58 protein-coding genes and 1 pseudogene (1 of these 59 running past the window's edge) are annotated in these 57,671 nt (G+C 48.2%); 17 read left to right on the top strand and 42 right to left on the bottom strand.

Annotated features, from left to right (window positions below):
* From lpdA to H1R82_RS04175, 5 genes are all read right to left on the bottom strand, one after another.
* Positions 1–678, bottom strand: partial view of a dihydrolipoyl dehydrogenase gene (gene lpdA, locus H1R82_RS04195; protein ID WP_181731666.1) — the start only. The gene continues 750 nt to the left of window position 1, outside the view; 678 of the gene's 1,428 nt are visible here — the first part of the coding sequence; the start codon lies at positions 676–678; the stop codon falls past the left edge of the window.
* Positions 671–1,783 (bottom strand): butyrate kinase, encoded by a 1,113-nt coding sequence (gene buk, locus H1R82_RS04190; protein ID WP_181731837.1) that lies wholly within the window; start codon positions 1,781–1,783, stop codon positions 671–673. The genes lpdA and buk overlap by 8 nt, the downstream gene beginning before the upstream one ends.
* A 35-nt stretch (positions 1,784–1,818) precedes the next feature.
* Positions 1,819–2,919 (bottom strand): Leu/Phe/Val dehydrogenase, encoded by a 1,101-nt coding sequence (locus tag H1R82_RS04185; protein ID WP_181731667.1) that lies wholly within the window; start codon positions 2,917–2,919, stop codon positions 1,819–1,821.
* Positions 2,920–2,941: 22 nt separating this feature from the next.
* Positions 2,942–3,847, bottom strand: a complete 906-nt coding sequence (gene ptb / locus H1R82_RS04180) for a phosphate butyryltransferase (protein WP_181731668.1) — start codon at positions 3,845–3,847, stop codon at positions 2,942–2,944.
* Positions 3,848–4,074: 227 nt separating this feature from the next.
* A complete protein-coding gene (locus H1R82_RS04175; RefSeq protein ID WP_181731669.1) occupies positions 4,075–6,135 on the bottom strand; it encodes a sigma-54 interaction domain-containing protein in 2,061 nt (686 codons plus the stop codon).
* Positions 6,136–6,259: 124 nt separating this feature from the next.
* Here H1R82_RS04175 and H1R82_RS04170 point away from each other — a divergent pair, with 124 nt between their 5' ends.
* Positions 6,260–6,520, top strand: coding sequence for a DUF2627 domain-containing protein (locus H1R82_RS04170; RefSeq protein ID WP_181731670.1), 261 nt, complete (start codon positions 6,260–6,262; stop codon positions 6,518–6,520).
* 75 nt (positions 6,521–6,595) lie between these two features.
* Here H1R82_RS04170 and H1R82_RS04165 read toward each other — a convergent pair whose 3' ends face one another.
* The gene (locus H1R82_RS04165) at positions 6,596–8,749 is read right to left on the bottom strand and encodes an MMPL family transporter (protein ID WP_181731671.1); all 2,154 of its coding nucleotides are present in this window, start codon (positions 8,747–8,749) and stop codon (positions 6,596–6,598) included.
* A 133-nt stretch (positions 8,750–8,882) separates the two neighbouring features.
* The gene (locus H1R82_RS04160; RefSeq protein WP_181731672.1) at positions 8,883–9,449 is read right to left on the bottom strand and encodes a TetR/AcrR family transcriptional regulator; all 567 of its coding nucleotides are present in this window, start codon (positions 9,447–9,449) and stop codon (positions 8,883–8,885) included.
* A 149-nt stretch (positions 9,450–9,598) separates the two neighbouring features.
* On the opposite strand from H1R82_RS04160, the gene H1R82_RS04155 reads away from it, so the two are divergent.
* Positions 9,599–10,540: a superoxide dismutase gene (locus tag H1R82_RS04155; protein ID WP_232333872.1), complete on the top strand. Its 942-nt coding sequence runs from the start codon at positions 9,599–9,601 to the stop codon at positions 10,538–10,540.
* An 18-nt stretch (positions 10,541–10,558) separates the two neighbouring features.
* Positions 10,559–10,798, top strand: a complete 240-nt coding sequence (locus H1R82_RS04150) for a hypothetical protein (RefSeq protein WP_181731674.1) — start codon at positions 10,559–10,561, stop codon at positions 10,796–10,798.
* A 29-nt stretch (positions 10,799–10,827) separates the two neighbouring features.
* On the opposite strand, the gene spo0A is transcribed toward H1R82_RS04150, so the two are convergent.
* Positions 10,828–11,628 (bottom strand): sporulation transcription factor Spo0A, encoded by an 801-nt coding sequence (gene spo0A / locus H1R82_RS04145; protein ID WP_181731675.1) that lies wholly within the window; start codon positions 11,626–11,628, stop codon positions 10,828–10,830.
* Positions 11,629–11,818: 190 nt separating this feature from the next.
* Between spo0A and H1R82_RS04140 the strand changes: the two genes are divergently transcribed.
* From H1R82_RS04140 to H1R82_RS04115, 6 genes are all read left to right on the top strand, one after another.
* On the top strand, positions 11,819–11,956 hold the full coding sequence (locus tag H1R82_RS04140; protein ID WP_181731852.1) for a hypothetical protein: 138 nt from the start codon (positions 11,819–11,821) through the stop codon (positions 11,954–11,956).
* A gap of 217 nt (positions 11,957–12,173) precedes the next feature.
* The gene (gene gltP / locus H1R82_RS04135) at positions 12,174–13,445 is read left to right on the top strand and encodes a glutamate/aspartate:proton symporter GltP (protein ID WP_181731676.1); all 1,272 of its coding nucleotides are present in this window, start codon (positions 12,174–12,176) and stop codon (positions 13,443–13,445) included.
* Between the two features lie 607 nt (positions 13,446–14,052).
* On the top strand, positions 14,053–15,024 hold the full coding sequence (locus H1R82_RS04130) for a hypothetical protein (protein ID WP_181731677.1): 972 nt from the start codon (positions 14,053–14,055) through the stop codon (positions 15,022–15,024).
* Positions 15,025–15,043: 19 nt separating this feature from the next.
* Complete coding sequence (locus tag H1R82_RS04125; RefSeq protein WP_181731678.1) at positions 15,044–15,880, top strand: BAR domain-containing protein; 837 nt, start codon at positions 15,044–15,046, stop codon at positions 15,878–15,880.
* Between the two features lie 18 nt (positions 15,881–15,898).
* The gene (locus H1R82_RS04120) at positions 15,899–16,579 is read left to right on the top strand and encodes a DUF7847 domain-containing protein (protein ID WP_181731679.1); all 681 of its coding nucleotides are present in this window, start codon (positions 15,899–15,901) and stop codon (positions 16,577–16,579) included.
* A gap of 176 nt (positions 16,580–16,755) precedes the next feature.
* Complete coding sequence (locus tag H1R82_RS04115) at positions 16,756–17,268, top strand: M57 family metalloprotease (RefSeq protein WP_181731680.1); 513 nt, start codon at positions 16,756–16,758, stop codon at positions 17,266–17,268.
* Positions 17,269–17,639: 371 nt separating this feature from the next.
* Here the strand turns inward: H1R82_RS04115 and spoIVB are convergent, their stop codons facing one another.
* The 24 genes from spoIVB to H1R82_RS03995 all read right to left on the bottom strand — a co-directional run bounded on the left by spoIVB (position 17,640) and on the right by H1R82_RS03995 (position 38,711).
* Entirely contained in the window at positions 17,640–19,181 is a 1,542-nt protein-coding gene (gene spoIVB / locus H1R82_RS04110; RefSeq protein ID WP_309544788.1) for a SpoIVB peptidase, read from the bottom strand.
* Between the two features lie 180 nt (positions 19,182–19,361).
* Complete coding sequence (gene recN, locus H1R82_RS04105; RefSeq protein WP_181731681.1) at positions 19,362–21,068, bottom strand: DNA repair protein RecN; 1,707 nt, start codon at positions 21,066–21,068, stop codon at positions 19,362–19,364.
* A gap of 13 nt (positions 21,069–21,081) precedes the next feature.
* Entirely contained in the window at positions 21,082–21,531 is a 450-nt protein-coding gene (gene ahrC / locus H1R82_RS04100; RefSeq protein WP_181731682.1) for a transcriptional regulator AhrC/ArgR, read from the bottom strand.
* Positions 21,509–22,411, bottom strand: coding sequence for an NAD(+)/NADH kinase (locus H1R82_RS04095; RefSeq protein WP_181731683.1), 903 nt, complete (start codon positions 22,409–22,411; stop codon positions 21,509–21,511). The genes ahrC and H1R82_RS04095 overlap by 23 nt, the downstream gene beginning before the upstream one ends.
* 29 nt (positions 22,412–22,440) lie before the next feature.
* Positions 22,441–22,956 carry a hypothetical protein gene (locus H1R82_RS04090; protein WP_181731684.1) on the bottom strand — a complete coding sequence of 172 codons (516 nt, stop codon included), beginning with the start codon at positions 22,954–22,956 and terminating at the stop codon, positions 22,441–22,443.
* 58 nt (positions 22,957–23,014) lie between these two features.
* Positions 23,015–23,827: a TlyA family RNA methyltransferase gene (locus H1R82_RS04085; RefSeq protein WP_181731685.1), complete on the bottom strand. Its 813-nt coding sequence runs from the start codon at positions 23,825–23,827 to the stop codon at positions 23,015–23,017.
* 9 nt (positions 23,828–23,836) lie between these two features.
* A complete protein-coding gene (gene dxs / locus H1R82_RS04080; protein ID WP_181821608.1) occupies positions 23,837–25,726 on the bottom strand; it encodes a 1-deoxy-D-xylulose-5-phosphate synthase in 1,890 nt (629 codons plus the stop codon).
* A gap of 565 nt (positions 25,727–26,291) precedes the next feature.
* Entirely contained in the window at positions 26,292–27,188 is an 897-nt protein-coding gene (locus tag H1R82_RS04075) for a polyprenyl synthetase family protein (protein WP_309544787.1), read from the bottom strand.
* Positions 27,189–27,449 carry an exodeoxyribonuclease VII small subunit gene (gene xseB, locus H1R82_RS04070; protein ID WP_037993848.1) on the bottom strand — a complete coding sequence of 87 codons (261 nt, stop codon included), beginning with the start codon at positions 27,447–27,449 and terminating at the stop codon, positions 27,189–27,191.
* A complete protein-coding gene (gene xseA, locus H1R82_RS04065) occupies positions 27,442–28,806 on the bottom strand; it encodes an exodeoxyribonuclease VII large subunit (protein WP_181731687.1) in 1,365 nt (454 codons plus the stop codon). Before xseA ends, xseB begins: the two co-directional genes overlap by 8 nt.
* Before the next feature lie 94 nt (positions 28,807–28,900).
* Positions 28,901–29,761 (bottom strand): bifunctional methylenetetrahydrofolate dehydrogenase/methenyltetrahydrofolate cyclohydrolase FolD, encoded by an 861-nt coding sequence (gene folD / locus H1R82_RS04060; RefSeq protein WP_181731688.1) that lies wholly within the window; start codon positions 29,759–29,761, stop codon positions 28,901–28,903.
* 160 nt (positions 29,762–29,921) lie between these two features.
* Positions 29,922–30,338 (bottom strand): transcription antitermination factor NusB, encoded by a 417-nt coding sequence (nusB, locus tag H1R82_RS04055; RefSeq protein WP_181731689.1) that lies wholly within the window; start codon positions 30,336–30,338, stop codon positions 29,922–29,924.
* An 89-nt stretch (positions 30,339–30,427) separates the two neighbouring features.
* Positions 30,428–30,832, bottom strand: coding sequence for an Asp23/Gls24 family envelope stress response protein (locus tag H1R82_RS04050; protein WP_181731690.1), 405 nt, complete (start codon positions 30,830–30,832; stop codon positions 30,428–30,430).
* The gene (gene accC, locus H1R82_RS04045; RefSeq protein WP_181731691.1) at positions 30,829–32,190 is read right to left on the bottom strand and encodes an acetyl-CoA carboxylase biotin carboxylase subunit; all 1,362 of its coding nucleotides are present in this window, start codon (positions 32,188–32,190) and stop codon (positions 30,829–30,831) included. The genes H1R82_RS04050 and accC overlap by 4 nt, the downstream gene beginning before the upstream one ends.
* Positions 32,191–32,212: 22 nt before the next feature.
* A complete protein-coding gene (gene accB, locus H1R82_RS04040; RefSeq protein WP_049719943.1) occupies positions 32,213–32,737 on the bottom strand; it encodes an acetyl-CoA carboxylase biotin carboxyl carrier protein in 525 nt (174 codons plus the stop codon).
* A 188-nt stretch (positions 32,738–32,925) separates the two neighbouring features.
* Positions 32,926–33,486, bottom strand: a complete 561-nt coding sequence (locus H1R82_RS04035) for a SpoIIIAH-like family protein (RefSeq protein WP_049719942.1) — start codon at positions 33,484–33,486, stop codon at positions 32,926–32,928.
* 17 nt (positions 33,487–33,503) lie between these two features.
* Positions 33,504–34,124: a stage III sporulation protein AG gene (gene spoIIIAG, locus H1R82_RS04030; protein ID WP_049719941.1), complete on the bottom strand. Its 621-nt coding sequence runs from the start codon at positions 34,122–34,124 to the stop codon at positions 33,504–33,506.
* Between the two features lie 68 nt (positions 34,125–34,192).
* A complete protein-coding gene (gene spoIIIAF, locus H1R82_RS04025; protein ID WP_181731692.1) occupies positions 34,193–34,813 on the bottom strand; it encodes a stage III sporulation protein AF in 621 nt (206 codons plus the stop codon).
* Positions 34,814–34,834: 21 nt separating this feature from the next.
* A complete protein-coding gene (spoIIIAE, locus tag H1R82_RS04020; protein WP_181731693.1) occupies positions 34,835–36,019 on the bottom strand; it encodes a stage III sporulation protein AE in 1,185 nt (394 codons plus the stop codon).
* 12 nt (positions 36,020–36,031) lie between these two features.
* Complete coding sequence (gene spoIIIAD, locus H1R82_RS04015; RefSeq protein ID WP_049719938.1) at positions 36,032–36,421, bottom strand: stage III sporulation protein AD; 390 nt, start codon at positions 36,419–36,421, stop codon at positions 36,032–36,034.
* Between the two features lie 15 nt (positions 36,422–36,436).
* Positions 36,437–36,643, bottom strand: a complete 207-nt coding sequence (spoIIIAC, locus tag H1R82_RS04010; protein WP_037993870.1) for a stage III sporulation protein AC — start codon at positions 36,641–36,643, stop codon at positions 36,437–36,439.
* A 28-nt stretch (positions 36,644–36,671) separates the two neighbouring features.
* Positions 36,672–37,187 carry a stage III sporulation protein SpoIIIAB gene (gene spoIIIAB, locus H1R82_RS04005; protein ID WP_181731694.1) on the bottom strand — a complete coding sequence of 172 codons (516 nt, stop codon included), beginning with the start codon at positions 37,185–37,187 and terminating at the stop codon, positions 36,672–36,674.
* On the bottom strand, positions 37,181–38,161 hold the full coding sequence (gene spoIIIAA / locus H1R82_RS04000; RefSeq protein ID WP_181731695.1) for a stage III sporulation protein AA: 981 nt from the start codon (positions 38,159–38,161) through the stop codon (positions 37,181–37,183). Before spoIIIAA ends, spoIIIAB begins: the two co-directional genes overlap by 7 nt.
* A 127-nt stretch (positions 38,162–38,288) precedes the next feature.
* Complete coding sequence (locus H1R82_RS03995) at positions 38,289–38,711, bottom strand: CD1247 N-terminal domain-containing protein (RefSeq protein ID WP_181731696.1); 423 nt, start codon at positions 38,709–38,711, stop codon at positions 38,289–38,291.
* Between the two features lie 140 nt (positions 38,712–38,851).
* Here H1R82_RS03995 and H1R82_RS03990 point away from each other — a divergent pair, with 140 nt between their 5' ends.
* The 4 genes from H1R82_RS03990 (at position 38,852) to H1R82_RS03975 (ending at position 43,126) form a co-directional block, all read left to right on the top strand.
* Entirely contained in the window at positions 38,852–40,132 is a 1,281-nt protein-coding gene (locus tag H1R82_RS03990; protein ID WP_181731697.1) for an MFS transporter, read from the top strand.
* Positions 40,133–40,208: 76 nt separating this feature from the next.
* Positions 40,209–41,000 carry a phosphosulfolactate synthase gene (gene comA / locus H1R82_RS03985; protein WP_181731698.1) on the top strand — a complete coding sequence of 264 codons (792 nt, stop codon included), beginning with the start codon at positions 40,209–40,211 and terminating at the stop codon, positions 40,998–41,000.
* A gap of 66 nt (positions 41,001–41,066) precedes the next feature.
* On the top strand, positions 41,067–41,519 hold the full coding sequence (locus H1R82_RS03980) for a DUF441 domain-containing protein (RefSeq protein WP_037993879.1): 453 nt from the start codon (positions 41,067–41,069) through the stop codon (positions 41,517–41,519).
* A gap of 302 nt (positions 41,520–41,821) precedes the next feature.
* Positions 41,822–43,126, top strand: coding sequence for an MDR family MFS transporter (locus H1R82_RS03975; RefSeq protein WP_181731699.1), 1,305 nt, complete (start codon positions 41,822–41,824; stop codon positions 43,124–43,126).
* Positions 43,127–43,245: 119 nt separating this feature from the next.
* Here H1R82_RS03975 and H1R82_RS03970 read toward each other — a convergent pair whose 3' ends face one another.
* From H1R82_RS03970 to H1R82_RS03960, 3 genes are all read right to left on the bottom strand, one after another.
* On the bottom strand, positions 43,246–44,388 hold the full coding sequence (locus H1R82_RS03970; protein WP_181731700.1) for a conserved virulence factor C family protein: 1,143 nt from the start codon (positions 44,386–44,388) through the stop codon (positions 43,246–43,248).
* Between the two features lie 82 nt (positions 44,389–44,470).
* The gene (gene efp / locus H1R82_RS03965; RefSeq protein ID WP_181731701.1) at positions 44,471–45,028 is read right to left on the bottom strand and encodes an elongation factor P; all 558 of its coding nucleotides are present in this window, start codon (positions 45,026–45,028) and stop codon (positions 44,471–44,473) included.
* A gap of 20 nt (positions 45,029–45,048) precedes the next feature.
* Complete coding sequence (locus H1R82_RS03960) at positions 45,049–46,119, bottom strand: M24 family metallopeptidase (RefSeq protein WP_181731702.1); 1,071 nt, start codon at positions 46,117–46,119, stop codon at positions 45,049–45,051.
* Positions 46,120–46,322: 203 nt separating this feature from the next.
* Here H1R82_RS03960 and H1R82_RS03955 point away from each other — a divergent pair, with 203 nt between their 5' ends.
* The 3 genes from H1R82_RS03955 (at position 46,323) to H1R82_RS03945 (ending at position 48,908) form a co-directional block, all read left to right on the top strand.
* The gene (locus tag H1R82_RS03955; protein ID WP_181731703.1) at positions 46,323–47,495 is read left to right on the top strand and encodes a C39 family peptidase; all 1,173 of its coding nucleotides are present in this window, start codon (positions 46,323–46,325) and stop codon (positions 47,493–47,495) included.
* Positions 47,496–47,697: 202 nt separating this feature from the next.
* Positions 47,698–48,633 carry a DUF1385 domain-containing protein gene (locus H1R82_RS03950; RefSeq protein WP_181731840.1) on the top strand — a complete coding sequence of 312 codons (936 nt, stop codon included), beginning with the start codon at positions 47,698–47,700 and terminating at the stop codon, positions 48,631–48,633.
* 14 nt (positions 48,634–48,647) lie between these two features.
* Positions 48,648–48,908, top strand: coding sequence for a hypothetical protein (locus H1R82_RS03945; protein ID WP_181731704.1), 261 nt, complete (start codon positions 48,648–48,650; stop codon positions 48,906–48,908).
* Positions 48,909–48,976: 68 nt separating this feature from the next.
* Here the strand turns inward: H1R82_RS03945 and H1R82_RS03940 are convergent, their stop codons facing one another.
* From H1R82_RS03940 to H1R82_RS03925, 4 genes are all read right to left on the bottom strand, one after another.
* Positions 48,977–49,930 carry a patatin-like phospholipase family protein gene (locus H1R82_RS03940; RefSeq protein WP_181731705.1) on the bottom strand — a complete coding sequence of 318 codons (954 nt, stop codon included), beginning with the start codon at positions 49,928–49,930 and terminating at the stop codon, positions 48,977–48,979.
* Between the two features lie 82 nt (positions 49,931–50,012).
* On the bottom strand, positions 50,013–50,444 hold the full coding sequence (gene mntR / locus H1R82_RS03935; RefSeq protein ID WP_181731706.1) for a transcriptional regulator MntR: 432 nt from the start codon (positions 50,442–50,444) through the stop codon (positions 50,013–50,015).
* Between the two features lie 11 nt (positions 50,445–50,455).
* Entirely contained in the window at positions 50,456–51,019 is a 564-nt protein-coding gene (locus H1R82_RS03930) for an NADPH-dependent FMN reductase (RefSeq protein WP_220215002.1), read from the bottom strand.
* A 192-nt stretch (positions 51,020–51,211) separates the two neighbouring features.
* Positions 51,212–51,679, bottom strand: coding sequence for a hypothetical protein (locus tag H1R82_RS03925; RefSeq protein ID WP_181731707.1), 468 nt, complete (start codon positions 51,677–51,679; stop codon positions 51,212–51,214).
* 185 nt (positions 51,680–51,864) lie between these two features.
* On the opposite strand from H1R82_RS03925, the gene hutH reads away from it, so the two are divergent.
* Entirely contained in the window at positions 51,865–53,397 is a 1,533-nt protein-coding gene (hutH, locus tag H1R82_RS03920; RefSeq protein WP_181731708.1) for a histidine ammonia-lyase, read from the top strand.
* 51 nt (positions 53,398–53,448) lie between these two features.
* On the opposite strand, the gene H1R82_RS03915 is transcribed toward hutH, so the two are convergent.
* From H1R82_RS03915 to H1R82_RS14825, 3 genes and pseudogenes are all read right to left on the bottom strand, one after another.
* Positions 53,449–54,180, bottom strand: a complete 732-nt coding sequence (locus tag H1R82_RS03915) for a metallophosphoesterase (RefSeq protein WP_181731709.1) — start codon at positions 54,178–54,180, stop codon at positions 53,449–53,451.
* A gap of 136 nt (positions 54,181–54,316) precedes the next feature.
* Positions 54,317–54,967: a TSCPD domain-containing protein gene (locus H1R82_RS14965; RefSeq protein ID WP_445267830.1), complete on the bottom strand. Its 651-nt coding sequence runs from the start codon at positions 54,965–54,967 to the stop codon at positions 54,317–54,319.
* A 138-nt stretch (positions 54,968–55,105) separates the two neighbouring features.
* Positions 55,106–57,607, bottom strand: a pseudogene (locus tag H1R82_RS14825) (vitamin B12-dependent ribonucleotide reductase); the annotation flags it as partial.
* Positions 57,608–57,671: the final 64 nt, after the last annotated feature.

Here is a 57,671-nt window from a genome sequence, read left to right as displayed (position 1 = left end):
ACTGACATCCTCATCTTCCAAAGGCAAAATCCGGTCCATATACTCCACAATGGTGACATCCACACCAAAGTCGCTCAGCATGGAAGCCCACTCAACCCCGATAACGCCGCCTCCGATGATAATCATGGATTTCGGAAGCTCTTCCATTTGCAAGGCATGGTCCGAGTTCATGACAAATTGACCGTCAACTTCGAGCCCCGGCAGTGTTCGGGGTCTGGAACCCGTTGCAATCAACACGTTTTTGGGAACCAACATCGTCGGTTCTTCACTGCTGTCCGCGTGCTCCACGGAAATGGTCCCGGGCATCGGCGAGAAAATGGACGGGCCCAAAATGCGGCCGGTTCCGTAATAAACATCCACTTTATTTTTCTTGAGAAGTCCTTCGACTCCTTTATGCAAGGTGTCGACCACTTTTTGTTTTCTTTTTTGCACCCGGTTAAATTCCAGACTGACATCCCCGACAGTGATTCCAAATTCTTCGCTGTTTTTCATGTTATGGTAAAGCTCGGCGCTTCTCAACAAAGTTTTGGTCGGGATGCATCCTTTATTTAAGCAGACGCCTCCCAAGCGTTCCTTTTCGACAACAGCCACTTTCATTCCCAGTTGGGCGGCACGGGCAGCGGCGACATAACCGCCGGGCCCGGCCCCCAATACGACGAGATCATAGTTCTCAGCCATGGACTACCTCGACTCCTTTTTCTATCGGTGGATAATGCTTGGCCTCTTCTTCGCCGCGAACCACACGCAACGTTCCTTCGACCAATGCTTGCAATTCATTTTCTCCAGGGACCACATGCACAGGGGCAATCCAATCCACACGATCTTGGATCATTTTGGTGAAAGATTTCCCGTAGGCCAGACCGCCCGTCAAAATGATGGCATCCACTTGTCCGTTTAACACCGTGGAATAAGCTCCGATTTCTTTGGCCACTTGATAAGCCATCGCTTCATAAATCAAAGCCGCCTTTTCATCCCCGTTTTCAATCATCTTTTCTACTTCGCGGGCATCCGTCGTTCCCAGATAACCCATGAGTCCGCCTTTCCCGACAACCATGCGCATAATTTCACTGGCAAAGTATTTGCCGGAAAAACAGAGGGAAATCAAATCGCCAACCGGCACCGTCCCCGCACGTTCGGGCGAAAACGGTCCTTCTCCGTTCAATCCGTTGTTGACATCAATCACCCGGCCTTCCAGATGCGCACCCACCGTGATGCCGCCTCCCATATGCACAACAATAAAACGGCTTTTTTCATAGGTCATCCCCAATTTTTGAGCAACGCGCCGGGCCACTGCTTTTTGGTTCAAAGCATGGAAAATGCTTCTCCGCTCAATTTCAGGAATCCCGGAAATCCGTGCAACCGGTTGCAATTCATCCACCACCACCGGGTCCACGATGAATGCCGGAATATTCAATTGATCCGCAATTTCTTGGGCAATGATGGCACCCAGGTTGGAAGCATGTGTGCCATATTCCGCTGAACGCAGATCAGCGATCATTTCTTCATTCACTTTGTAAGTTCCGCCCGGAATCGGTCTCAACAACCCTCCGCGTGCGACCACGGCGTCCAGTTTGTTCAAGTTGATCCCTTCGCGATCCAAGGTGTCCAGAATCACCTGTTTGCGAAACGGATATTGGTCAAACATGTCTTTAAACTTTGCTATTTCATTTGGATCATGGCGCAATGTTTCTTCCAAAATCGGTTTTTCGTCCGCAAACACACCGATTTTCGTCGAAGTTGATCCAGGGTTAATTGCCAGAACCCGAATCGGCTCCACCTTCAACACTCCATTCTAATCTGCCTGCAATTTTCCATCCCTTATTTGTTGTTAAAATTGATCAGGTTGCGTTGATCTTGCAAAAATGTGCTTCTTGTTTTGCGCATCATTTCAATCCGTTCTTCCGCCATGCGGTCTGCTGCGAGATAGCTCGGAATGCCGTCCCGTTTTGCGATCTCAAACACTTTCAGGATTTTGTCGTAAATGCCTTCCACTTTTTTCATCGCACGCTCACGGTTATAACCCAGCAATTCATCGGCGACATTGATCACGCCTCCGGCATTGATCACATAATCCGGCGCATAGACGATTCCTTTTTCTTCAAGCATTTTTCCATGGCGCTCTTCTTTCAGCTGATTGTTTGCCGAACCGGCCACCACTTTGCATTTCAAGCGTTCAATGGTTTCGTCATTAATGATCGCCCCGAGCGCACAAGGAGCAAAAATGTCGCATTCCACATCATAGATTTTGTCCGGATGAACAAATTCGGCACCAAATTCTTGCACGGCACGGTCTGCATTTTCTTTGTTGATGTCGGTCACAATCAATTTGGCCCCTTCATTATGCAAGTGCTTACATAATTCGTAAGCAACATGTCCCACTCCTTGAACAGCCACCACTTTGCCTTCGAGTGAGTCATCGCCGAAAGCTTCTTTTGCAGCCGCTTTCATTCCACGGTATACGCCGTAAGCCGTCACCGGTGAAGGGTTGCCGCTGGAACCGAAAGCGGGCGATACGCCTGTCACGTAACGGGTTTCCTCATGAATGATATCCATGTCTTCCACAGTGGTTCCCACGTCTTCCGCCGTGATGTACCGTCCGTTCAATCCTTGGATAAAGCGTCCCAAAGCACGGAACATGGCTTCGTTTTTGTCTTTTCTCGGATCGCCGATGATCACCGTTTTTCCGCCGCCGAGGTTTAAGCCGGCAGCTGCATTTTTGTAAGTCATCCCTCTTCCCAGGCGCAGCGCATCCTCGATGGCTTCTTCTTCCGAAGCGTAAGTCCACATGCGCATACCACCCAGAGCCGGCCCCAGGGTGGTATCATGGATACAAATGATGGCTTTGAGGCCGGACTCTTTATCTTGGCACATGACGAGTTGTTCATAATCATATTTTTCCATGTAATCGAAGATTTTCATCTTTCATTCCTCCTCAATCAGATCATTGGGCTGCTGCTTGCAACACGGCAAGCGCAATCGAATACAGTTTGGATTCCGGCGAATCCGCACGGGAAGTCAATACCACCGGAGCGGCAGCTCCCAGAACAACGGCACCGATTTTACTGTTGGCAAAATACACCATGGATTTGTACAGCATGTTTCCTGCCTCAATGTCCGGCACCAACAAAACATCCGCACGTCCGGCAACAGGACTCTCAATTCCTTTATGTTCCACTGCTCTCACGGACACCGCATTGTCCAAAGCAAACGGCCCGTCCACCAAAGCGCCTTTGATTTGGCCGCGGCGGTTCATTTGCGCGAGAGCGGCAGCATGAAGTGTCGCGTCCATATTGGGATTTACCACTTCCACTGCACCCAGGACCGCGACTTTCGGTTCGGTATTTCCGAGCGTGTGACAATACCGGATCACATTTTGGGCAATTTGGGTTTTTTCTTTCAGATCCGGAGCCACATTCAATGCCGGGTCGGTGACATGAATCAAGTGGTCATATCCCGGAACTTCAAACGTGGCCACATGGCTCAATACAGCGCCGGTTCTCAAGCCTTTTTCTTTATTTAAGACGGCCCGCAAAAAGTCAGCCGTTTGAACCATCCCTTTCATCACCACATCGGCTTGTTGGTCACGAACGGCGGATACTGCCATTTTTGAAGCTTGCGCGGGGGAATCCGCATGAAAGATTTGCCCGTCATTGATATCAAGACCGATTTGTCGGCTGATCTCCCGGATCTTGGCTTCGTCCCCAAACAACAGGAATTCGGCAATTCCATGTTGCATGGCATCACGAACAGCCTCCAACACATCCTGATCATCGGCTGCTGCGACGGCAACCTTGACGGACGGCAACGATTCTGCTTTTTTTAGTATTTCTCCAAAGGATCTCAACATACTTAAACACCTCTTCATTCCGGCTATTGTTTGAGTCGTCCTTTCCATTCGTCAATGATAGTTTTTACGATTTCGCCGGCCGCCATACTGATATGCAAATGGCGTGCCAACCTCGTCAAAAAATGAAAATCCCGCGATTTTATCAGCGGCTTTTGTTATTTTAGATTTTTTTCGTTTGCAAAAGTGTGCAGAGAAAGGAAATTTTTTTCATGCAATTTTTTGCAAAATCAAATCAGATCGTATTTCTCCAGCTTGTAATAAAGGCTTCGGACGGAGATTCCCAGCGCTTTGGCCGTCTCCGTTTTGTTCTTGTTGGTTTTTTCATACACTTTTTTTAAATAATTTTTTTCAAATTGTTGTATAACATCTTTCAACGGTTGAATATCTGTATCACTTTCCAACCGGCCATTTAAGTCTTGTCCCTCTTTTGCCCGGGATAAATCCAAAGGCGGCAAATGTTTTTTCTTCATGACCCTTTCGTTAAACTCCATATTGATCATGGCCCGCCCCAAAACGTTTTCCAATTCGCGGACGTTTCCCGGCCAGGAATATTGATGCAAGGTTTGGATCGCTTCCAGATCAATCTCTTCCACATTCCGTCCATATTCCTGGTTAAACTTTTTAATCAAATGCCGGGCCAAATCCACCAGGTCTTCCTTCCGCATGCGAAGCGGGGGAATATGAATCGGCAATACGTTCAGGCGGTAATACAAGTCCTCCCGGAAGCGTTTTTCCTGAATGGCCTTTTCCAAATACACATTGGTTGCCGCAATCACCCGGACATCAATCGGAATCGATTTGGTACCGCCCACCCGCAAAACTTCTTTTTCCTGCAGCACTCTGAGCAGTTTTGCTTGGGTGCTCGGCTTCAGCTCGCCGATCTCATCCAGAAAAATGGTGCCGCCGTTGGCTTCTTCAAAAAGGCCTTTTTTTCCGCCGCGCCTTGCTCCGGTGAACGCTCCTTCTTCGTAGCCGAACAACTCGCTTTCCAACAAGGATTCGGACAAGGCGGCACAATTCACCCGGACAAACTGGTTGTATTTGCGGTCACTGGCATTGTGAATGGCATGAGCAAACAGTTCCTTCCCGGTTCCCGATTCCCCTCTCAACAAGACGGTCGCTCTGGTTTCTGCCGCTTGCCTGGCCTGTTCGATGCTGTATTTCATCGTTTCGGAACTTCCGATAATGTCATCAAATGTATATTTGGCTTCCAGGTTACGGATAATCCGGCGCGCCCGTTCGAGATCCCGGTTCAGCCGTTTGATCTCGGAAACATCGTGAATAATTCCCACACTGCCTTTCAATTCCCCTTCCATCATGATCGGAGCCACATTGACCAATACTTCTTTCCGATGGGGACCCACTTTTAATTGGACGCCGCGCACCGGCTTTTTGGTCCGGAGCACCTTCATATGCATGCTTTCCCCTTCGGAGATATCCGTATCCGCCGGCTTCCCGATGATGTCTTCCGGTTTCAGTCCGGTTAATCGGGTGTAGGCCGGATTGATCAGTATTCCCATTCCGTTGGTGTCCACGACGGAAATGGCATCTTCCGAGGAATCGATGATGGCCTGCAGCAAGCTTTTCATGCTTTCCAAGTCGATGATTTGTTGGGACATGTTCTTCAGCTCGCTGATGTCCCGGAATACAGAAACCGCTCCGATCACCTTTCCGTCTTGCCCCTTTACCGGCACACGGTTGGTCAATATCTCCATTCCGCTGGGAAGTTTAAACTTTTGATTCAATTCCGCCTTTCCGTTGTTTAAGACCCACTCCAAACGGGATTTGGGGATCACATCTTCGATTTTTTTCCCCAGCACATTGGCGGCCGAGGTTCCGATCATCTTTTCCGCCGCCCGGTTAAACAACGTGATCCGGGCTTCTTTATTCACCGCAATCATTCCGTCATGGGTGGAATCCAAAATCGTTTCCAACTCTTGTTGCCGGCGCTTGTAAGCCATGAACCACTTCTTTTTTTCTTCCACCAGCCGGATCAACAGATCGACCACCGCGCCTGAAATCAACAAGGTGTCTTCATGTTTCAATTCCCCCAGCCGGTCATAAACTTTCGGATCTCCCGTCACTTCCAATACCACATCCGGCGCCGGATCCAGGAAAGGTTCGAATTGTCTTCCTGTGGGAATCCCATGTTTCTCAGCTTCTGAAATCGCAGGAGCGTCAGGATTTACATCAACCACTCCGATCACTTTGACAAAATCAATGGACAACAAGGTTTGCAAGATGGCAATCCCGCCCTGACCGCCTCCCACAATAAGAAACGTTTTCATCGGAATTCCTCCTTCCTCCTTCGCCATTCATCTTATCATATTGTTTCTCTGAAAAGCGGGTGGTAATATCCGCTAACCTGCGCTACTATGTTTAAAGAAGATACAGAAAGGACGGACCGGATTGATGAAACCATCAAAACCTGTGTATGAACGTATCTTGGCCATCATTATCATGTGCATTCCGGGAGCATCGGCCGCATACAGTTGGAAATGGATGCGCGACATATTCCATGATTTTCTGTCCGGCCAACCCTTTGCCTGGCTGCCGTTTACAGGTTCCCTCATCTTATTTCTGGCCAGCATCGCCTTTCTGGGTGGTTTCATTTTTCACCATGACAAAAAAAGAAACCGGCTCAAAAGTCAAAAAGGCAAAATTTCCTCTTAACCTTTTTTGACTGCACAAAAAAGAGGATGAAGGGATTCTTCCCCATCCTCTTTTTGATTTCTGTCCGCCGCATCTTCAGGCTTTATCCAAAAGCCCGGCGGTGGAAGCAGGCTCCTTCTCTTTCTCTTCCATTTTTTTGGACGCTTTGTCTTTTTCAAATAATGCAATCATGCCCGGCAACAGCATGCCCCGGATCAAAAAAGTGTCCAACAAAATGCCCACAGCCACAATGAAACCAAAGACAAACAGAAGCTGTATCGGCTGGGTCATCAATACCGCAAAGGTTGCGGCCAAAATGACTCCGGCGGAGGAAATGACCCCTCCCGTGCTGGCCACGGCATTTTCGACCGCTTGCTTGACCGGGTGTTTTTTCCGCTCTTCCTGGAACCTGGACATCAGCATGATGTTATAGTCGATGCCCAGTGCCACCAGGAACACAAACGAATACAACGGAACCCGGTTGCTGATGGAATCAATGCCGAAGAACCACTTGGTCAACAGCATTCCCAGCCCCAACGCGGCCAAAAACGATATCAAAATGGTTCCCATCATGTATACCGGCATTTTAAAAGACCGGGTCAAAACAATCAGGAGCAAGAAAATCAAAATGGTTTCCAACAGGACAATGAGCCACGTGTCCCGGTTATTGATGATACGGTCATCCACTTTGTTGGCGGTTTCCCCGGCAAAGTACAAGTTGCCTTTCAATCCGCTCTCTTTTAAAATCTGCCCCGAATGGTTGACCATTTGTTCCATGGCATCCATGGTTTTCACCGCATAGGGATTTTCGTCAAAAGTCAGCTGAAAACGGACCACTTTTCCGGATTCGTCCGTTCCATTGGGGCGCACCTGGCTGACGAGCGGCTGTTTTTCCAACGTCTGTTGCAAGGAATCCATCTGCGTTTTGGTAACCTTCTCCTCCGCTTCCAACAAAACGGTGGTCGGTGCCAAATCCCCTTTGGCAAACTTTTGCTCCAGCACTTCATACCCTTGGCGCGAAGGCATATCTTCCGGGAACGATTTCATCGTGTCAAACTCATAGTTCAAGTTCGTCAAATAGCTTGCCGACAAAAGGAGAAAAATCCCGATGGCCGCCACAAAAACCCCCGGTTTCTTGACGACCGTATGCCCGATCCGGCTCCAAACGGCGTTGTTTTTGATATTTGCTTCCCCGACCCGGGGCACTTTGGGCCAAAATGCCTTTCTTCCGAAAGCCGCAAACAAAGCAGGAATCAAGGTCACGGATGCCAGCATGACCACCGCCATCGCCGTGGAAAAAGTCGGGGCAAAGTTCCGGTAATCCCCAAACTGAGCAAAGAACAAAACAAGCATGGCGGCCAAAACCGTTCCACCCGAGAAGAAGACCGGCATCCCCGTGCCTCTCATGGCCGATTTCATGGCGGCAAATTTGTCCTCATGCACTTTCAGTTCTTCCCGGAAACGGGAAAAGACGAACAAAGAATAATCCGTGATGGTTGCAAACAAAAGAATTGACATAATCGAAACCGTCTGATTACTGTATACCAGCCCGGCTTTCCCCATCAACCCCAGAATCTGCATCACAGCCTCATAAACAAATGCCGCGGCGATCAGCGGAATCAGGGCCAACAATGGAGAACGATAAATCACAATTAAAAGAACAAGGATTAACCCGATTGTTGAGAAAAGAAGCACCAGATCTGCTCTGGAGAAAAGATCCAGTGTGTCCGCGGCAATTCCGGCCGGACCGGTCACATAAAGCTGAATTTCCGGATGATTCCCGACGGTCTCCAAAACCTGATCCCTTACCTCTTTGATCTCTTTCGTTTCCAGCGATTCATCAAACATGTAAGGAAGGACGGCGGTTGTCTTGTCATCCGAGAAAAATCCCATCATTGCCTGGGGAGGCAGGTTTTGCAGGGGAACGGCGGATTTCAGCCCCTTCAGATCTGCTCCCTCAATTTTCTTCAACAACTCCAAAAGCGTTTCGGCTTTCAATTCACCGTGTTTGGACTGAAAAACAAAAATGGCGGGTGTTCCGTCCTGACGAAAGTACTGATCCAGTTTCTTTTGGGCAATGACCGATTGGGCTTCACCCGGGAGAGAGTCCACTTGGCTCACTTCATAATCTTTTGCCCCCGGAGCAAAAAGGGCGAGCAGAACCACGGCAATCAGCCATACGGCCAACGTGATCCAAACTCCCTTCTTCGTAGTCACACGATCCGTCACTGCTTGCAGAACCTTGTGCATCGCTTATCTGATTTCCCCTTTCCACGAAAAGTAACAACACTGTCACTTTGAATTTAAATTGACACAAGTGTCACTTAAGATCATAAACATTGGTGACACTTGTGTCAATCAAAAAACAATATACGAATTCTTCTCAACGTTTAACCATTCCATAAAAGATGATTTCCTTGATGCTCTTGACCCATTGATCCCATGGAACTTCACTGCGTGGAATGGCCACAGAGTTAAAAATAAATCCCAAGATCAGTTCATCCGGAATTTCCTCTTTCAATACCTGTTCTTTGCGCCCCAATTGGATTAATTGTTGCAAGCGGTCATAAATCATTAAATGGAGTCGGCTTAATTCTTCTTTTTTCTCTTTGACCTTGTTCGTACTTGCTGAAATTTGCTGTCCGATCTCCATAAGTTGATCAATATTTTCGTTTTCAAATAAAAGGTGCAACAGAAATTCAAACTGGGCGAAAAAACCTTGCCTGCTTTCCATTTCATTCAGTTTCATAAGAAACCGATTCATTTCATCAATCATATAAGCCATAATTAATTCATCTTTATTCTCATAATATTTGTAAATGGTCCCGCGTGATACATTCAAACATTCTGCCAACCGGCTGAGGGTAAAAGCGTCATAACCTTTACATTGAAGAATTTGTTTGGTTTCACGAAACAATTCATCTGTTGAAAACTTGCGTTCCCGAGCCACCCTGTCGCCTCCAATCCATTTTCAATGTCTGATGCAACCATTTATTTTAACATGATTTCGGCCCTTCTCCGTTTTTTCTTTTTCATTCACTGTTTTGGGCGTTTATACATAATGTGGAAAAAAAGCAATTGCGGAGGAGAATGGAGCTTATGTCACTTCCAAATCTGAATTGGTTCAGCCATTGGCACAGGCAATCGCTCATCCCCTTGTTTCAATATTACCGCACCCGGCTGGAGGAGCAATTGCAAGCCACTGCCGACCCCCACAAGAAACAAGCGGGACGGAAGTTGTGGAAGCAAATCTGCAATTTGGAAAAGCAAGTACCTTTTAAAGACCCTTATACCCTTTACCAAACTTTACAGCAACTCATCGCACGATTCCAAAACCTTTCCACGCCCATCACAATTTCTTTTGCTGAAGAAACACCGAAACCGCCGGAATCCCCCAAACCATTGCAAGAGCCCCGCGTTCCCGTCGGACAACATCAACTGCCTCCGCTTCCCTATCCCTATGATGCGCTGGAACCGTATATTGATGCGGAAACCATGCAACTGCATCACGACAAACATCATCAAAGCTATGTGGACGGACTGAACCGGGCTGAAAAAATGATCCAAACCGCCCGTCTGGAAGGGGATTTTACTTTGTTGAAGCATTGGGAACGGGAAGCCGCCTTCCACGGTGCCGGCCACTATTTGCACACCATCTTTTGGGAAATCATGAATCCGGAAGGAGGCGGGGAACCGTCCGGCTCTCTCCGAAACCAAATCAATACGGATTTTGGCAGCTTCGAACGGTTTCAGGAACACTTCTCCCGCGCGGCGGAACAGGTGGAAGGAAGCGGTTGGGCCATTTTGGTCTGGAGCCCGAGGGCCCATCGCCTGGAAATTTTGCAAGCGGAAAAACACCAAAACCTTTCCCAGCAAGATGTGATTCCTTTGCTGCCCCTGGATGTTTGGGAACACGCTTATTATTTGAAATATAAAAATAATCGCAAAGCATACATCGACAACTGGTGGAATGTGGTTTATTGGCCGGAAGTAAAAAAACGTTTTTCAACCGTCAGGAAAGTGACCTGGTCCCCTGCTTAAAAAAGGAGGCAATGACTGATGGGCAAAAAAAGAATACATTCGACAAACCGGCAGGAACAACGTCCTGCCAAACCCAAATACACTTCCCGTGCAAACCTTTTTCATCAACAAGTGGTGGCACCGCTGGAAAAAAGATTTCGCCAAGCTTTAAAAGCCCGCCGATATGAAGAAGCCGAATCCCTTTACCGGGAAATCACCGAAGCGAGAAAAGAACACCGGTTATGGATTGACCGTTCCGAAAAAGTACGAATCCGCTGATGAAAAAACCGCCACGATCCAGTGGCGGCTTACCCGACTTTATGTTCAATGCGTAATTTATCGGCAACCATGGCGATAAATTCACTGTTTGTCGGTTTTGCTTTGGTCACGTTAATCGTATAACCGAACAGCTCCCGGATGGAATCCATGTTCCCACGGCTCCAAGCCACTTCGATCGCATGGCGGATCGCCCGTTCCACACGGCTCGGAGTCGTGTTGTATTTTTTGGCAATCCGGGGATACAGCGACTTGGTGATCGCCCCGAGCAACTCCACTTCATTGTAAACCATGGAAATGGCTTCACGTAAATACAGATACCCCTTGATATGGGCCGGGACACCGATCTCATGAATCACATTGGTGATATTGGCATCCAAATTATTGACTTTTTGTCCGGAGGACGCTTTTCCCGACGGGGCGGAAGAGCCGGATTTCACCAGTGCCGGCTTGGAAGCAATGCCTTTCATCTGCCGGATCCGGTGGGTCAACACATCCAGATCAAACGGCTTTAATATGTAATAGGAAGCTCCCAGTTCCACTGCCCGGTGCGTGATGTTCTCCTGGCCAAATGCCGTGAGCATGATCACTTTCGGATCAAACTCCAGATCCATTTGCTGGAGCTGTTCCAATACGCCAAGTCCGTCCAAATGAGGCATGATAATATCCAAGATCAAAACATCGGGAATTTCCTGTTTCAACATTTCAATGACTTCGCCCCCGTGGTGGGCCACACCGATCACTTCAATATCTCCCTGTCCGTTCAAATGTTCTTTAAGCAAATCAGCAAATTCCCGATTATCATCCGCTAATATCACTCGGATTTTATTCAATGGAAGACCCTCCCAATCGTCCAAAACAGTTTATTTTTTCCATTCGACAAAGAATCAAAACTTCCTGCATTCCGCCTTTTGCTGAGGGCATAATTTTTAAGAAAATAAAAAAATATACAGTTTCATAAAACGAATTCGGTGTAAAACCACGAAAAAGTTGCATATTAAAATTAGAAAGGAGTGAACCGCTTTGAAAAAAACGTCCAACTCCAGCTTGGAACAAAAGAAAAAAGCCGGGAAAACCAAACAGCAAAACAAAACCGAAACCGAATTTGCCGCCGGCTTTGGAAACAAAAAGCTGGAAGGGCCGGACCGTCCGTCAACTTAATTCACTCACCGAAAAACTGGGATTTATCTTCCCGGTTTTTTTTATTTCCAAACTTATAGATTGAAAAACAAGTATATTCAAATAAATACAATTATTGTTATAAAGATTGATTCATCTTTAAATTTCTTTTAACATATTATTTGTCGTTTATTTACTAGATCAATTAATAAATAGTCATAAACATTTATAATCATGTCAATTTTTGCGAGGTGATTGAATGAAAAAGGTCAAAATCAGTCTGGCATGGCAAATATTTATCGGGCTTATCTTGGGAATCATTGTCGGAGCCGTTTTCTTCGGCAATCCGAATATCGAAAAATACCTGCAACCCGTCGGCGACATTTTCTTGCGCCTTATTAAAATGATCGTCATCCCCATTGTCATTTCCAGCATCATTGTCGGCGTTGCCGGTGTCGGTGACATCAAAAAACTGGGGAAACTCGGCGGAAAAACCATTCTTTATTTCGAAATCATCACCACCATCGCCCTGCTGGTTGGTTTGCTCGCCGCCAATGTGTTTCAACCGGGTAAGGGCATTGACATGCAATCCATCGAGCAAACCGATATCAGCCAATATCAAGAAACCACGAAAGAAACAGAAGAACACGGGTTCATTGACACCATCGTCCAAATCGTCCCGGAAAACTTGTTTGCGGACATTGTGGAAGGCGACATGTTGGCCATCATCTTCTTCTCCGTCATGTTTGGCCTCGGGATCGCCGCGATCGGTGAAAAAGGAAAACCCGTGCTCAAGTTTTTCCAAGGAACCGCCGATGCCATGTTTTATGTCACCAATACCGTCATGAAATTTGCTCCATTTGGCGTCTTTGCCCTGATCGGGGTCACGGTTTCCAAATTTGGAATCGAATCCTTGATTCCTTTGAGCAAACTGGTGATCTTGGTTTATGCGGCCATGATTTTTTTCATTGTCGTTGTCTTGGGGCTTACCGCGAAAATCGTCGGGGTCAACATTTTCCATTTGGTCAAGATCCTAAAAGACGAATTGATTCTGGCTTACTCCACTTCCAGCTCGGAAGCCGTTTTGCCAAAATTGATGGAGAAAATGGAGCGGTTTGGCTGCCCGAAAGCGATCACTTCGTTTGTCATTCCAACCGGTTATTCGTTTAATCTGGATGGTTCCACGCTGTATCAAGCCATTGCCGCCATTTTCATCGCCCAGATGTATGGCATTGATTTAACCATCACCCAACAGGTCACCCTTTTGCTCACACTCATGATAACCTCCAAAGGAATTGCCGGAGTTCCGGGAGTTTCCTTCGTGGTCTTGTTAGCCACCTTGCATGTTGTCGGCATCCCGGCAGAAGGATTGGCATTCATCGCCGGCGTCGACCGCATTATGGACATGATGCGTACGGTTGTCAACGTCATGGGCAATTCTTTGGCATCGGTCGTCATGTCCAAATGGGAAAAACAATTTAACGAACAAAAAGCCAAAGACTATCTGGAAGAAATCAAAAATGCCGCCTGAGACTGCTGCGTTTCAAACAGCAGTCTTTCTCATTGATTGAAACGACTCATAACATAACACCTTCCCCTCCCCCTTGCAATCTCCATCCGACAGCATCTGACCGTAAAAGATGCAATTTAAACTCCATGGAATGAAATTATGAATGACTTTATCTGATTTACTCCTTTTTTATAGATTTCCTTCCTGATTTCTTCGCTCATCACTACCCTTCCAAGACAAAATATGCTAATATAAAAAAATATGTTGAAAAAATTTGTATTTTTCCCTTAAACCATCCATTTCAAGCGCTTTTAAAAAAGAATTAACAATATAGACAAGATTGCGTTAAATCGAATATTACAAAAACAAGTATAATTGGCTATGATTTATGAATTATTTACATAGGTTGTAAACCGTAAACCGGTTTGCAAATAAATCGAAATATTGCTTAAACAGAGTGAACCCCCGGGTTCATTCTGTCTGTTATGACAGCCATGAAATCACATCCAAAGAAAGGAAGGTGAATCTGTTACGGAAAACAAATCACATACATACTTGCGTCACGGAAGGAAACGGTTTAAAACCCAACCTTCTGCTTTTGTTTTCCGTAACCGTGTGTATGCGTCACATGCGAAAAAACATGACCCACCGCCTCCTGATGGCAATCATCTGCATGATGATCGGAATTGTCATTCCATTGTCACCGGCGATTTCCCACGCTGAAGGAAGCGGCATCAACGTTCCTTCGGTCGATGACCACTTTTACAAACCGAAGGAAGGGCCGAAACCGGAAGAGCAAAAAAAGATCAATGATAAAAACACCAAAGTGGAATCACCGGAGCAAAAGCAACAACCGCAATCCAAAAACGAAAAGAAAAACGACGGTCCGGATCCTTGGACAGTCACCAAATTTGTGGTCAATGACTTTGCCAAAGAACAAGCAGCTTCCATTGAACCTTATATTTACAATCCGATTGATGAAATCTCCCCCAAGGGTGCCGTTTACGGCAACATCGTGAAAATCCCGCGGGCAGCCATGGGGAACTTGGTTTTTAAAGATGGGTCCGCCGGGAAAATCTTTATTGATACTTGGGATGGGATAGAAAAGGGCAAAGAAGTTTGGGATAAATATAAAACCTTGAAAGAAATAAACAATTTAAAACAAAGATTATCAACTTATACAACCCTTACACAAAGAGCCGAGATTCAAAGTCAAATCGGAAAACTCAGTTCCGTTTCCAAATTGTCCAAAGGTCTCGGCTGGGTTGGCATTGGTGTTGCCGCTATCGATACAGGAAATAATCTGATTGACACCTACAAAAAATGGAAAGCCGGCAAAGGTGCCGAAGCCCGGGATGCAGCCATCAAAGCTGTGGGAAGTTTCGGTGAAGGCCTGATCTCTGCAGGAGCCTTGATGGGCCCCACCCCTTGGGGAATCGGTTTAGCCGCTGCCGGTACGGTATTATGGGCTGGAAGTGCCATTTGGACCCATCGGGAAGGCATCAAAAAGATGGCACAAGGAGCCGTTGATTTGGCGAAAAAAGGGGTTAACGCCGTGAAAAATGGTGTAAAATCGGCTTGGAACAAACTTTTCGGTTAAACAAAGGAGGGCTAAAACAATGAATTTGGAAGAATTAAAAGGCAGACCCAATCCGGAACCTCCAGAGCTTATAAAAAATGTGGCAAAAGAACATTTAAAAGACGGAGAAAAATTTAATATCTATCCCCAAAAAGCTTTCTTAAATGGAAAAACATATTTCTATGCAACTTATTGTAATGTAGGAGATACAAAAGAAGAGTTGACAGGCATTTTAGTTATCAGAGAAGATGGATCTTTACCTCTTCATAAAGAGTGTCTTGATGTATACTATTATCTCTCCGGAGTTGAAACCGGACTGACAAACGTTCTTGCCCAAGGCTCAGACTGGTCCAAAAGACCGATGGGGGTGTGGAAAAAGTTGCAATCCCTGTTGGATTCTTTTGCAGATACGGTCCATGCTTCCAATGATCCCGCTTTTCAAAAGGGATATGATGTCTTTTGTTCCATCCCCAATACCATGTTTGAAACACAGGATCAGCTGAAAGAAGTCGTGGAAAACGCAAAAAAATATTACACTGAATTGACGACAGATTATGTTGTTACAAAAGAATTCCACGATAAAGTGGACGAAAATTACCGTCTTATGATGGAGAATATGAAAAAACAATTTGAAGTGCAGATTGAAACGGAAGAAGAACGGACAAAATTCATGAAGCAACTAAAAGCATCCATTTCTTTTTTGGATCTCTCAAAACAGGTTTCCTATATGCGGCTGAATAAACTGCATAAATGGCTGAATGCCGACAAGGCAACCATGGATGAATACGAAGACTTTAAAAACGACATATATCGGGAGAAAGCCAATGCACAAGGAAGGAAAAAACAAATTGAGATGATTCGCAACCCCAGAGACTAAATATTGAAGGAGGACAAAATGCTCATTCGGGATTCGTTTCAACTGTATCGCGAAGAATTTGGCAAGATCTTATTGCTGGGTTTGATCGTGACCGTTCCAGTCCAGTTTCTGTGTTTATTGGTCAACAATTATTTTTACCTATATTATGGAATACTTGAATTACATTTCGCTGATTTGTTCTACGGCATCAATATGTTGATTGCCGGATCGCTCGTCCAAATTCCTTTTATCAAGCTCTTTGACAGTTACCGGAAACGAGAATACATTGAGTTTTCGAGTGCATACGGGAGCTTTTGGCAATATGGCTTTGTCGTCTTTGTGATGTCCATTCTCTATACTTTGGGAGTGGTCACCGGAACTTTCCTTCTGCTTATCCCGGGACTGGTTTTGATGGTCCTGTTTAATGCCTTCCCTTTTGCCGTGGTCCTCGACGAAAAAAAATGGTGGGAAGGCTTCAAACAAGCCTTTCAATTTGGCAAAAGCAACTTCTGGAAACTGTTTGGTATCATTTTTGGCTTCTTGATCGTGGAACTGGCTGTCGAGTGGATCTTCCAATCGATCACATTCTTATTCACCGACCGCTACCTCGTGGTGGCATCCGTGGTCATGCTGGTCAATATGTTGTTTGTTCCGATTGTTACTTTTGCCACCGGCTTGTTATACCAAGAGTGGAAAGAACAACCTGACACAGCAGTCTGAAGCCCAATTCAAAAGCAGGGTCCCTGTAAGGGATCTTGCTTTTTTCCTTGTCGGTTTGTTATTTGTCTTTTTGTATAAAAGTATTTTGAATTAGAATTTTTTTATATAAAAAAGCAGGTTTTCCCTCCTTTGTAGCCAATTATATAGTCAGAATATTTTTATAAGGAGGGTTTTTCTTGGCCAAAAAATTGGTAGTCCTCAGTTTGTTTGTGGTCACCCTGCTGGCATGGACTCCGGCCTTTGCTTACAATTTGTGGGGTTACAGATGGTCAAGCAGCAATATTACGTATGAATGCGATATGGGAGGCGACTATACGACACAGTGCGAAAACGGCGCTGCGGAATGGAGCAGCCGGACGGATGCAAATCTCAGTTACGGAGGGTCCGGTGCCGGTATTCGCACGGAGGCCGGCAATTATGGAAATGTTTCCTGGAGTGGCCTTTGCACCGTCACTTCCGCTTCAGGCAGCACGGTTTACCAAATGGATATTTCCATTAACCGTTATTATACCGACAGTTATTCTTCTCAGGTACGAAAAGGGGTCATTACGCACGAACTGGGGCATGCGATCGGTCTTGCCCATGAAGACCGGCTGGGGCCCGGTGGAGCGGTCATGTACAGCAATGACGGGAGAACGGTTTATTCCCCGACCCAGGATGACATCAGCGGAGTGAATGCCATTTATTAATTCTTAAGGAGGTTTCTTTATGCTGAGGAAGACCAAACACCTTCTTTATTCCATCGGGATCGCAAGCCTTGCTTTGTTGACAGCGGCCGGGATCTATGTTTCTTTCTTCCAACCGAAAGAGGTGGAAGTGGGCGTGTCCTTGAACAAAATGTATTCCAGCGTGGAAGAAATGCAGCAAGAAGCTGACTTAATCGTGGAGGGCAAGGCTCTTTCCGGGCAAAAGAGCTTCTTTTATGACCGGGTTCCGTTTACCCTGACTTCGTTCCAAATTGATCAGGTCTATATAGGGAATGCCCCGCAAAAAGTCATCTCCATTTTGGAAACCGGCGGTGTCAAGAAAAACATGAATTTCACCGTTGAAGGTAATGAAGTCATGGATGCGGATAAATCGTATGTGTTGTTATTGAAAAAATACGAAGGCCCGGTGACAAATGAACCCAGCTACGTGATCGTGGGCGCTTATCAAGGGAAATTTGCTTTGGACGGAAACCGGGTTTCTGCTGCTGAACACGTGAATGCGGCCCTTCAACAAATCGAGACGAAAGATCAACTTTTAAAACAACTGGATCCATCCTGAAGAAAAAAAGGCGGCTACCATGTGTAGCCGCTGTTGATTGAATCACCCCTGCATCTTGCAACATCCATTCGATAAAAGTTCCATATCCCGAAGTTGGATCATTGACAAACACGTGAGTTACTGCTCCAATTAATTTTCCGTTTTGAATGATCGGGCTTCCACTCATTCCCTGTACAATGCCACCGGTTTTTTTCAATAACCTTGGATCCGTCACTTTGATGATCAATCCTTTGGTCGCCGGATATTTTTGTTTGATGGCATGCACAATTTCAATGTTGTATTCCTCCACTTTTTGCCCCTCGACCACCGTCAGGATTTTGGCAGGTCCCTCTTTCACTTCATCAGCGAGAGCGACCGGAATCGGTTTTTGGTATTTTCCGTTGGGCGGTGCCTCATTCATCTGCCCGAAAATCCCGAACGGTGTATTCTGACGGATGTTCCCCAACACTTGATTTTCCCTGAAGAAAATGGCTCTTTTTTCACCCGGTTCCCCGGATTCCCCTTTTTGGATCGAGGTCACATTGGATTGGACAATCTTTCCTTCACCCACACGAATCGGCAATCCGGTATCCACGTCTGTCACGACATGTCCCAGTGCCCCGTACACATGCTTTTCAGGATCATAAAAGGTCAACGTACCCACCCCGGCCGCGGAGTCGCGGATATAAATCCCCAAGCGGTAACGGTTTTCCCGGGCATCTTTTTGTGCCTGAATGGTGGTGTTCTTTTGTTTGCCTTCCCGTATCAGTGTGACCCGGATCGGTTTATCCTGCGATTTTTCAACTTCTTTGGCCACATCCTGCACCCGGTTGACCGGCTTTCCGTTCATGGCCACAATATAATCGCCGATCCGGATGTCAGCCTTTTCGGCCGGTGAATCCACCTTTTCATTGCTGGTCTGGATGCGATGATGGCCGACGACAATCACTCCTTTGGAATAAACCTTTACCCCAATGGATTGTCCGCCGGGGATCACCTTTAACCGGGGATAAACTTTCACTTGGACTTTTTTAATCGGGAATGCACCAAATAAGTTCAGGGTCAGCCAAGTCTTTCCGGATGTGTTGGTAAATAACATGACAGGCTTTTTGAGATCCACCGGAACCTCAGCTTGACGGAATCCGTTCACATGGAGAATACGGGGATCGGATATACTGGCAGTAGCAGTGGCAGGCATGGATAAAGGAAGCTGTTTTAATTCACCCTGAAAAAGGCGGATCTCATGTGGAAATTGGATCCATTGTTGAAAGACACTTGTAGTACTTCCCAACATCAGGAGAAGCACCAGGAGAAATCCCAACCATTTTCGTTTCCCTTTGCTTTGCAATCTTACCACTCTCCTGAGCTTCCCGCCTTCCCTTTCGCCAATTTTGAAAGGTGCAGCTTACTAATCTTAAGGTAACCGCTTCGCCGGCCTTTTATGTCCTTCAAAACATTCCTGCTCATGAACATGTTCCCTGAAAAACCAAATGCACTGTAAAAACAAAAAAGCCTTTAACACCTGGGTTAAAGGCACTCACCTCACATATTGTTTCTTTTGTTCTTCAGCCAGCCGGATCATTTCCCGGGCGTGATTCCGGGTCGTACTGGTCACTTCCACGCCGCCCAGCATGCGCGCCAATTCAATCGTGCGACCTTCCATGTCCAGCTTCTTCACTTTTGTCCTTGTTTTGGATTGCAACACTTCTTTTGCAATGTACATATGGCAATCCGCCATACAAGCCACTTGGGGCAAATGCGTCACGCACAGGACTTGATGCCTGTTCGACAAAAACGCAATTTTTTCCGCAATGGCCTGCGCTGCGCGGCCGCTCACTCCCGTGTCAATTTCGTCAAAGACCAATGTATCATTCCGGTTCACTTCGGTAAAAATACACTTGAGCGCCAGCATCAGCCGGGACAATTCTCCCCCGGAAGCGATTTTGGCAAGCGGCTTTAACGGTTCGCCAGGGTTGGGGGCAATCTGAAACTCAATTTGATCCTGCCCGTGAGCATAAAAAACGTCATGTCGGTAAGGCTCCGGGAAAAAGGCGACATGAAAAACGGTCGACCCCATGTTTAAATCCTTCAATTCCTGCTCCACTCTGGTTTCCAATGCGGATGCGGCTTTTTTCCGTTTCGATGTCAGTTTTTGCGCCAATTCTTTCAATTGCTCTGTATATTGGCGGCATTTTGCGCTGAGTTCCGCTTCAATTTCCTCATGATTTTCCAGTTCATGCAGTTCCTGATCCACTTGTTCTTTATAAGCCAAAATCTCCTCAATGCTGTCCCCGTATTTGCGTTTTAATTGGTGAATCAAATGGATTCTTTCTTCCACTTCGTACAAGCGTTTGGGATCGAACTCAAAATTGTCCTGATAGCGGGCAATTTCATGAGCCGCTTCTTCCAGTTGATAACAGGCCGACCGGGCCAGTTCCGCCACATTTTCCAAAGACTCGTCCACTTCCGCAATCTGGCTTAAATGGGATATCGCCTCCTGCACGAGGCTGATGCCTCCCTGTTCCCCGTTTAAGTATTCATATGCCTTCGCACTGTGGACCATCAGTTTCTCGGCGGAAGCCAACCGTTTATGTTCCGATTCCAAAGCTTCTTCTTCCCCGGGGGTCAACTGTGCCGCTTCAATTTCATCGGCTTGGAAACGGAGCAAATCCAAACGCCGGTCCAAATCCCTCTGATTTTTTCGCAATTGTTCCAATTGGCGCTTGACTTTATCGTAAGAAACATAGATCTCTTCATACTGCCGGCGCAATGAAAGAATTTCCTCGCCGCCGAAATGGTCCAGCCACTCCAAATGTTCCTCCGTTTTCAGCAACGATTGGTGCTCGTGCTGTCCGGAGATGTCAATCAAGCGGGGGCCGACTTGTTTGAGCAAAGACAGCGTGACCACTCTTCCATTGATCCGGCAGGTGCTTTTCCCTTGTGCGGTGATCTCCCTGCGGATGATGATTTGATCCAACTCTTCCTCATCAAATCCCCACTCCACCAGCGGAGCCCGTGCAGCGTGCTCCGGATCCAGTTCAAACACCGCTTCGATTTCGGCTTTTCCTTCTCCATGGCGGACAAAATCCGCGGATGCCCTGCCGCCGGCAACCAAGCCCAGCGCATCAATCAAAATGGATTTCCCGGCGCCCGTTTCGCCTGTTAACACATGAAACCCATGGTCAAACGCGATATGCACCTCTTCGATGATGGCAAAGTGGCGAATAACGAGTTCCTTCAGCATCCCGACCGCCTCCTTACAGCAAATCCAGGAAGCGCTGCATTAATTGAGGTGCTTGGGCTTTGGTCCGGGAAATGATCAATATGGTGTCATCCCCTGCAATCGTTCCCATCATTTCTTCCCAATCCAAATGATCCAACAAAGCAGCCACGGCTTGGGCATTACCGGGCAAGGTTTTGAGCAAAACCAGGTTTTCGCTGTAATCGATGCTCACAAAAGATTCCTGAAGGGTCCGCTTTAATTTTCTTAACGGATCAAAACGTTTTTCCCCGGTGGGAAGCGAATATTTGTATGCCCCGCTGGCTGTCGGAACTTTCACCAGATGCAATTCTTTAATGTCCCTGGAGACGGTTGCCTGTGTCACATTGAAACCCGCTTTTTTCAATTCTGCGACCAAATCGTCTTGCGTTTCAATCTCCTTACTTGAAATGATTTCACGGATTTTAATATGGCGCTGTGCCTTCATGTTCTCCACCTACCCTGCTAACATCCACACTCTCGCCTTGCAGTTTTTGGCGTACCACCTCAAAAAATGAACGGTCCTGCCATTTGATCAGCAAAGCGGAGTGCTTATAACGCTTAACCCGGACAATATCTCCTTCCTTCAAACAATAGCCGATCTGCCCGTCGATGGTGATTCCCATCTCCCGGTGAACGGCCGAAACATGGATATCGATGACCGATTCAGACGGAAGCACCATGGGTCTGGAAGTCAATGTGTGCGAACAAATCGGCGTCAAAAGCAATGCCCGGATTCCCGGATAAACAATCGGCCCTCCGCAGGACAAGGAATATGCGGTCGAACCGGTCGGCGTGGAAATAATGACCCCATCGCCTGTATAGGTTCCGAGAAAATTCCCGTCCATATACGCCGTGCATGTGATCATCCGGCCGAAAGAGCCTTTGGCGATCCCCACATCATTGAGCGCAACCCCGGATTCAATCACACGGCCGTTGCGGATGACTTCCGCTTTCAGCATCAGGCGGCATTCGATCACATAATCCCCGGAAAGCACCCGTTCAATCGCTTCGGACAGACCGCCGGTTTCCGCTTCGGACAAAAAGCCCAGATTTCCCAAATTAAAACCGAGAATCGGGATTTGGTACCGGGCTAACTGTCTGGCCACCCCCAGCAAGGTTCCGTCGCCACCCAGGACAAAGACCAGTTCGACACGGCTGGCGAATTCCTCCAAAGGAAGCCCCAATTCTGGATATCCCAAGTCAGCGGCAATATCCGGCTCGAAACAGACAGCAACCCCTCTGGTTTCCAATTCCCGTTTCATTTTCTCTGCAACCGCAAAAGCTTTCGGTTTGGATCGATTTACTTTAATCCCGATTGTTTTCAACCATTTCCACCCCAATAACCACGTTGCAATCATAATAATATAAACACAGCGGCGAACAAGATCAATAGCACCGGTGCCAAATAAAACAAAACATGTTTATTCTTTTGAAAGGAGACATCCGGTATGTCAAATTCGATCTCCTTGATCGTTCCCTGCTCGCGGTCCACATACAAAATGGCATCCGGACGGTACAACAAATAATACGGCAGGAAAAAGTCCCTCAATCCGGCTCCGGATTCCCGGACCGGTTTGCGCGATCTTGCGACAATCACAATATACCATGCATCCTCGCGGCGGGCGAAATAATCGATGAACAACCGGCTGGCATACTGGCGACCGCCGTAACCGATGTCAAACAGAATCCTTTCTTTCTCCCCCACCACTTCATAGCCGTGTTGCCGCAACAAGTCCGGAACTTCCCCCTCAATCTCTTCATCCGGTTCTTTCGTTGTCGGGTATAAATCCAATAACTTTTTCCAAATCAAATAAAAGATGACTCCGATTAGCAGAAAAAGTACAAGGGTATCGCCCGGTCGGGTCACCATTCCCCCCTCCTTTACCTACTAATTCGAAGTCATGCGGGTGAACCCTTTTTTCAATTCATCAAAACCGCTTGTGCGCTTCATCCACCACTTCTTTTATCTTTGCTGCCCAATCGGTGTTGCTTTCCCGGGTTTTCGGGAAAGTGAGGTATCCCAGAAATTCAATGTTTCCTTCCCCACCCTGAATCGGGGATGGCGTGATTCCTTCCACCTGGTAATTCAGGGATTCGGCCAGTTGCACGGTATTCATCAAAACTTTCCGGTGCACTTTGGGATCTTTGACAATTCCTTTTTTGCCGACTTCTTCTTTGCCCGCTTCAAATTGGGGCTTGATCAAAGCCACCACTTCCCCGCCGCGGCTGAGCAGATCCCTCAAATTGGGAAAGATATGCTTTAAGGAAATAAATGAAACATCTATCACGGCAAAGTCAGGGATATCCCCTGTCAAATGTTCAGGTTTGACATACCGGAAGTTCGTCCGCTCCATCACGATCACCCGCGGATCTTGCCGCAATTTCCAAGCGAGTTGCCCATAGCCGACATCAATGGCATACACCTGTTTTGCACCGTTTTGCAGCGCACAATCGGTAAATCCCCCGGTGGAAGCCCCGATATCCAAAAGGACGCGGTTTTTCAAATCGATGCCAAATGTTTTCACCGCTTCTTCCAGTTTCAATCCGCCACGGCTGACATAAGGGTGAAGTTGCCCTTTCACCTCGATGGACACATCCACCGGAACTTTGGTCCCTGCTTTTTCGATCCGTTCCTGATTTACGTAAACCAGTCCGGCCATGATGGATCGTTTGGCCTGCTCACGGCTTGCAAACAGGCCTTTTTGAACCAGTAAAGTATCAATGCGTTCCTTTTTTTCCACGTTCAACCCTCAAGCTTTTTGGATTTTTTGTGATAAAAATCTGTTAACAGTATCGGCAATGCCTTCCGGAGTTAATCCGACTTCTCTCCGTTGGTCATCGATGCTTCCGTGTTCCACATAGACATCCGGAACCCCCAAAATTTTCACCTTGGGCATGTCGATTTCTTTTTGCTGGTAATACTCCAGCACGGCGCTTCCGAAACCGCCAAGCACCGCGGCTTCTTCCACCGTGATCAACGGGATGTTTTCTTCAACCAGCTGATCCAGAAGCGCGGTATCCAGCGGCTTGGCAAACCGGGCGTTGATCACACGCGCATCAATACCCTTTTCTTTCAACCGTTCAGCCGCTTCCAAAGAGGTCTGAACCATCGGTCCCAGTGCCAGAATGGCCACATCCTTTCCGGGTCTCACCTCTTCCGCTTTCCCGATAGGCACCAACTTCAATTCATCATCCATCGGAACCCCGACCCCGGCGCTTTTGGAGTACCTGACGGCGACAGGCCCGTCGTTGTATTGGACGGCCGTATGGATCATGTGCTGCAATTCATTTTCATCTTTTGGCATCATGATCACCATGTTTGGCTGACTGCGCATATATCCGATGTCATAAATTCCCTGATGGGTTTCCCCGTCTTCACCGACAAATCCGGCCCGGTCCACTGCAAAAACCACATTCAGGTTCTGCCGGCATACGTCGTGAACCAGTTGATCATAGCCTCTTTGCAAAAAGGTGGAATAAATGGCGAGTACCGGTTTCATCCCTTGGGTTGCAAGGCCTGCAGCAAAAGTGACAGCATGTTGTTCCGCGATTCCCACATCAAAACAACGATGCGGAAACTTTTTCTGAAAATCATCCAATTTGGAACCGGTCAGCATCGCCGGGGTGATCGCGACAATGCGCTCGTCTTTTTCAGCCAGCTTCACCAAGGTTTTTCCAAAAACCGAGGGGTAAGTCGGAGGACCTCCTGCTTTCTTTTGAAAAGCACCGGATTCAATTTTGTACGTTCCGACACCGTGATACACGACGGAATCATCTTCGGCGGGCTTATACCCGTATCCTTTTCTCGTGATGACATGGACCAAGACCGGCCCTTTGGTTTTGCCGGCCAAACGCAGGCTTTCCATCAATTCATCCAATTGATGGCCGTCAACCGGCCCGATGTAAGTAAAGCCCAAGTGTTCAAAAAAGACTCCGGATACCACCAAATATTTCAGACTGTCTTTTATTCTTTCCAATGTTTTGGCGAAAGGCACGCCGACCGTCGGAATCTTCTTCAAAAGATGCTGGATTTCGTCTTTCATCTTGTTATAGCTTTTGTTTGTGCGAAGACGGGCCAAATGATTGTGAATGGCACCGACATTCGGGCTGATGGACATTTCATTGTCATTTAAAATGACAATCATATCGCTTTGGGATTCCCCGATATGGTTGAGTGCTTCCAAAGCCATGCCGCCGGTCAGGGCTCCATCCCCGATCACCGGGATGACTTTGTAGTCTTCCCCTTTCAAATCCCGGGCCGCAACCATTCCCATCGCCCCGGACAAGGACGTGCTGCTGTGTCCGGTTTCCCAGCAGTCATGCTCCGATTCTCTCATTTTCGGAAAACCGCACAACCCTTTGTACTGTCGCAAAGTGGAAAACATTTCGCGGCGGCCCGTCAAAATTTTATGCACATAAGCCTGATGGCCGACATCCCACAAAATTTTGTCCCGGGGACTGTCAAACAGATAATGAAGGGCAATCGTCAGTTCCACCACGCCCAGATTGGAGGCCAAATGTCCTCCGGTCTTCGACAAACTTTCAATGAGAAACCGGCGGATTTCATCCGCCAATTTCGGAAGTTCTTCCACAGGTAATTTTTTTAATTCATCTGGCGAATTAATCTGCTCGAGGTGCACGAAAAACGCCTCGCTTTCGCTTTCTTTTCATTTTGGTTTACAAGACTTACTTGAAAAATAATATGATGAGCAAAGGAAATTGACAAGCGGCTTTGGTCCGAAAAATCACTGCTAAGAAAGAGCGTTGTTGGAAGCGATTACGACACCACAAGGTCAAGTCCGCTTTCAAAGCGGCCTTTCCCCGCATTCGCGGGTTTCCCGCCGCCTTCGTTGCCATCATGAATATGATCCGATACAGATGAGTCCTTCTCCATCCCGTCTCTTTATAAATGCAGTGACGTGCTCCTGAACACCCGTCATCTTTCCTTTGCCCGAATCCATTCAGAAAAATGCCGGCCGCAAGGACCGGTGCCGTTCATCGTTTCTCCAACGATGGATATGTATTTTTCCCGGTTCACGCAAGTGGTGCCCCTTGGGACGAGTACCGCATCAAGCAGGCTTTTCCGGCAACATACAGCCTGCTTGTCATCTGACGGTTCCCGATGTGCCTCCTTTTTCAAGAGACCCACTCACTGAAAACATATTTTATTATAGCACAAGGCTCTCTCTTTATCATACATTGGCGTCAATGATCACGGGACAATAAATAATCGGCGATTTCCAACAACCGGGACGGTTCAATCCCGGGATGGGACATCAACGTGTTTTTGGCATCCTCCGTGAGCAATTTCAGCCTTCTTTTGGATTCTTCAAGACCGAGCAATGACGGATACGTTGCTTTGTTGGATTTGATGTCGCTTCCGGCCGGTTTCCCGATCACTTCGGTGGTGCCGGTCACATCCAAAATATCGTCCTGGATTTGATACGCAAGACCGATTTGATAAGCAAAACGCGTCAAAGCATCCAGCACGGAGGGTTCAGCCTGGCAAAAATGCGCCCCCATGCGCACCGAAAAGGCGATCAAATCCCCGGTTTTTCTTTTGTGGATGCTTTCCAGTTCTTCCAAGCTGATCTTCCGGTTTTCACTCAACAGGTCATCCGACTGGCCTCCGACCATTCCGCGCGCCCCTGCACTTCGGGCTCCTTCTTCAATCATCGTCAGAGCCACTTCGGCAGGCAATCCTTCTTTTTTGGCCGCGGCGGCCATTAAACCGAATGCTTCTGTCAGCAGGGCATCCCCGGCCAAAATGGCCTGAGCCTCCCCAAACACTTTGTGGTTGGTCAGCTTCCCCCGCCTGTAATCGTCGTCGTCCATGCTCGGCAAGTCATCATGAATCAGGGAATACGTATGAATCATTTCAATGGCACAGGCAAAAGGCAGGGCTTTTTCGGGATCTTTTCCAAGCGACTCCACGGTGGCCAGCGTCAACACCGGACGCAACCGTTTCCCCCCGGCCAACAGCGAATACCGCATGGATTGCCGCAACACATCGGGCAGGCTGTCCATCTGATCCAAATATTGTTCCAAAGCCCGGTGAACCCGATCCGCTTGTTCCTTGATATATGATGTAATGGATTGCACTTACTCCAAATCCTCCTCTATTTCAAAAGGTTTTTTCAGCCACTCTCCATTCTCCTTGACCAGCATCTCGACCTGATGTTCCGCCCATTCCAGCTTCTTTCCGCAAACATGGGCCAACTTCATTCCTTCATCAAACAACTGAATCGCCTGCTCCAGAGGAGTGTCGCCTTTTTCCAGCTGCTGCACCACTTGTTCCAGCCGTTTCAACGCATCTTCAAACGGCAGGGACTCGAATGCGGACAGATCTTTTGATTCAGTCATTTTTTTCCTCCTCCGCTCTGTACACTTGACATCTCAACCGCCCGTCGGGGAGACGGACTTGAATCAAATCCCCGGGCTCCGCTTGCCGGACGGATTTAATCAGTTCATTCTTATGAAGGCGGTAAACGAGAGAATATCCGCGTTGCATGACCTTTAACGGACTCAATGCATCCAATTGGGCCAGTTGGTGATGGTAGCGTTGTATTTCGGTTTTCAGCCGCTGATGCATCAGGGTCCGGCTGTCTTTGATCAATAACGCCAACTGCTCACTCAGTTTAGACAATTTTTGCGACGGATGGCAAGCCTTTAATTGAAACTTCATTTCGGAAAAATCACGTTTTTTGGTTTCAAGCGATGCTTGCATGGCATGCTCCAGCCGCGTCTGTAAATGATCAAGCCGTTGGGTGTATTGTAAGAGGCGTGCTTTCGGATCCAGAAAGACAGCCCGGTTGACTTGGTTTTTCACCCGTTCTTTCATCCGGTCCAGGACCGACTGCTGAGACTGAATCAAACGCCGGGTTAACTGAGCGGTTTGATTTTTCAGCTCCAGCAGCTCGGGAACCACAAACTCCGCTGCTGCCGTCGGGGTGGGAGCCCGTAAATCGGCCACCAAATCGCTGATGGTTACATCGGTTTCGTGCCCGACGGCCGATACCACCGGCAATTTGGAACGATAAATGCTCCGGGCAACCACTTCTTCATTGAATGCCCACAATTCCTCCAACGAGCCGCCGCCTCTTCCGACAATCAACACATCCACTTCATCCATTTCGTTCATGTGATCAATGGCTCTGGCGATTTCGTGTGCCGCTTCATCCCCTTGAACCGAAACCGGATATAAGAGAATGGATGCAATCGGATAGCGCCGGCGAATCGTTACAATAATATCACGAACAGCGGCTCCGCTGGCAGAGGTAATTACCCCCACTTTTCCCGGAAATTTCGGCAGAGGCTTTTTTTCTTTGTCAAACAACCCTTCCGCCGAAAGTTTTTCTTTCAGCCGCTCAAAAGCAATGTACAAATCCCCGGTTCCGCTGAGCCGCATATCTTGCACATAAATCTGCAGATGACCGTTTTTCATGTATAAAGAAACATACCCGCGGACCAACACCCGGTCCCCGTTTTTGGGCACAAAACGCAACCGGCGGTTGTTTCCCGCAAACATGACCGCATCGATGGCGGCTTGATCATCCTTGATGGTGAAATACATATGGCGGCTTTTCCGGTTTTGGGAGAAATTTGTAATTTCTCCTTCCAGCCAGATCTTTTTTAAATTTTCATCCAGATTCAGCGACGTATAAAGGTATTCCACCAGGTCAGTGACTGACCAGACATCGCGTTCCGGTTCACGGAACATAACTTCCCCTCACTTTGCCTTTTTAAATCACTCATCTTTTCCATTATAAAAGAAAGAGGCTCTCCTCCAACAGAGGAAGCCTCTTCTTTTTCATTTATTTTGCACGTTGCCACAGCTTTTTCGCCGCCGTGACGGTGTTTTTCATCAGCATTGCCACCGTCATCGGGCCGACGCCGCCCGGCACCGGGGTAATCGCCGAGCAAACCGGCGCCACTTCTTCAAAATTCACGTCTCCCACCAATTTGCCGGCTTCATTCCGGTTCATTCCCACATCAATCACCACGGCCCCGGGTTTGACAAACTCTTTGGTGATCATTTCGCCTCTTCCCACAGCGGCCACGAGAATATCCGCCTGGCGGGTGTGATGAGCCAGATCCGCTGTTTTCGAATGGCACAATGTCACGGTGGCATTGGCTTGTTGCAACAACATGGCCATCGGCTTGCCGACAATATTGCTTCTTCCCACGACCACCGCATGTTTTCCTTCGAGAGAAATCCCCGTCCGTTTAAACAATTGCATGATTCCGTAAGGCGTGCACGGCAACAAACCGTTTTGTCCGATCATCATTTTTCCCATATTGACGGGGGAAAAGCCGTCCACATCTTTGGACGGGGAAATGGTTGCAATCACTTTATCCGGGTCGATGTGAGCAGGCAGGGGCAGTTGCACCAAAATCCCGTGGATGGCCGGGTCCTCATTCAATTCTTTCACCTGATTCAACAACTCTTCTTCTTGAACGGTTTCCTCCATCCGGATTAACCGGGAGTGGATGCCGATTTCTTCCGATGCCCGGATTTTACTCCGCACATACGTTTCGGACGCAGGGTTGTTTCCAACCAGAATGACGGCCAACCCCGGCTTCAATCCCTCTTCGGCTAATTGGCTGACTTCTTCTTTCAGTTCCGCACGGATTTCTTTGGCGATTTGTTTTCCATCAATCAATTGATAAGACAACGCGCTCACTTCCTTAACATTAAAGGTTAATTATTAATTAATGTTCAGTTTATATGTTAAATGTTTTGATGTAAAGACTTTATGCAAACACTTAAAATACAAGCGTTTTCATATACAAAAAAGAGGGGAGATCTCCGTCCCCTCTCCTCTTTTTTAAAAATTATTGTTCGGTTATTTGCCCGGCTTCTTCTTTTGCCACTCTTCCCAAAACCCCGTTGATAAACCGGCCGGATTCTTCGCCGGAAAAAGACTTGGCCAGTTCGACCGCTTCATTGATCACCACAGCCTTGGGCACATCTTTTTCATATAACAATTCAAATATGGCCAAGCGTAAGATCATTTTATCCACAGTGGGAATCCGTTCCAATGACCAGCCTTTTTTCAACAAGGGGCGAAACACTTCATCCAGACGGAAAGCGTTTTGCAAGATCCCTTCTGTTAAATGCAAAAAATACGAACGCTCTTCCCCGGCGAGTCCGGTGCTTCGCACAGACACAATTTCCTCTTGTTCCTCCGGGCGAAATTCACACTCATACAATGTTTGAATCACTTTTTCCCTGATCTCTCTTCTGCTCATCAACAATCCCCCAAAAAGAAGCCCGAGCCATGCAGCCCGGTCTTCGATCTTCCCTCTTTATTTTAACCAAAAAACAGCACAAGCCATTCTTATTTCACACGTGGCGGGTTTGGCTCATTCTCGTCCCCGGAATCGTTTGCCGGCATTTTGATGCCGCTGATTTTGACGGAAACTTGATCCACTTGAAGCCCGGTCATGTTTTCGATGGCTTGTTTTACTTCTTCCTGCACTTTGCGGCCAAGTTCAGGAATATTGAAACCATATTGTACCACAATGGACAAGTCAACGGCCAGTTGTTCTCCCAAATCCACATGAATTCCTTTTTTCAAATTTTTGCGGCCCAACAACTGATTGATATTGGCGGCGGTTCCCCCGCTCAACCCGATGACGCCGTCGACGGAAGACGCTGCAATCCCTGAGATGATTTGGATCACTTCCGGCGCAATCTCAATCTTGCCAATCGCATTTTGATCGTACTCATAAATTTCATTCATTGATCCATACTCTCCTTATTTAATGGATTCTTCTCCAGGAAAAGAATATCAAAATCCCCTTCGGCAAATTTCGGATGTTGCATCAGTTTCAGGTGGAACGGAATGGTTGTGTGAATTCCGTCGATCGCAAATTCATTTAATGCCCGTTTCATCCGCTCAATCGCCTCATTGCGATCTTTTCCCCATACAATCAACTTTGCCACCATGGAATCATAGAACGGCTGAATTTTGAAGCCTTGATAACAAGCGCTGTCCACCCGCACTCCGTTTCCTCCCGGCGGCAGGTAGAATTGGATGGTTCCGGGGGAAGGCATGAAATCTTTTTCCGGACGCTCGGCATTGATCCGGCATTCAATCGACCAACCGTTGATCCGGACTTCTTCCTGACGGAGCGAAAGTTTCTCGCCGGCTGCGATCCGGATTTGCTCTTTCACCAAATCCACGCCCGTTATCAACTCGGTCACCGGATGCTCTACCTGGATGCGTGTATTCATTTCCATGAAATAAAAGTTTCCTTCTTTATCCAGGAGAAACTCCACGGTGCCGGCTCCCGAATATTGGACGGACCGGGCTGCTTTCACCGCCGCTTCCCCCATCTTTTCCCGCAATTCCGGAGACAATGCGGGAGACGGGGCTTCTTCCACCAGTTTTTGATACCGTCGTTGGATCGAACAATCCCTTTCTCCGAGATGTATCACATTGCCGTGCTGGTCCGCCAACACCTGGATCTCAATGTGACGGGGTTCCACCAGGTATTTTTCCAAATAAACCCCCGGATTGCCGAAATTGGCTTCGGCTTCTTTCTGCGCAAGCGCAATCGCCCGTTTCAGCTCTTCTTCGTGATGGACCACGCGCATTCCTTTTCCGCCTCCGCCGGCGGTCGCTTTCACAATCACCGGAAAACCGATTTCTTTGGCTGTTTGCACGGCCTCATCCACATCCTCAATCACGCCCTCGGTTCCCGGCACGACCGGCACCCCGGCCTCTTTCATGGTATCACGGGCCGTCGTCTTATCCCCCATTTTTTGAATCGCTTCCGGCGAAGGGCCCACAAACGTAATATTGCAAGCAGCGCATAACTCGGCAAAATCGGCATTCTCAGACAAAAAACCGTATCCCGGGTGAATGGCATCCACTCCGACCAGTGTTGCCGTGCTCATCAGGTTGGTCATATTCAAATAGCTGTCTTTGCTTGGAGCCGGACCGATGCAATAAGCTTCGTCCGCCAGCGTCACATGCAATGCTTCCCGGTCTGCCTCGGAATAAACGGCCACCGTGGAAATTCCGAGCTCCTTGCAGGCACGAATAATTCGCACAGCAATTTCACCGCGGTTAGCGATTAAGAGCTTTTTAAACATCGTCATCCTCCTTCCGCGGCCGTTATGTGGTTTTCACCAAGAACAAGGGTTGGCCGTATTCCACCAGTTGTCCGTTTTCCACCAATACTTTCACAATGGTACCGTTTACTTCCGCTTCAATTTCATTCATCAATTTCATCGCTTCCACGATGCAAACCACTGTATCTTTTTGAATGGTGTCTCCTTCTTTTACATAAGGATCGGCATCCGGAGCCGGAGCGCGGTAAAAGGTGCCAACCATGGGCGAAACAATTTTATGTAAAGTCGGATCATCTTCCTCCGCCGCTTGCGGTGCCGGTTCCTGAGCCTCCTGTTCCTTTGGCGCCGCGACGGGTTCCGGAACCACTGCTTTGGGGGTCGGGACAGCTTGTACAGGTGACGCTTGAGCAGCCGGTTCGGATGTCGTGAGCGTTGCAGAAGCTCCGCTGTTTGTGCCGGACTTTTTCATATAAATTTTGTTTCCTTCAAACTCGAGTTCAAACTCATCGATTTGAGATTCATCAATTAATCGGATCAGTTCGCGAATCTCATACGGTTTAAAATTCATCTTTAATTTCCTCCCTTAATTTCTGCCCAAAGCAAAATCCATAATAACGCTAATAGCATAACGCATTTTCAGTGGTTTGACCACCTCTTTACATAGTAAAACAACCGACCCGGTTTTACCAAATGTCCGTATGTAAAAAAATAAACCAGTTTCCTTGTTGAAACCGGTTTTTTGATCATTTCTTTTTTTCAGCGGTATGCGACGGTCACATGATGCGGATCGACTTGCAGATGCTGGCGGACCAGACTGATTAATTTCACCACTTGTTTTTTGTCCAGCTTTTCGCTTTGGACAATCACATCGACGTGCGGAAGATTGGTAATGACCACGGCATCCTGATAACCTTCTTTCCGGATCAGTTCTTCCAACACGGTCTCCTGATTGTCAATTTTCATCAATTGCTGGATTTTCTGATTGGCCTCTTCCACTTCCTTCTCGGGTGCTTCCGGATTGGTCAGCACTTGCATGTATTCTTCGACCATTTTTTGGCGCAACGTGCTCCGTTGCAACTGATAACCGACAAAAAAATCATTGGACTGGTTCTCCAGAACTTCCGCCGATTTTTGGCCGGAAGAAGACGGTTCATCGACCGGCTTGATATCCACTTTGATATCCCCTTGTTTTTCCTTGGCGGTTTGTGCCACCTGATCAGCCGGTTCAACCGGACCCGTCACGATATAATAGGCAGACAAAACGACCATGACGGACAACATCGTCACCAGCCATACCGTTTGTTTGTTCACCGACATTCAGACTTCCTCCTTTTTTATCCTTTCGGTAATACAGAAATTCGATGCACCGGAACATCCAACGTCCGTTGGACCGCTTCAATCACAATCGCTTTCACCTTCAGGTTTTCCACTCCGCGCGCAACGACCAACACCCCCCGCACTTGCGGTTTTAACTTCTTGATGACCACGGGCTTCTCCCCGTTTTCACCGCGGTAGTAAGCGGTTTTTTGATCTTCGGTGTCTTGGGTGACGGAACGTTTCCCGCCGTTTTTATCCGTTTCCGTCGTCACTTGGCGCGATTCCCTTTTATCCACTTGCAAAACCTCTTCCACCGTCGAATTCAAGTTGACTATGACGGAAACATCTTCCACCCCCACGATTTTGCTCAACACTTCCTCCAGTTCTTTTTCGTACCTCTGCTCGTATTCCATCATGCTGAGGGCATCATCTGAGGAAGAGGTCACGGCCGCCGGTTTGGCATCGGCTTCCGCTTGGGGAGAATCCTTTTTATCCGGCGGCAACGAAGCTTCTCTCACTTGGATGAAGGATGAAAGAATCATGATCGCCACCCCCGAAGCCCCCAAAATCAAAATCCATCCCAAGCGCTTCGACTTCTCCCCGTCCCCTGCCGTGTTTTGGAAAAGCTTTTTGAACATGTTTGCTTTTCACCTCCGTCTTTGATGGTTATGTAAAGCCGGTGGCCATGACCGTAACAGGCAAACATCTACTCCCCCTGCACTTCCACATGAATGTTTTCCCTGGGTACATTCCAATGGTTTTCAAGGTAATGTATCACATCCCATTGCAGTTTTTTCCGGTTTGCTTCCTGATCTTTCTCTTGCGTACCATCGCCGGATTTTCCCACATTGATTTCAACGGGTTCAACGGACCGGTCCGATTGCGTCGCCGGGGAAGCCAGGGGCCGCATGACCACCACGATGCCTTCAATCGCCTGCTCGTTTCCGTCCATTTTTAATTTCACTTCCGCTTTTTCCACTTTGGCTTGGAAGCGCTGTTGCAATTCGTCTTTCAGCTGTTCCCCGGCCCTTGATTCGGCTTCTTGCCGGATCCATTGTTGTTGTTCCTGCTTGAGGGCCTCCCCTTGTTTTTTTATTTCTTCCATCGAAACTTCCTTGGACAGTGCCGGGCTTGAACCGAGAAAGGCAAAGGATCTTAAATCATGGTCTTCCGAGAGCAATTGGAAAACGGGTGACAACATCGCCAAAATGATGAGCAGTCCCATCACCAATTTCACATATCTGTCCAGACGGTTATTCGGCAATAACAAATCAATAAAGGTGGCGATCAAAACCAGGAGGACAATTTGCTTTAACCAATCACTCATCCAGGAGACCATCTGTTTCACCTACCTGATCATGGCGGAAATGTTTCCGGCCGCTACCAAAATGGTTACGGAGAGAAAAAACATGAGCCCGACGGTTGCCAAAGCCGCAAAGACGTAGATCAGTGTTTTGCCGATCGTGTTTAAACTTTCAATGATGGGACTGCTTCCCAAAGGTTGCATGATGGCAGCCGAAAAATTATAGATAAAGGCAAGCGATAATATCTTCAACGCCGGGAAAGCGCAAATAAACAGGAGGATCAGCACTCCGGAAAGCCCCACGGTGTTTTTCACCAGCAAAGAAGCACTCATGACGGTGTCTGCCGCTTCGGAAATGGTTCTTCCCACCACCGGCACAAAATTCCCCGTGATGTATTTGGCGGTTCGAAGCGTAATCCCGTCGGTCACCGCACTGGTGGCTCCCTGAATGGAAATCACCCCCAAAAAGACGGCCAACAGCCCTCCCAATAAAGTGATACCGGTTTTGCGCAACAATCCCGCCAAGTGATTGACTTTGTACTTCTCCGTGATGCTGCTGACGATGCTGAGCACCGCCGAAAAAAACAACAGCGGAAAAACCACGGTATAGATCAACGTTCCGATGATGTGGATCATAAAAACAATCAAGGGATGAAAAAGGGATACGGACACCACGTTGCCCATCGTCACCATCAGCGTCATCATCAACGGAACCAGCGACAGCATGAAATCGGTCATTCGCCCGATCGCCAGCTTGGCCGAATCGACGGCGACATAAAAACTGTTCACCGCCAAAATGATCACCACCATAAACACGATGGCATAGGCCACTTTACTGACCTGATTTTGTTCAAACGCCGTCTGGAGCGTTTGCAAAATCATGCTGAAAACCGTAAGGATGATGATGCTGCCCAACAATTTCCCGTTGTACAGGACTTCATCGAAAAAATACCTGACGAAACCGCTTAAAACGTTCTTGAGGCTGAGACCGTTTTCCCCCGAGAGAATCAAATCAAAAATATCCTTTGAACTCTGCCCGTCCAAATATTTTTCATAATCTTGCGCAATTTGTTTCCAAAAATCCTCGACTTGTTCGGTTTGCAACTGATCGAGGCGGGAACGGATCATCTCATGGACCATCCGGGAATCCCCCTCGCTTTCAGCCGCAGCCAAGAGAGGAAAGCCTGTGATCAAAATCAAAATCCATCCAAGCAAAATCTTTTTCTTCATTCCCCTTCATCCTTACGCGGGCAGAATTTGGATAATGGTCTCAATCATCACGGTAATGATCGGGATGGCCATGACCATGATCAAAACTTTTCCTGCCAGTTCAATCTTGGAAGCAATGGAATCTTGTCCGGCATCCCTTGTCACTTGCGCCCCAAACTCGGCAATGTAAGCAATTCCGATGATTTTCAAGATGGTTTCCAAAAACAGGTCATTCACCTTGGCCAGATGCGCCAGATCCTTCAGGATCCCGATCACTTCCCCGATTTTGGTTGCCAGGAAGATAAAAATAACCACACCGACAAACAGTGCCAATGAAAATGCAAAAACGGGGCTTTGTTCTTTTACGGCCAGGACAAGAAATGTGGTGATAAGGCCAAGGCCCGCCACCTGGATGATTTCCAAGCGGATCGCCTCCCATCAAGTACGAAACAAAAAGACGTTTTTAATGGTTTGAAACAAATCCTGAAGCAACATTGCAACCATAAACAAAACGACGACAAAACCAAACAGGGTGACCCAATGAGCGAAATCTTCCTTGCCCATTTGTTTTAACACCGTGTGAATCATGGCCACGATGATTCCGATTCCCGCAATCTGGAATACCGAATCCAAATGGTATGGCATAAAGCCAGCACCACCCCTTCATCCAAGTTTAAAACATCAAAATCACCAGAAGGGCTCCGGATAATACTCCGAGTGTTTTCACCATTTTTTCATAGGTTTCTTGTTCTTCCCGGGCTTTATTTTCTTCCATTTGCAAATTTTCTTGCGCCAAATCCAAGTGATGCAACTGATCCCACCGGTTGGAACTGCCCAACACCTGGCACAGTTTGAGGACGATGCCTTTTTCCTCTTCCCCCATCACTGTTTTTTTCCACTTTTCCTCAATGGCCGATTTCAAACATTCATAAGTGGATTTGCCATCCGAAGTATTTAATTTCCGGCTCGCTTCGAGGAAGACCGGTTTCAATTCGCCGCTTGCTTCGGCAATGCGTTCGAATGCCTCGGCAAGCGGCCTTGTCCCATAGTTGATCTCGGTTTTTAAAATCGCCAAACCGGAACGGAGTTCTTGTATTTGCCGCGGCCGCTTCCGGAGTTGCCGGGCTGAGTCAAATCCGATCTTGGACGTCGCCATGAGGATCAAAACCGCTCCCAAAACTTTCAACATAACGTTCCCGGCCTTCCCGCCCGTTGCCTTGCATCCAGCCGCTCAAAAAATTGATTAAAAACACCTTCCACCGTTCCGGGGCCTTTTCTCCTGCTCAACAAGATAATCCGGGTGAAAACCTTTTCCTGCAAAAGTTCCTTCAACACCGGACGCGCGGCGATCTCCTTGATGGATTGCCCGTGAACCGTGGCAAAAATGTGAACCCCCGCATAAATCGCTTCATGGATGGCATCACTGTCTTCTTTCCGCCCGATCTCATCCACCACCAGGAGATCCGGTGACATCGAGCGAATCATCATCATCATGCCTTCCGCTTTCGGGCACCCGTCCAACACATCCGTCCGGGGACCGACATCATGCTGGGGAACCCCCGCCACACATCCGGCAATCTCCGACCGTTCATCCACAATGCCGACTTTGAATGCCGGAAACAATGCGCTTCCTTCGCTGGCCCGGCGGGCAAGGTCACGGATCAGCGTGGTCTTCCCGCATTGGGGAGGGGACACAATCAACACATTTTCCACTTTGTTGTGATGGAACATATAAGGGAGCAACGGATCGGCCACGCCGGGAACCTGCCGGGCGATCCGGACATTAAAACCGGTGATGTCCCGAAGATGTTTGACTTTCCCTCCTTCCACAATCACCTTTCCGACCAGTCCGATCCGATGCCCGCCTTCCACTGTCACATATCCCTGCCTTAATTCTTCATCCATGGTGTACAATGAATGGTTGCTGATCAGATTTAAGAGATTCAGACAATCTTCCTTGTTCGGAATCATGGCATCGTGCGGCTGTTTGGAAAGGCGCGAAGACCGGCTGACAAACCACGACTCTTCATTGGTGACGATTTCCAGCGGTCTCTCCTGACGAACCCTGACTTCTTCCAAACACTCCAGCACCGGAGCAGGAAGCGACCGGATCACCTCACGGATGGAAAGCGGAAGAACTTGAAGAACCGGCTGAAAAGACATGGAGCACCTCCTGTCCCAAACCTTTTTTCTTATTCCCATTCATATGTGGACTTGTTTTGAATATGACAAGCAATGCGGACAAAATCACCGGACCGCGGAAGCAAAAAAAGAGCGGGACGCCCTTTTTTCAGTCCGTCCCGCCATCCATGATTTCTTCGGCTTCTTCATCGTGTATGTCTTGTAATTCCAGCACCGTATTGCATTTGGGACAAAGAAGTTCAATGGAATCATCTTCGAGATCTTCCGCCTCCACCACGACTTCTTCCCCGCATTCGGGGCAAACCACATACACCGGCTCATCAAACTCTTCGTCTTCATCTTCATCGTCATAAACCAATAATTCCAGATCATTCAAGTCTTCATCCACGGCCTCCACATATTCTTCCAATTCTGACTGTCGCCGGTCCAACTGCTCAACGGACTCCACCAACTGATCCACTACGTCCAACAGACGGTGCAATGCTTTGGATTCCACGTGATCCCGGTGTTTTTCATCACCTTGCAAAAGTCCCTCAATATAAGATAAATCCCGTTTTAAGTTGACATACATACAATCACCTCATCGTCCCTGATGATTTTTCCTTAGTGTGTCTTTTTCACCGGAGACCCAAACAAATCAATAAATGGAAACAAGATTTTACGGAAAACGGGACATTCTAAACCAATAAAACGACAAAAGAGGTGAACCGAATGCCTCCAAACCAAATGGCTTCGAAAGAAAAAAGAACCGCGCCTGATTCTGCGGTTTTACTCACATTAAGCACCATTCCGTTTATCATGGTGATCGGAAACTCGATGCTGATTCCTGTATTGCCGACAGCCGAAGAAGCATTGAATGTAAATTCATTCCAAGTCAGCCTGCTTATCACCTTGTTTTCCATCCCGGCTGCCATCGTCATTCCAGTGGCCGGAATTCTGGCGGACCGGATCGGCCGCAAACAAATTGTTTTTTACAGTTTGCTTTTATACGGCTTTGGAGGGTTGTTGGCCGGCTTTTCGTCCATCATCCAAGGAGGATCTTACACCCTGGTTTTGATTTCAAGGATCATTCAGGGCATCGGCGCTGCCGGAACCGCTCCGATTGCCATGGTCTTGTTGGGGGATTTGTACCAAGGGCAAGCCCGGAGCAAATCGCTTGGCATTTTGGAAGCCTCCAACGCATTCGGGAAAGTCATCAGTCCCATTCTCGGTTCACTGATTGCACTGATCACTTGGTATGCCATGTTCTTTATTTTTCCTCTCTTGTGTGTGCCGGTGGCCATTGCCTTATGGAAAGTGATCGAAGAACCGTCCAAAAGAGAACCCCCCCAACCTTTGCGGGAATACAAACAACATATCCGCCAGGTCTTTCAACGCAGGGGTTCCTGGCTTGTCGTTACTTTTTTGTCCGGGTCTTTGATCATGTTCACCATGTTCGGGGTTTTGTTTTACCTCTCTGATTTCCTTGAAGAATCCTTCCGCATCGGTGGCGTGATCAAAGGGTTTATTTTGGCCATCCCGTTGCTCGCCTTATGTTTGACCGCATACTTCACGGGGGCTCATGTAAAAGAAAAAACGCACCAGATGAACCAATTGATTGTGATCGGTTTGATCATCACCACGATCGCCACTGCGGCCATTCCCTGGTGGCGCAATGCCTACTGGCTGATTCTCTGCTCTTTTGCCATCGGCATTGGAAGCGGGTTGATCCTTCCCTGTTTAAATACGTTGATCACCTCCGCCGTCGGCATGCAGGAACGTGGCATCATCACTTCGTTATACAACAGCGTCCGTTTTTTCGGAGTGGCCCTCGGCCCGCCGGTTTTCGGCGCTTTGTCACCGCATCCCTTTCTTTTGTTTCTCGGGCTGGGAGGCATATTATTTGTCATGATTTTCCTGACCCGGAAGTTTATCGAGCGTCCCCAACGGTTGCGGGGAAAAGACGGAAGGACCCGTTTGTTGCTGCGGAAAAAAAAGCTTTCGCCTGCCTGAAGTGTTACCGGCGGATTCGCCCCGCATAAAAATAAGATGTATTTCAAGATGCATTTCATTTCAGGAGGCGAAATCCATGAATCAGCCATTATGGCCGGATACACTCGTTTCATCCCGAAAGCGCCCGCCTAAACCCCGTCGGAACGGTTTGACCATGGTGATCGACAAGGGGTTGGGGTTGAGCGCTTTTTGCGATTTGCTTCAGCTCGCCGGCGAATATATCGATTTTCTCAAGTTGGGATTTGGCACCGCCGGAGTCACCCCGCCCGAAATCTTACGAAAAAAAATAGCACTCGCCCGGCAATCCAAGGTCTCCATTTACCCGGGCGGCACCTTTTTGGAAATTGCCCATGCCCGAAAAAAGCTCCAACCGTGCTTGAAGACCCTCGCCGGATTAGGGTTTGAATGGATTGAAGTTTCCGACGGATTGATGGAATTTTCCCCGGCCGAGCGCTCCCGCCTGATCAGACTGGGGCAAGAAATGGGTTTTCGCGTCATCACTGAAATCGGGAAAAAGGCCTCAGGCATTCCCCTGGATTTAAAAACGTTTGCAGATGTATATGAACGGGACCGGGAGGCGGGAGCCGCCTTTGTGATCGTGGAAGGAAGAGAATCGGGAAAAAATGTCGGGATCTATGATGAAAACGGGCAAATCCGCCGGTCCATGCTGGAATTCATCCGGAACCGAACCGATCCCGATACCATTTTGTGGGAAGCTCCCCAAACCCATCAGCAAATCCAACTTCTTCATCTTCTCGGCCCGAAGGCCAATCTGGGAAATATTTCGCCCCATGATATCCTGTCGCTGGAATGCTTGCGGAGAGGCCTTCGGGCCGATACCTTCCATCCGGGCGATCCCCGTACTTAAACATTCATAAATCAAACCTGTCCCACATATTTTTAGTACAAACTTGACAGGACAGGGGTTAACCGAATGAATCCCGATCTTCTTTTAGTGACACTCATCATCATCGGCGTCATCGGACGATCGCCGTTGATCGCAACGGCCTCCAGTTTGTTGCTCATTCTCAAATTGATTCATTTGGAGCGGTACTTCCCTGCTTTGGAAAGAAGAGGGTTGGAATTCGGATTGTTGTTTTTAACCATTTCCGTTTTGGTCCCTTTTGCTTCCGGGCGAATCCAAAGCAAAGATGTTTTATCCGTTTTTATCACTCTGCCCGGGATTTTGGCTCTCATTGGCGGAGCCTTGGCTACATATATGAACGGAAAAGGACTGGACCTTTTAAAAGTGGATCCTCAACTCATCGTGGGGCTTGTAATCGGCTCCATCTTCGGCATTTTATTTATGCGCGGCATTCCGGTCGGCCCTTTGATGGCTGCAGGAATCACAGCCTTTTTGCTCCGGCTTTTGAAATGGCTTTTTTGAATCCGGTTAAAAAAAGATTGCAACCGGATTGATCTTTCACTAAAATAAAAGTACATCATTTTCAAAAAAATCAAGGAGGTGGAAAGGATTATGAAAAATCTCCAAATCGTAAGCATGTTTCCCCTGAAAAAACCGGGCTTCAAGTATGCCCGTCAAATCAAAACCTTTGTAGGCAGATTCAATCCTTTCCGCCCCGATGACGGATAAACTCTTTTTTTTGCGGGACTCGTATCTCCAAAAGAAGCCACGGGTAAGGATCGTCTTGCCTGTGGCTTCTTTTTCTTTTTATAAGGGGGAGTACTGTGCGAATTCGAGATTGGGACCAAAATTTAAAAGTCCGTCTCTTCGGAGAAGGGCTGATTCACATTCTTTTTTGGATGTATATCCCGTTTATGTCCATATTCTTCGCCGATGCTTACGGAAAAAAAACCGCCGGGATCTTGTTGATTCTTTCACAGATGATCAGTGTGCTGGCCAATCTGGCCGGAGGTTATTGTGCCGACCGCTACGGACGGAAAAAAATGATGGTTATCGCCTCCGTCGGGGAATCGGTCACCTTTTTCTCCTTTGCACTGGCCAATTCGCCTTGGTTTTCCTCACCGGGTTGGTCTTTTGTCTGCTTTGCCGTTTTGGGAATGTTTCAATCCATCTATTGGCCGGCAAGCCATGCCATGATTGCGGATGTGGTGGCCGAAGAGGACCGGAACCAGGTTTTTGCCACCTTTTACACCACGTCCAATCTGGCCGTGGTCGTCGGACCGGTTTTGGGCGGATTTTTCTTTTTTCAACACCGGTTTGAATTGTTGCTGGCATCCGGCCTGGCCACTCTGTTATTAGCGGTTTTGATCCAAAAATTTGTCCGGGAAACCGCCCGGATCCGGGAAGGAAACACCCCTGTGTCCGGAAACGGGAAATGGATTGCGTTTGTCAAACAAAATTTGCGGGACTACCGGATTATTTTTTCCGACTTTAACTTCATGCTTTTTATCCTGGCAGGCATCCTGGTTTCCCAAACCTTCATGCAACTGGATTTGGTCATTGGCGTTTATGTCACGGAATCGATTCCGGTTCAAACCCTGTTTCAATGGGGATCGTTCAAAATCGAAGCGGGAGGCGCCGGATTTTTCAGCTGGCTGATTACGGAAAACGGTTTGATGGTGGTTCTTTTTACGGTTTGGATCACCAAGATGATTCACTCTTTTCACGAAAAAACCGTTTTTGTCACCTCATCCCTGCTGTACGGCTTTTCCATGATTTTGCTGGGTATGACGCATCTGTGGTGGCTCGCCTTTTTGGCTATCTTTATTTTCACCGTCGCCGAAATCCTGGTGGTCGGATTGCAGGACGGCTTTATTTCGAAACTGGCTCCGGAGTCCATGCGCGGACAATATTTTGCCGCAGCCAGTCTCCGGTTTTCCATCGGGAAAACCATTGCCCCCGCCGCCATTCCCTTGTCGGCATGGGTGGGATATCCGTGGACCTTTGCCATTTTGGGTTTGATCGCTTTTGCCGGGGCATTTTTGTATCATCTTTTGTTCCGGAACTTACGGCACCGTCCACTTCCGTCCGGCCATCTAAAAAAACGGGGTGCTCAAAAAGCAGTGTAGTCCGGAAAAAACCGGCGCCCTGTCGGAATTGGAGAGACATGAAAAAAACGGATGAGATGTTCACACCGTGAGCATCCATCCGTTTTCTGCCCTCTTCAGGAAAAAAACCGGACTGTGTTTTATTTCTTATCTTCTTCCATCCGCCTCATCATTTGCTGCCAAACCGTTCCGCTGGCTTCTTCTCCCCGCTTAATGCGTTCCAAAGCCATTTGGGCTTGCAACCGCACTTCGAATTCGACATCATTCACGGCTTCTTCCAAAGCAGGAATCGCACTTTCGTCGCCAACCTCAAACAAAAACCGGGCGGCACGCCATCGCACCAGTTTGTTCGGATCTTTCAACGCTTCACACATAGCCGGAATGGCTTTGGGATTCCCCAGATCCGACATCGTATCGCCCGCTGTGCGGCGGACAATGGCGGACCGGTCCTTCAAGGCTTCTTCCAGATACGGAAGCACCCGCTCATCTTCCAAAAAACCGAGATACACCACCGCCAGGCGGCGAATTGCCGGCTTTTCATCTTTCAGCGCTTTTGCCAGCAAATCCAGATCCCCGATTTCCGGTTCAAATTGTTCCAAAGCGGCATACCGTTTTTCCCACTCCGGAGAAGTGAATGCTTTTTCCACTTCTTCCCGGCTGATGCCTTTTTCTTTCGTTTCCGTCTCCCCGGAAAACGCTCGTTTCACCAGATTTTCCAGCCGCTTTTTGTCATAGGCGGCGGAAATTTCTTCCACGATTTGGTTCCCGACTTCTTCAATCTCCCCGTATCGCGGCTTTTGCTCAACCCATTGCCGTTCAAAAATCAAATTGGATGTCGTTTCCTGAACTTTCATCACGGCCTCTTTAAAACGATCCGGCAATCCAAAGCGGTACTCTTCCCCGTCTTTTAACAATTTTACTTGCATGGGGATCTCTTTCAACTTTTGGATCAAAACCGTGATTTCACCGAAAGAAGACGATTCTTCCTCCACCGTTTGCCCGCTCTGTTCTTCCCTTTCACCTTCGGCCTCCCCCAGGATTTTGCGCGCTTCGGCCAAAACCGCCGGCCAATCCGCTTTGGGGTGCCGCTCCAAAGACAAAAAGTCCGATACCTGAAAAACGCTTGTCACCCCGTCAATCGCCAGCAGTTTCCGGATATAATCCGGCGCTTCCTCTGCTTTCTCCCTGGGAAAATTGTAACTGACTCCGTCCGGAAGTGTCTCATCCATATTTAACTTCATCACGTTGGGACTGGGGGTCGGTTCAATGGATACGATCCGCATGCTATCCCATCCTTTGCTTCAATTAATCCTTTAAAAACGGATAAAACCCCCATAGCAAAGCTACAGAGGTCTCATCTTCCCCTCAGGCACGGGATACATACTCACCACTGCGCGTGTCAATGATGAGACGGTCTCCCTCATTGATGAACAAGGGAACCTGCACGGTAAACCCGGTGGACAATTTTGCCGGTTTGCTTCCGCCGGTGGCCGTGTCTCCCTTGATTCCCGGTTCGGTTTCCACCACTTCCAACTCCACGGTGTTGGGCAATTGGATCCCGATGGTTTCCCCTTTGTAAATCATGATTTGGATGTTCATGTTTTCTTGCAAAAAGTTCAATTCATATTCCAGCCGTTCCTTCGGCAAGGTGATTTGCTCATAGGTTTCATTATCCATAAAGGTGTATTCGCCGCCGCTTTCATACAAGTACTGCATTTCGCGTGTTTCCACCATCGCGCGGGGAACTTTTTCACCAGCCCGGAAGGTGCGTTCCTGGATGTTCCCGTTTCGCAAATTGCGCAATTTGGAACGGACAAACGCCGCGCCTTTTCCTGGCTTCACATGTTGAAATTCCATCACTTGCCAAACATCGTTGTCCAGTTCAATGGTTAAACCTGTACGAAAATCGTTGACACTGATCATTCTTCTTTTCCTCCCAAACTTTAATGAATCATGATGATTTCTTTGGAAACGTTTGTAATGTTTTCATATCCGGATTCGGTAACAATCAGATCGTCTTCAATCCGAACGCCACCCAAATCAGGAATGTAAATGCCCGGTTCAATGGTGATCACCATTCCCGGAACCAGTGCTTCTTCTCCCCTCGTGGAAACGAGCGGTTTCTCATGGACTTCCATTCCCAAGCCATGGCCGGTGCTGTGTCCGAAATACTCTCCATAACCATGCTCTTTGATGTAATTGCGGGCGATGGCATCCACTTCTTTTCCGGTTTTCCCGGGTTGAACCCCGGCAATCGCCTTTTTGTTTGCTTCCAGGACAATTTGATAAATTTCTTTTTGTTTCGCGGTGGGTTTGCCCATCATGACGGTGCGGGTGATATCGGACGCATATCCTTGATAATAAGCTCCGAAATCCAATGTGACAAGATCCCCTTTTTCAATCACTTTGTCACTGGCAACCCCGTGGGGAAGAGCCGAGCGCCAACCGGATGCGACAATGGTGTCAAAGGAGGAAGAAGTTGCCCCGTGTTCCCTCATGATCACTTCCAGACGCAGAGCCACTTCCTTTTCCGTCATGCCGGGGCGGATCTCTTGCAAGATCTGTTCAAAAGCACGATCTGCAATTTTGGCTGCTTCTTTGATCAGCAAAAGCTCTTCGGGTTCTTTGACCAGGCGAAGCTTTTCGATCAGTCCGCTGACCGGCACCAAGCGGATGGAATCCAACTGTTCCTTCAGCTTGGCCACCTGGGCATAGGTCAAATGATCCTGTTCAAAAGCCAGCTGTTGAATCCCCAGCTTTTTGCAGCAAGCCGCCACATCAGCGAAAATGTCCCCTTCTTGCCGGACCAATGTCCAATCCGGGCATTGTTCTTTGACCTGGACCACATACCGGAAATCGGTAATGAACAAAGCTTCTTTCCCCGTCAGCAAAGCGACCCCTGCCGTTCCCGTGAAACCTGTCATATAGCGCCGGTTGACCGGATGGCTGATCAGAAGGGCTTCCACGCCTTTTGCCGCCATCTCTTCGTGCAAACGTTGAATTCGCCGTTTCATCCTGTTCCCCCTTTTAAACGGATAAACGCCCCGCAATTGGTGTTATGTAGATATTCGTATTGTACCACAGAGGAGAAGGCATTTCTTCGCAATATTATATTTTCCCATGATCCCGTTTTTTTGTCTACGTTTCTTTCCGGGAAGAGGAAAACCCCCTTAAAAATCGAATTGTTTAATCAAAAAATCTGGGAGGGATCCTCATTTTGCTCCGTTTTTTTTCCACCCTCTTTATTGTATTGCTTGTCTGGGCCTTTATACCTTCCGCTGTCTTTGCCGCCAGCGCCTCCGGCAGCCACAAACGGTTTATTTCCCTTGCATCCGGACTTCATCACGGTAAATTTGACGGCACTTTTTACGACGGTGCGGCGCTTCGTTTAAATCCCGCCAAGCTCAAACAAGGAACGGACTCATCCGGAAAATACCATTTTGGCACTTTCTATTACGGCACGTGGACTTCACCGGTAATTCGTGAGAATTTTCTTGAAACCATTGCCTCATGGGAAGCCGACACTCCTGAAAACACCTGGATCGAAGTGGAACTTCGCGTCCACAGCAAAAACCGCTGGAGTTCGTGGTACAGCATGGGGGTTTGGCATGAAAACGACCACCCTTTCCGGCGCCATTCCGTCAGCGGCCAGTCGGACGAATTCGGGCGGGTTTCCGTCGACACGCTGGTGTTGAACAAGACGGCTTCTGCCGTTCAAGCCCGGGTCACCCTCTTTACGACCGAGCCCGGCCGAAGCCCCGTCCTGACTTCCTTGGGCCTCTCGGTTGCCTCCGGCAAAGATGAACCCGGCCAAGTGCCCAAAACCGGCTTGACCAGCGCGTTGGACGTACCCATGCGTTCCCAAATGGTTTATCCGGACGGGGGAGAAGTCTGGTGTTCCCCCACCTCTTTATCCATGGTGATGGCTTATTGGGCCAAAGTAATGAATCAACCCCGTTGGGATCAACCCGTGCCACAGGTTGTCACAAAAGTGTGGGATTATGTTTATGACGGAGGGGGAAACTGGACTTTTAACACGGCCTATGCCGCCTCTAACGGGCTGGAAGCCAAAGTGGTGCGGCTGAAAAGCCTGGCGGACGCGGAACGCTGGACCGCACACCGTGTCCCCGTCATCGCCAGCATTGCTTATGGTGAAGGGGAACTGCCCGGAAGCCCGATCCCCTCTTCCAACGGGCATCTGTTGGTGATCCGCGGTTTTGACGAAAACGGGGATGTCCTGACCAATGACCCGGCCGGCCCCAGCGACGATCAAGTCCGCATCACTTATCCGCGCGAAGCGTTTGAAAAAGCTTTTCTCAACCACTCCAACGGCACCGTCTACCTCATTTATCCCAAAGGTTGGGACATTCCGCTGGGGGACCGATGGTAAGATTCATTCTCCGTCTATTTACACATTTGCCGAATTCAAGTTAGAATGGACTCCGAACGGCAAGAAGCGGACCGCCCGGCGCGTGTCCGCCTCTTCGTCCGCGTTCGGTTTTCTGTGAACATTTCATAAAAACAAGGTGGTGCAACCTTTCGTGTCCGAAAAAAACATCGCATATGGCGGACAAGCCGTCATCGAAGGCGTCATGTTCGGCGGCCGATATGCGCAAGTCACGGCCATCCGGCGGAAAAACGGAGAGATTGAGTGCTTGGAAATAGAAAAAAATGAAATCGCTTGGCTGAAGCCGCTGAAACAACTTCCATTCATCCGCGGGCTGGTTTCGCTGATTGAATCCAGTGCGTTGGGGGCCAAGCATATGCAATATGCCTCCGAAAAGTATGATCTGGATCATCTGGATCCCGAAGAAGCCGAAGAAGTTGAAGAAGAGCCAACATCCGGCTCCAAATGGGAAATGATCCTGAGCATAACGCTCATCGGGATTTTGTCTTTACTGATCGGGAAGGTCATCTTCACTGCTTTGCCCGCCTATCTGGCAAGCATCCTGTTTGACCGCTTCACCCAAAACCTCATCGTGCAAAACTTGATTGAAGGCGCCATCAAAACCTTATTGCTGTTGGGCTATCTCTGGGCTGTTTCCCAAACCCCGCTTGTCAAACGCGTTTTTCAGTATCACGGGGCGGAACACAAAGTGATCAACGCCTTTGAAAACGAGGAACATTTAACCGTGGAAAACGTGCAAAAATATTCCACGCTTCATTACCGGTGCGGCAGCAGCTTTTTGGTTTTCACCATTATCATCGGCGTCATTGTCTATTCATTTTTCAGCTATGACAATGTATGGGAGAGAATCGGAATCCGGATTCTGTTGATTCCGGTGGTGATCGGATTATCTTATGAATGGCTAAAATTCACCAATTCGCTGCGACACATACCGGTTCTCAAATATTTGGGCTATCCGGGATTGTGGTTGCAAAAACTGACGACCAAAGAGCCGACCGATGATCAGGTGGAAGTGGCCATCAAAGCCTTTGAACGCATGCGGGAGATGGATGCGCTTTTGGAAAAACAGAAAACGCCCGCTTCCCCGTTGACCCCCCCGGTGAACTCTCCAATTCATTAAAAGGAGGCTGCAAAATGCCAAGGCGAACGCAATTTCCATGGTATTATCTGATTTTGGGGCTTGCCGCCATCGGTTTGATCTCCCAACTGGTCCATTCTCCCTCATCTTTTTTCATCCCGGTTCTTGTCATCGGGTTGGTCTGGTATTTTTACAAAGCGCCTCCCCGCTGGTTCATCCGCCTCGTCAACCCTTCCCATCCCCGCGCCTCGAAAAAGCTGCCGAAAAAAAAGCGGAAAAAACACCGGTTTCAAGTCATCAACGGAAATAAAAAATAAGTCAGGCCCCCATCCGCCGGGGGCCTTGACTTGCGGTATATTTTGAAATATTCCGACTTGTTTTTTCATCAGCTTCCCGCTTGATCCGTGCGTTTTTGCCGGAGACTGTTTCGCTTGCCCCTTGCTTTTAAATATTCGTCAAATGTCCAGTTATTGAAAAAGAGTTCGGCCGCTTTGACCCCGGACAAGAACAATTCCCTCTTTTTTTCTTTCGATAATGAAAAATCAGTTAATTTGACGTCCAAAGAAGGAACCTGGATTGAACGCACTTGCTCCAATTCCTCAATATAGCGGTTGTCATGAGCCTCCAACATGGTAAAAAACAAGGAAAGCAACATGCTGAACGGACCGGAGATCTTATTAAATTCATGATCTCTTTCGGAGAACAACCGGAAACCGAAAGTGGGCCAACGGGGATTCTCCTTGTCAAACAACCAGACCGGAAAGTTGCTCAACACGCCTCCGTCGACGATGTAACAAGTCTCCCCTGTCGGTTTGTACGTTAATTTCACCGGATCAAAAAAGAACGGAATACTGCAACTCATACGGACCACTCTGGCCACCGGAAAATTTTCCGCCTGATAGCCATAATCCTCCAGATCCCGGGGCAAGACCAACAGTTGGCCCCGCGTGATGTCTGAAGCAATGATATGAAGCTCCGTTTCCCGGGACAAGTCTTGAAACGTTTGAACCCCTTTTTGCTCGAGGAGCCGGGCGATCCATTTCTCCAAATCATTCCCGGAAAACAATCCCTTTTTAAACCATAACCGGATGGCGGATCCCACATACGGCAAATAGTCAGGCCATTTCGGGGTCAAAAAATCGCTGAAATCTTTGTCCATCATGATTTCAGCCATTTCCCGGGCGGTATAGCCGGATGCAATCAATGTGGCGATGATCGACCCGGCCGAAGAGCCGGCAACTTTTTTCCAGCGATACCCGTTGCTTTCAGCGACAGACAAAGCCCCCACCAGCCCGATCCCTTTGACACCGCCACCTTCAAACACAGCATCAGCCCACATACGATCCCTCCTGAAAAAATTCTCCTTTTCCCATAAATATGTCTCTCTGTTGAAAAAAACCCTGGAAACATGTCCAAGGTTTTTAGGGTTTTGAATCCATTTGCTCTTCTTTTTTCAACGAATGAAGAAACTTGACCAATTCCGGATTATTTTCCAGGTACTCCACAAGATTTTCGATGCATGTGATCGAGTCCCAGCTCAAGTGATGTTCAATACCCTCGACATCCTGATAAATTTTATCTTCACTGACTCCGATCAACCGCAAAAATTGTTCCAGGAGATCATGCCGGTCCATTAAGCGTTTTCCAATCTTTTTCCCTTTCGGCGTGAGAATCAAACCGCGATATTTCTCATAAACCAAATATTTATTTTGGTCCAGCTTTTGCACCATCTTGGTCACAGAAGAAGGGTGAACCTCTAAAGCCTCAGCAATATCCGAAACCCGTGCATAACCTTTTTGCTCAATCAACTTATAAATATTTTCCAAATAATCTTCCATGCTTGGTGTAGGCATGAAGAGGCCCCCTATCTATCCTTATTCGTACCCGCACAATGACGCTCGATTGTTTTGACCAGATCCACACCCAAACGCTTCAGACGACTTTCCAGCTTTTCATCCTTCAACGAGCCATCCGGATGAAAGGCCTGGTAAGCCTGAGGAACAGACGGCATGGATGGCAACGGCCAAGCATGCAATGTCCGGCAGATGATGTTTAAGGTGTTCAAGGTATTGGTGGCTCCCAAGGCTCCTCCCGAAGTTCCCAACAGCGCGACAAATTTCCCTTCCAATTCTCTCGCCCCGATAAAATCCAGTGCATTTTTCAACACCCCCGAGACGGATCCGTGATATTCGGGGGAAGCCAGGATATATCCTTCAGCTTCCAACATTTTTTGTTTAAACCGGTGAACATTTTCCGGATACGTCGACTCATCGGAGCGAGCATCATAAATGGGAAGCGGATACTTTCGCAAATCAAAGATTTCCACTTCAGCTCCGGTCTGCCTTGCAGCTTCGGCAACGATCGCCACTGCTTTGTGGGTGGTCGAATCTTCCGTCAAGCTGCCGGGAACAGCCAAGATTTTCACCATATCAGCACCCCCGTCTTTTCTATGTATCCTTTTGCCATTGATGTCCCTTGAAAAAGATCTGTATTGTTTCATTTTAGCACGTTTCAGTATACCTAATTCATCCGATCTTTTCTACAAAAACAAAAAGCTGACTCTTAAAGAGTAGCTTTTTCAGAAAAGACAAAACATTATACCCGTCAAGCCATCTTCCCGTCAAATGTCATGCGAAGCCAAACGGATGTAATCCACAAACAACAAGCCTTTTTTAAGCAGGAACACCACCGCAACATACCGGGCATTGGAAGGGGGAGACGGGACAATGGTGAAATACGAATACCATTTCCTTCCCAAGTAAGGAGGATGAATGAGAAGCGGGGTGGATCGGATAATCTGCCGTTTTTCGTTTGAATAAGCCACCGTGGCATACAACTCTGCTTGGCTTTGCGGAGGGGTCACGTTCAGCAGACGAAAGTACAGATAATAGACACAACCTCTTTCGAAAGGGCCGCGAATGGTCTGTTTTAAGACAGAATCACCCCCGGCCCCCGTGGCCCCCATCCACATGGAATAATCCCCGGCGCGCAGCGGGTTTTTCATCCGGCTTATCCGTTTTCCCGTCCATGGAGCCCTTCCTTTTTGAAAGCCTCCGTTGATTAAAATATTCCGTCCGGAACATGCCATCTTTTACAGCCTCTTTTCTGTTTCAGATCGATTTATTGTATTCCCCTTTCTTCCGGATGGTGCAGGCTCATTCTTTTCTTTATAGAAATATAATAAAAATAATCCAAACGAAAGGAGGGTCGGGATTCTCCCCAACCCTCCTTTCTATTGAACACTCTAATATAATAAAAGGAGAAAGCGATAAAATGGCAGCGAACCAAACTGTAAAAATTAAAGGGGATGAATTGAATTTTTCTCAATTCTCATCTGTTGTTTTTGAAAAAACCCCGGTTGCCTTGGACGATGAAGCCATCAAACGGATGCAAGCTTCCCGGGATTTTGTCGAACGGCTGATTCAAAACAGAGAAACAGTTTACGGGATCACCACCGGCTTTGGCCAGTTATGCAACCGTTTCATCGATCCCGGCCAAGCTTCCCGGCTTCAACACCATTTAATCCAAAGCCATGCCTGCGGAACGGGGGAACCGCTTCCGGAGCCAGTGGTCCGCGGAATGATGCTGCTCCGGATCAACGCTTTGGCCAAAGGTTATTCCGGAATTCGCCCTTCCACGGTGCAAGCTCTGGTGACGTTGTTGAACCGGGAAGTGTATCCGGTCATCCCCTCGCAAGGGTCACTCGGTGCCAGCGGGGATCTGGTCCCGCTCGCCCACATGTGCCTTCCGCTTTTGGGAAGGGGAGAAGTCATGCATCAGGGGAAACGAAAGCCCGCTTCGGATGTATTAAAAGAAATCGGCCTGACGCCGCTTAAACTGGAAGCCAAGGAAGGATTGGCCTTCATCAACGGAACGCAAATGATGTGCAGCCTCGGAGCCTTGGCCGTGATGGAAGCCAAAAAACTTTTGCTGGCTGCAGACATTATTGCTTGCATGACTTTGGAAGCATTGGAAGGCATCCCGCATGCCTTTCATCCCCGTCTGCAACAAGTGCGCGGACAGTCCGGCCAAATGGTCACCGCGGATAACTTGCGCAAACTGCTTCAAGGCAGTGAATGCATCAGCAAGCCCGGGGAAAAACGGGTCCAGGATGCTTACAGTCTTCGTTGTATCCCACAAGTGCACGGCGCTTCCAAAGATGCTTTCCATTATGTTGAAGAGATTGTGCTCCGGGAAATGAATGCCGCAACCGATAACCCGCTTCTTTTCGCCGATGAAGAAGAAGTCGTCTCCGGAGGAAATTTTCACGGGCAGCCCCTTGCTTTGGCTTTGGATTTCTTAACCATGGCGATGGCCGAGATCGCCAACATCTCCGAACGCCGCACGGAAAGGCTCGTCAATCCGCAACTCAGCGGCCTCCCTCCGTTTTTGGTCCCCAACGGGGGATTAAACTCCGGTTACATGATTTTTCAATATGTCGCCGCTTCCCTGGTTTCGGAAAACAAAACCTTGTCGCATCCGGCTTCCGTCGATTCCATCCCCTCCTCCGGCAATCAGGAAGACCATGTCAGCATGGGAGCGATCAGCGCCCGGAAATGCCGGCAAGTGATCGAAAACACCCGCAAAGTGCTGGCCATCGAATATCTTTGTGCCGCGCAAGCTCTGGAATTTCAATCAAAAAAACCGGGCAGAAGCACACGGCTGGCTTACGATCTGTTGCGCCAATCGGTCCCTCCCTTGGAAGAAGACCGGGAAGGTTACCGGGAAATCGAATGGGCCGACCATCTCATCCAAAGCGGACAACTGACCAGTTTGATTCAAAGCCGGATCGGGCTGAAAGTTTGACCGGCAAAGAAAAAAGCAACGGACTTTGCTGTTCCGTTGCTTTTGTCGTCATCAATCCCAAATCTTCACCGGGCAAAACCCGATGGCATCGCATGAAACCAGGCGCAATTCGATTCCGTCGACATTCCCTTCAATCGCATCTTCTTGCGCCCTGCCGTGCAAATGACCATAAACGCACAGTTTCACGCCATATTTCTTCATGAGTTCCATAAATCCCGATTCGCTGGCCATCGGCGTGATCGGAGGATAATGCAGCATCACGATTTTTTCTTTATCCGGTTGTTCACGCTCCGCCATTTCCAGAGCGATTTCAAGCCTTCCCACTTGGCGTTCATAAATTTTCCGGTCTTCTTCTTCGTTGTAAAACTTATCTCCCGGCAGCGTCCAGCCTCTCGTGCCGGCAACCACTTTTCCTTCCACCAGCGTGTAATCGGCATCGATCCACTCCATGCCTTCCGGGAGCATCTGGCGGACTTTCTTTTTGCTTTGGGCGTAATAACAATGATTTCCCGGCGACAGCACTTTTTTTCCGGGAAGCTGATGGATCCAGCCGAAATCGTAACGGGCCACTTCCAGTTTCATCGCCCAGCTGATATCCCCGGGAATCAAAACGGTATCTTCCGGTTGGACGGTATCTAACCAATGATCACGAATTTGATGATAATGCCGGTCCCATCCAAACACATCCATCGGTTTATCAATGTCTTTTTCCGGATCAATGTCATACAAACTGACTTCCCTGTTAAAAGATAAATGCAGATCACTTAATGCGTAAATGGCCAATCATCTTCACACCTTTTTCTTCTTGTAACGGTTTGTCGGTTATGATTGTATAATACAAAAACCCGGTCACTTGAGCAATTTTTCAAAACAAACGGAAGAAAAACACCTCCCGCATCGGGAGGTGTTTTTTTGGTGATCAGGAGCAACCGGTGGTGGCACCGCAATCCAGGCAAACATAACAGGATCCGTTCCGTTTGGTCATTCCGCCGCATTCAATGCACAAGGGGGCTCCACTGCTGGCACGGATGGCTTCCAGATTGCTGTTTTCCACAGATGCGGACGACAGTTGCAATGATTCCTTCCGTTTTTCATCCGCCTTTAATTCCTTTGTTTCCTTTGCTTCCGCTGCCGGTGCGTCAACGGCCGATTCTTTCTTTTTCTGGTTCAAATAACAACGCAACTCTTCTTTCTTCGGCGGAACTTGGACAAAATCCGTTTTTCCCAGATATTCCATACCCAATAACCGGAAGACGTAATCAATCACCGAAGTGGCCATTTTGATATTGGGATGGTCCACCATTCCGGCCGGTTCAAACCGGGTGAACGTCAATGAGTTGACATATTTTTCAAGCGGCACCCCGTATTGCAAGCCGAGAGAAACCGCAACGGCAAATGCATCCAGCATGCCCCGCATCGTGCTTCCTGCTTTGTGCATGTCAATAAAGATTTCTCCCAACGAGCCGTCTTCATATTCCCCGGTGCGAACATAGATCTTCTGCCCGTTGATTCTTGCCTCTTGAGTGAATCCGTCCCGTTTCCGCGGCAACTGGCGACGGACACCGGACACACGGCCTTGGGAAACCGCTTGGCTTGACTCAGGGCCGGCAGACAGCGCCTCTTCTTCCGCGGCTTCCTCATCGTTTTGATCGTCCCCTTTGGTATTGAGCGGCTGGGAGCTTTTGGATCCGTCGCGGTACAAGGCCACGGCCTTCAATCCCAATTTCCATCCTTCTTCATAAGCATGGAGGATATCCTCAACGGTGGCACTATTCGGCATGTTAATGGTTTTTGAAATGGCTCCGCTCAAGAAAGGCTGAGCCGCGGCCATCATCCGCAGATGCCCCATGTAGTGGATAAAGCGGGTGCCATGTTTTCCGCACGGGTTGGCCGTGTCAAAAACCGGGTAATGCTCTTCACGCAGATGCGGTGCTCCTTCAATCGTCATCATGCCGCAAATCACATCATTGGCTTCATCGACTTGCTTCTTGGTGAAGCCCAATGCCCTTAACACGTCAAAATCCGGTTTTTCATACTGTTCGGGGGTAAAGCCCAAGCGTTTCAAACAATCATCCGTCAATGTATAACGGTTGAAAGCAAACGAAAGCTCAAACACTGTCGGCAGAATTTCTTCCACCCGGTTCAGATCTTCATCGGTAAACCCTTTTTGTTTCAAGGTTTCCCGGTTAATGTGAGGCGCATTGTCCAACGACAACGTACCCGTTACATAAGTGAGAATGTCGTCGATTTGCTCTTTGCTGTAACCCAGCTTTTTCAAGGCCGGACGGATGGAATGGTTGGCGATTTTAAAGTAACCGCCGCCGGCCAGCTTTTTAAATTTCACCAACGCAAAATCCGGTTCGATCCCCGTCGTGTCGCAATCCATCAACAAACCGATGGTTCCGGTTGGAGCCAAGAGGGTCGTTTGCGCATTGCGATAACCGTATTTTTCTCCCATGGCGAGAGCTTCGTCCCAAGCAGCCCGGGCCGCTTTCAACAGATATTCCGGGCAAACTTTTTCATCAATGCCCATCGGCTTGACTTCCAGGTTTTCATATTCTTCTTCCGGTGCATTGTATGCCGCACGGCGATGGTTGCGAATCACCCTGAGCATATGCTCCCGGTTTTGCGGGAATGCTTTAAAAGGTCCCAACTCTTTGGCCATTTCCGCCGAAGTGGAATAAGCCACCCCGGTCATGATGGCCGTGATCGCCCCCGTAATCGCCAAGGCTTCTTTGGAATCATAAGGAATGCCGGAAATCATCAGCAACGTTCCGATGTTGGCATATCCAAGCCCCAAGGTGCGATACAAATAAGAAAGCTTGGCGATTTCTTTGGACGGATATTGTGCCATCAACACAGAGATTTCCAGAACAATGGTCCACAGACGGCAAGCATGACGGAAAGCGGGAATATCGAACTTGCCGGTTTCGGCATCAAAAAATTTCACCAGGTTCAACGAAGCCAGGTTACAAGCGGTATTATCCAAAAACATGTATTCCGAGCAAGGATTGGAAGCATTGATCCGGTTGTGCCTTGCCCCGAGTTTGCCATCCATCCCGGCGGGCGTGGTATGCCACTCATTGATGGTGGTGTCATATTGGATTCCAGGATCGGCACATTCCCAAGCGGCTTTTCCGATTTGTTCCCACAAGGAACGGGCCGGGATTTTTTTGCACACTTCACCGGTCGTGCGGTACGTCAGCTCCCAGTCTTCATTGTTTTTCAGTTTCTTGAAGAAAGAATGGGGGACCCGGACAGAGTTGTTGGAATTTTGCCCGGAAATGGTTTCATAAGCTTCTCCGTTAAACGAAGAATCATATCCGGCTTGAATCAATGCTCTGGCTTTTTTCTCCTCGACCAATTTCCAATTGATAAACTCTTCGATATCCGGGTGATCAATATCCAGGCACACCATTTTTGCCGCCCGGCGGGTGGTGCCGCCCGATTTGATCGCTCCGGCTGCACGGTCCCCGATTTTCAGGAAAGAAAGCAGTCCGGATGAAGTGCCTCCGCCTGACAGGGTTTCCCCTTTCCCGCGGATATTGGAGAAGTTGCTTCCCGTACCGCTTCCATATTTAAACAACCGTGCTTCCCGCACCCACAAATCCATGATTCCATTTTCATTGACCAGATCGTCTTCCACCGAAAGAATAAAGCAGGCATGCGGTTGCGGACGTTCATATGCACTTTTCGATTTCTTCAATTCTTCCGTTTTGGGATCCACATAATAATGGCCTTGCGGTTTTCCGGTAATACCATAAGCATAACTTAATCCCGTGTTAAACCACTGGGGGGAGTTTGGCGCGGCCATTTGGTGCAACAGCATGTACACCAATTCATCATAAAAGGCCTGGGCATCTTCCTCCGTATCGAAATATCCGTGATCTTCCCCCCATTTCCGCCAGCATCCGGCCAAACGGTGCACAACCTGTTTGACGCTTCTTTCCGGTCCGAGAACTTTCTTTCCGTTTTCATCGAGGATTTCATTTCCCTCTTCATCCGTTTGGGGCACTCCCGCTTTGCGGAAGTATTTGGAAACCAAAATATCGGTGGCAACCTGTGACCAACCCTTCGGAACTTCGGCTCCCTTCATCTCATAAACAACCGTTCCGTCCGGATTGGTGATGCGGCTGTCCCGTTTTGTATATTCAATCGTGTCATATGGGTTTTGGCCTTTTTTGGTGAAGTACCTCGTGATCTTCATTGTTTCCCTCTCTTCTTTCTACTATATGTAGTATCAAAAACAGTATAATACTGTTTTTGATACTACA

The sequence above is a fragment of the Thermoactinomyces intermedius genome (assembly GCF_013912365.1).
Lineage (GTDB): Bacteria > Bacillota > Bacilli > Thermoactinomycetales > Thermoactinomycetaceae > Thermoactinomyces > Thermoactinomyces intermedius.
This window is presented reverse-complemented; position numbering and strand designations above follow the sequence as displayed.

Bases quoted from the DNA above. Each gene is read 5' to 3' on its own strand.
- xseA (WP_181731687.1), bottom strand. From the start codon at position 28,806: ATGTTCCGTGAACCGGAACGCGATGTCTGGTCAGTCACTGACCTGGTG.
- recN (WP_181731681.1), bottom strand. From the start codon at position 21,068: ATGCTGAAGGAACTCGTTATTCGCCACTTTGCCATCATCGAAGAGGTG.
- H1R82_RS04170 (WP_181731670.1), top strand. From the start codon at position 6,260: ATGAAACCATCAAAACCTGTGTATGAACGTATCTTGGCCATCATTATC.
- comA (WP_181731698.1), top strand. From the start codon at position 40,209: ATGAATCAGCCATTATGGCCGGATACACTCGTTTCATCCCGAAAGCGC.
- H1R82_RS03930 (WP_220215002.1), bottom strand. From the start codon at position 51,019: ATGGTGAAAATCTTGGCTGTTCCCGGCAGCTTGACGGAAGATTCGACC.
- spoIIIAE (WP_181731693.1), bottom strand. From the start codon at position 36,019: ATGAAGAAAAAGATTTTGCTTGGATGGATTTTGATTTTGATCACAGGC.
- H1R82_RS04185 (WP_181731667.1), bottom strand. From the start codon at position 2,919: ATGAAAATCTTCGATTACATGGAAAAATATGATTATGAACAACTCGTC.
- H1R82_RS04165 (WP_181731671.1), bottom strand. From the start codon at position 8,749: ATGCACAAGGTTCTGCAAGCAGTGACGGATCGTGTGACTACGAAGAAG.
- H1R82_RS04035 (WP_049719942.1), bottom strand. From the start codon at position 33,486: ATGTCGGTGAACAAACAAACGGTATGGCTGGTGACGATGTTGTCCGTC.
- H1R82_RS03950 (WP_181731840.1), top strand. From the start codon at position 47,698: ATGTTCGGCGGCCGATATGCGCAAGTCACGGCCATCCGGCGGAAAAAC.
- ptb (WP_181731668.1), bottom strand. From the start codon at position 3,847: ATGTTGAGATCCTTTGGAGAAATACTAAAAAAAGCAGAATCGTTGCCG.
- H1R82_RS03925 (WP_181731707.1), bottom strand. From the start codon at position 51,679: ATGGCATGTTCCGGACGGAATATTTTAATCAACGGAGGCTTTCAAAAA.
- H1R82_RS03995 (WP_181731696.1), bottom strand. From the start codon at position 38,711: ATGTATGTCAACTTAAAACGGGATTTATCTTATATTGAGGGACTTTTG.
- gltP (WP_181731676.1), top strand. From the start codon at position 12,174: ATGAAAAAGGTCAAAATCAGTCTGGCATGGCAAATATTTATCGGGCTT.
- H1R82_RS04130 (WP_181731677.1), top strand. From the start codon at position 14,053: ATGCGAAAAAACATGACCCACCGCCTCCTGATGGCAATCATCTGCATG.
- H1R82_RS04120 (WP_181731679.1), top strand. From the start codon at position 15,899: ATGCTCATTCGGGATTCGTTTCAACTGTATCGCGAAGAATTTGGCAAG.
- H1R82_RS04090 (WP_181731684.1), bottom strand. From the start codon at position 22,956: ATGGTGACCCGACCGGGCGATACCCTTGTACTTTTTCTGCTAATCGGA.
- H1R82_RS03980 (WP_037993879.1), top strand. From the start codon at position 41,067: ATGAATCCCGATCTTCTTTTAGTGACACTCATCATCATCGGCGTCATC.
- ahrC (WP_181731682.1), bottom strand. From the start codon at position 21,531: ATGAAGGCACAGCGCCATATTAAAATCCGTGAAATCATTTCAAGTAAG.
- H1R82_RS03970 (WP_181731700.1), bottom strand. From the start codon at position 44,388: ATGCGGATCGTATCCATTGAACCGACCCCCAGTCCCAACGTGATGAAG.
- H1R82_RS04125 (WP_181731678.1), top strand. From the start codon at position 15,044: ATGAATTTGGAAGAATTAAAAGGCAGACCCAATCCGGAACCTCCAGAG.
- accB (WP_049719943.1), bottom strand. From the start codon at position 32,737: ATGAATTTTAAACCGTATGAGATTCGCGAACTGATCCGATTAATTGAT.
- nusB (WP_181731689.1), bottom strand. From the start codon at position 30,338: ATGAGCAGAAGAGAGATCAGGGAAAAAGTGATTCAAACATTGTATGAG.
- H1R82_RS04155 (WP_232333872.1), top strand. From the start codon at position 9,599: ATGTCACTTCCAAATCTGAATTGGTTCAGCCATTGGCACAGGCAATCG.
- xseB (WP_037993848.1), bottom strand. From the start codon at position 27,449: ATGACTGAATCAAAAGATCTGTCCGCATTCGAGTCCCTGCCGTTTGAA.
- spoIIIAF (WP_181731692.1), bottom strand. From the start codon at position 34,813: ATGAGTGATTGGTTAAAGCAAATTGTCCTCCTGGTTTTGATCGCCACC.
- efp (WP_181731701.1), bottom strand. From the start codon at position 45,028: ATGATCAGTGTCAACGATTTTCGTACAGGTTTAACCATTGAACTGGAC.
- H1R82_RS04050 (WP_181731690.1), bottom strand. From the start codon at position 30,832: ATGAATGAAATTTATGAGTACGATCAAAATGCGATTGGCAAGATTGAG.
- H1R82_RS03960 (WP_181731702.1), bottom strand. From the start codon at position 46,119: ATGAAACGGCGAATTCAACGTTTGCACGAAGAGATGGCGGCAAAAGGC.
- H1R82_RS03940 (WP_181731705.1), bottom strand. From the start codon at position 49,930: ATGTGGGCTGATGCTGTGTTTGAAGGTGGCGGTGTCAAAGGGATCGGG.
- mntR (WP_181731706.1), bottom strand. From the start codon at position 50,444: ATGCCTACACCAAGCATGGAAGATTATTTGGAAAATATTTATAAGTTG.
- H1R82_RS04150 (WP_181731674.1), top strand. From the start codon at position 10,559: ATGGGCAAAAAAAGAATACATTCGACAAACCGGCAGGAACAACGTCCT.
- H1R82_RS04175 (WP_181731669.1), bottom strand. From the start codon at position 6,135: ATGAAAACGTTTCTTATTGTGGGAGGCGGTCAGGGCGGGATTGCCATC.
- hutH (WP_181731708.1), top strand. From the start codon at position 51,865: ATGGCAGCGAACCAAACTGTAAAAATTAAAGGGGATGAATTGAATTTT.
- H1R82_RS03990 (WP_181731697.1), top strand. From the start codon at position 38,852: ATGCCTCCAAACCAAATGGCTTCGAAAGAAAAAAGAACCGCGCCTGAT.
- H1R82_RS03945 (WP_181731704.1), top strand. From the start codon at position 48,648: ATGCCAAGGCGAACGCAATTTCCATGGTATTATCTGATTTTGGGGCTT.
- spoIIIAC (WP_037993870.1), bottom strand. From the start codon at position 36,643: ATGCCATACCATTTGGATTCGGTATTCCAGATTGCGGGAATCGGAATC.
- spoIIIAA (WP_181731695.1), bottom strand. From the start codon at position 38,161: ATGTCTTTTCAGCCGGTTCTTCAAGTTCTTCCGCTTTCCATCCGTGAG.
- accC (WP_181731691.1), bottom strand. From the start codon at position 32,190: ATGTTTAAAAAGCTCTTAATCGCTAACCGCGGTGAAATTGCTGTGCGA.
- spoIIIAG (WP_049719941.1), bottom strand. From the start codon at position 34,124: ATGTTCAAAAAGCTTTTCCAAAACACGGCAGGGGACGGGGAGAAGTCG.
- spoIIIAB (WP_181731694.1), bottom strand. From the start codon at position 37,187: ATGTTGAAAGTTTTGGGAGCGGTTTTGATCCTCATGGCGACGTCCAAG.